Raw genomic sequence first — 56948 nt, forward strand, 5'->3', positions numbered from 1 at the left:
ATGCCGAGGTCGGCTTCGACGTCCATGGTGAGGTCGAGCATGTCGGCGGGGTAGCCGGTCTTGTCGGCGACGACGTCGAGGAGGACGGTGCGGACCTTGTCGGCGTCGGGGCCGGTGGCCGGTGCGGGTGTGGGTGTGGTGGTGGGTGTGGGGGTGGTGGTGCCGGTGACGAAGGTGACGATGTCGCCGAGGGTGCGGAGTTCGGCGAGTTGTTCGGGGCCGGCGGTGGTGAGGGTGTCGAAGTGTTCCTGGACGGCGCCCATGATCTCGACGCGTTTGATGGAGTCGATGCCGAGGTCGGCTTCGACGTCCATGGTGAGGTCGAGCATGTCGGCGGGGTAGCCGGTCTTGTCGGCGACGACGTCGAGGAGGACGGTGCGGACCTCGTCGGCGTCCGGCCCGGCGGCCGGGGCCCGCTCCGGCGCGGGAGGCGCCGCCGGGGCGGGCGCGGGGCCCTGCGCGGGCGCTGGCACCGAGGTCGGGGGGAGGGCGGGAGCGACCGCCGGCTCCGCGAGGACAGGCGCGGCGGGCGCCGGCTCCTGCGAGGCGGGAGCGCGGGTCGGCGCCGCCGCGGGCGCCGGTTCCGCCCACACCGGCGCGTCCGGGGCGGGGGCCTCGGCGCCGAGCTCCAGTCCGGCCAGCCGGCGCAGGACCTCGTTGGCGCGGATGTGGGTGCGGCCGATCGCCAGCCCGTGCTCCTTGACCGAGCTGATGCCGGGCAGCACCTGGTCGAGACGGCCCTGGTCGTCCGCGCGCTCCAGGAGCCGCGCCAGGCGCTCGGCGCTGCGCAACTGGCCGTGCAGGTACTCGTCGTGGAGGGAGAGGTGGTCCGAGATGAGCTCGGTGAGACGGTCGCTCGGCATGGGCTGGTTCTCCTGGGCGGGGCGGAATCGATCCGCGGCGGTGGGAACGGACGCCCGGGCGGCGCGGTCGTGCGCCGTCCGGTCCGGTTCCGGAGCGACGGCCGGTGCCCGGACGGCGGCCGTCCCGGGGGCCGGCAGCGGTGCCCGTGCCACGGGCTCCCGTGCCACGGGCTCCCGTGCCACGGGCTCCCGGGGCACGGCGGGCGCCGGTGCGGCAGGGGGCGGCGCGGCGGCCGTCGCCGCCGCGGGCGTGGTGACGCGGTACCCGTGGGCGAGCGCGTCCTGATAGGCGGCGCGGCGCTCCGGTGACACGTAGTTGATGCCGTTGAGCATCACCGTCATGCCCTTGGCCGGCGCCTCGGGCTCCGGCTCGGCCACGTAGCGGTCGGTGGTGGAGACCGGCAGGCCCAGCACCGCGAGCCGCGCCACGGCCTGCTTGAGCGTCAGGTCCGCGTCCCGGCCGGGACCGCCGTCCAGCGCGACCGCGGTGTGCGGCCGCCCGCGCAGGATCCTGCCCACCAGACCGGTGAGCACCGTACCGGGCCCGAACTCGACGAAGGTGCGGAACCCGTCGGCGTACATCTCCTCCACCCGAGCCGCGAACTCCACGGGACGGAGCAACTGCCCGGCGAGCACCCGGCGGTTGCCGGCGACGTCCGGGCCGTAGTCCGCCCCCGCGGTGTTGGCGTAGACCCGGCCGCGCGGTGCCGACATCTCCACGGCCTCCACGGCCGTGCGGAAGTCGTCCACGGCATGGCCCACGAACGGGGTGTGGAAGGCGGCGGACACCGGCAGCCGGCGGGCGCGCACACCCGCCCGCTCCGCCGCCTCGAGCAGCAGCTCCACCTCCGCCGTCGCGCCGCCGACCACGATCTGGTCGGGGGCGTTGCGGTTGCAGACCAGCAGCCCGTCGCGCTCCGCCAGCAGCTCCGCGACCCGCTCCTCCGGAGCGAACACGGCCGCCATCGTCCCGGTGTCGTCGCTCTGCCCGGACGCCGGCGACATGGCCCGGCCGCGGGCGCGCGCCAGCCGGTGCAGGGTGTCCTCGTCGTAGGCCCCCGCGGCGTACAGCGCGGTCAGCTCGCCGAAGCTGTGACCGAGGAACCCCTCGGCGCTGAACCCCAGTTCGGTCAGGTACCGGAAGTGGCCCGCGGACAGCGCCCCGATCGCCGGCTGGGCGTAGGCGGTGGCCCGCAGCGCGGCCTCCTGCGCGGCGCGGCCGGCCTCGTCGACGAGGGGCTGCGGGAAGGCCACCCGGGACAGCGGGTTCTCCTCCGGACAGTGCCGGTTGGCCCGGTCGAACGAGGAGCGCAGCGGCGGCAGGGCGAGTACGGCGCTCAGCCCCGGAGCCACGTACTGGCTGCCCTGGCCCGCGAACAGGGCACCCACCTTGCCGGTCCCGCCGGCGGCGCGCCGGTAGTGGATGCCCTTGGGGTGGGTCCACTCCGGCTCCTCCGGCCGGGAGCGCAGCTCGGCGAGCGCGGTCTCGCGCAGCGCCCTCGCATCGCCTTCGCCGCGGGCGGCGAAGGCGACACGGGCGTGCCCCTCGGGCACGGGTCCGCCGTCGGGCGCCCGGCCGGCGGCCAGCGCGTCGGCGAGGGCCCCCGGATCGGGGGCGTGCCACAGGTGCACCCGGGCGACCGGGAACCGCACGGCGACGTCGTCGCCGTCGCCGTACTCCTCCAGTACGGCGTGGAAGTTGGTGCCGCCGAAGCCGAAGGCGGACACCGCCGCGCGACGGCGCGGCCGCTTCGGGTCACGGATCCACGGCCGGGTGGCGGAGTTGACGTAGAAGGGGCTGTCCGGGCCGAAGGCGGCGCCGGCCCGGGTGACGTTGATGGTCGGCGGCAGCACCTTGTGCTGCAGGGCGAGGGCCAGCTTGATCAGCCCGGCCGCTCCCGCGGCCGCCTTGGTGTGCCCGATCTGGGACTTCACGCTGCCGATGGCCGCGTACTCCCGCTCGCCGCCGTCCTTCGCCACCACCTCGGTCAGCGCGCTGATCTCGGTGGCGTCGCCGACCGCGGTGCCGGTGCCGTGCGCCTCGAACAGCTCGATGCTGTCGGGGGCCACGTCCGCGTCCTGGTACGCCCGCCGCAGGGCCGTCATCTGGCCCTCCTTGCGCGGCGCGTAGATCGACTTGAAACGCCCGTCGCTGGAGGTGCCCAGGCCCCGCAGGACCGCGTAGATCCGGTTGCCGTCGCGCTCGGCGTCGGCCAGCCGGCGCAGGGCGAGCATGCCGATGCCCTCACCGATCAGGGTGCCGTCCGCCTCGCTGTCGAAGGGACGGATCCGGCCCGACCTGGACAGCGCCGGGGTCTTGCTGAAGCACAGGTACATGAAGATCGTGTTCTCGGCGTCGCACCCGCCGGCCAGCATGGTGTCGGCCCGGCCCTCCAGCAGTTCGCTGACGGCCGTGCGGACCGCCCCCAGCGAGCTGGCGCAGGCGGCGTCGATCGTCATGTTGATCCCGCCGAGGTCGAACCGGTTGGCGATGCGGCCGGCCACCACGTTGCCGAGCATGCCCGGGAAGGAGTTCTCCTCCCACGGCGCGTACGCCATGCGGAACTTGGCGGCGATCTCCTCCGCGTCCCGGTCCGACAGCCCGCAGCTCCTGACCACCTCCTTGAGCACCGGGCTCTGCAGGCGGGCGGTGAGCGGCTGGGTGAGCTGGTTGGCGCCGGTGATGCCCAGCACCACACCGGTGCGCGAGGGGTCGTACCACTCGCGTTCCGCTCCCGCGTCCTTCAGCAGGTCGCGGGTGACGACCAGGCTGAGCAGCTGCAGGACGTCGGTGACCTCGAGGGTGTTGGGCGGCAGGCCGAACTCGAGCGGGTTGAACGGCACGTCGGGGATGAAGCCGCCGCGCTTGGCATAGGTCTTGTCGGGCACCGAGGGGTCGGGATCGTAGAACTCGCCGACGTCCCAGTGGCTCGCGGGCACCTCCGTGGTGCAGTCGGCCGCGGCGACGACGTTGGTCCAGAACTCCTGGAGGTTGCGCGCCTTCGGGTAGAGCGCGGACAGCCCGACGACGGCGATCGGGTCGCGGGCCAGCCGCCGGTCGAGTGTGCGTTGCTGGGACGGGTTCACGGCGAGGGCCTCCGGGTGGTGACGAGCGGCGCCGGCCGGAGGGGTGGTACGAGTCCGGCTATGGCCTGCGAGGCGTCCGGGCGGATCAGCATGGTGTAGTGGTCGCCGGGCACGGAGTGGGTGGTGAGCCCGCGGCCGGCCAGCTCGCCCCAGCCGAGCGTCGGATCCGACGCGACGAGGCTGTCGGCGGCCTTGATCTGGACCAGGGGAACGGTGGCGGGCGCCGGGCGGTAGGGGGCGGTGAGCCGGTTGTTGCGCAGCAGTCCCGCCGTGTAGGCCTCGAAGAGCTTGCGCAGGCCGGCCAGGGGCGTCTCCCGGGGCAGCGCGCCCGCGGTGATCGCGTCCTCGAGCAGCAGGGCCAGCGCGGTGTCGGTGTCCGCGCCGGCCGGTACGGGGCCCGGACGCACCCGGGCGCCGCGCCGGGCGCCCAGGAACATCGCGAACCAGCGCAGGACGACCGCCGGGTCGATCGGCGCCCCCTCGGTGTGCTGGTAGGCGTCCGTGGGGGCGATGCTGTCCAGCAGCACCACGCCGAGCGGTCCCTCCTCCGGCGCCAGCCGTCCGGCCAGTCCGTGGGCGAGCACCCCGCCGAACGACCAGCCGACGAGGACGGTGTCCCCGCCGGTACGGCCGGTAGGGCCGGTGCGGTCGGCGCGGTACGCGGTGGCCAGCAGATCGACGAGGTGATGGATCGTCAGGCGGGAGCGCTCCGGGGCGAGCGCGGCCTCCCCGTACTCGGGCACCGCGCCCAGGTCGAGCACGGCGAACCCGGTCTCCTCGGGCAGCGCGCCGGCCAGGCCGGCCCAGAGGCCGGCGGGCAGCGCGCCCGGGTGCACCGCGTAGACGGTGCCCGCGCCGGGCGCGGCCTCCCGGTGCCGTGTCAGCAGTTTCGGCGGGGACGCCGCGTCAGGCCGCCGAGCCATGCCGCGCACTCTCCTCGGCGATGTGCGCCGACAGGGCCTCGATGGTCGGGTGGTACCACAGCGCCGTGGTGCCCAGCTCGAAGCCCAGCCAGCCCTCCATCTCGCCGGCGATGATCAGCGCCTCCGTGCTGTCCATGTCGAGTTCGTCGAAATACTGCCCCGGAGGAATGGCCGAGGGCTGCTCACCGAGCCGCTCCGCGATCTTCTCGATCAGCCACTTTTGAACCTCGCCGGCCGTGACCTTGCCCATGACCCGTTCCTTTCTCGTGCCTCTACGTACGCGTGCACTCCGGGTGCGTTGTCGCGAAAACCGGAGTGGGCGGGTTTCTGCGGGAGAACAAAGAGCGGTCAGGCCTCCGCTCGCAGTTCGGGAGCGTAGGGAGGCGGACACCCTTCGCGCAACTCAATCGTGAGCAACACGCAATCATCCGACGAGTCCTGGACAAGGGGCGTTCGTGGCCCTGTTCTTCGAGGTGAGCCGCCTGGAGCGGCACCTTTCCGGCCGATCGGCCGGCCCTTTTCCGCGCACCTGCGCGGCCGCGACCCCATCAGGCCTTGTCCCTCACTCATCCGCCGTGTCAGCGCCGCGTCAGAAACACCTCAGTGTGGCGTCCGGTGGTCCTCGTATCGTGAACGCCGACGCATACGGGACATTCCATGGCCGCTGCCCGCCGTGCTCTTTCCGCCGATGAGATTCCCCGGGAAAAAGGCCTCCGAAAACGTGACTGTTGTTCCGCGGTGACCGCTATTCCGTACCTTCCGTGATCGGCGTCTTTTCGCCGAGAGTTGACAAGGACCGAAATGCCGACCGAGATCGAACAGTCGTGGGCGGTCATGGCTCGCCAGACAGACCTGCGGGCCATCGACTCCGCTCTCACGGACCGCGGCGGAGTCCTCCTCACCGGCACCACCGGTGTGGGGAAGACGCGTCTGCTCGCCGCCGCCCTCCAGCGCGTCGCGGCCGGGGGCCGGACCGTCGTGGCGGTCGGCGGGGCCGGCGGTCCCGAGACCGGCTGCGCGGAGAACTTCTGCTCCCTCGCCGAGTGCCTGGACCGGCTGGAGTCGGTACGGCGGCACAGCGATCCCGCGCGGCGCACCGTCGTCGGCTTCGACGACGCCCATCTGGTGGAGGAGTCCGCCGCCCACCGGCTGTACCGCCTGGCCGCCTCCGGGCGGGTGTCGGTCGCCGCGGCCGCCCGGCGGGACGCCGCGCTGCCCGCCGGGGTGGACAAACTGTGGGTCGAGCGTCTCGTGGAGCGGCTGGAGGTGCTGCCGTTCGCCCGGGACGTGGTGAGCGCCATCCTCCGGCGCAGGGTCGGCGGTCCGGTGGACGCCGCGACCCTGGAACGGCTGTGGGACACCACCCGGGGCAACGCCCTGATCCTGCACGAACTCGTCGAGTACGCGCTGGCGGACGGCTCGTTGCGCCGCGTCGACGGTCACTGGCACTGGGACGGGCTGCCCGCGCGGCCGCCCGGGCGGCTGGCCGACATCGTCCGCCTGCGGCTGCGCGACCTGGCGCCCGAGGAGCAGGAACTGGTGAACGTGCTGGCCCTGGTCGGGCAGGTGGAGTACGGGCTGGCCGAGCGGTTCGGTCTGGCCCGCGCGGCGGAGGGCCTCGACGGACGCGGACTGGTGCAGATCGAGTACAGCGGGCGCCGGGTCGGCATCCGGCTGACCGAACCGCTGACCGGGGCGGTGGTGGCGGACCGCATGTCGGGGCTCACCGCCCAGCGGCTGCGCCTGCAACTCGCCGACGCGATCGAGGCCACCGGCGCGCGGCGCGCGGACGACGCCGTGCGGATGGCGACCCTGCGCATGGCCGCCGGCCGCGTCCCCGGACCCGCGGTGCTGCTGGCCGCGGCGCGCACGGCGGCCCACCGCCGCGACTTCGCCCTCACCGAACGCCTCTGCCTCCCCCTCCTCGGCGCACCCCCGGCCCCCGCCGGCCCGGCCCCCGCCGGCCCGGCCCCCGCCGGCCTGCCGGCGCCCTCGCCCGGCGGCACGGCGACCACCGCCGCGGCCGCGGGGGAGGAGATCCGTGGCCCGGGCGCCGGCGACGGCGGGGCCGCCCCGGTCCCGGGCGACGACGGGGTTCCCCCGGTGCCGGAGGACGGCGGCCGGGCCGTCGTCGATGTCGCGCGGGCCTCCCTGCTGCTCGGGCGGGCGCTTGCGGGCCTCGGGCGGCACGAGGAGGCCGAGGCCGTCTTCGCGCGGGTGCTCACCGGCCGGCCCGAGGCACTGGTGGAGGCGCTGCCCCCGGACGAGCTGGTCGCCGCCGTGCGGGACCGGGCCGACAACGTCGCCTGGGGACTGGGACGCGGCGCGGACGCCGCCGCCGTCGTGGACGGCCTGCCGGCCGGGCTCGGTCCGCAGGGCGCCGGGGTCCGGTACGGGTTCCACGCCGTCCTGGCACTGCTGGCCGACCGGCCGGACGACGCGGCCCGCACGGCGCGGACGGTCCTGCCGGGGGAGCGGCCCGACTCCCCGGTGGTGCAGCACCTGCTGCCCCCGGCGGCCCTCGCCCTGAGCGAACTCGGCCACCCCGCCGAGGCGCTGGCCATGATCGACCGCCACACCCGGGACCTCGACGGCTGGCACGCCGACACCCGCCTGCGCTGCCTGGTCGTGACCGCGCGCTGCGCCTTCGCCCAGGGAGACGTCGGCCGCGTCAGGGACACCCTGAAGACGATCGGCCGCTTCCCGGCCCCCGGCGACGAACTCGGCCGGCTCCAGCTGGCCCTGCTCCGCTCCCGCCTGCTGCGCCTGCTCGGCCGGCCCGACGAGGCGGTCACCCTGCTGCGCGGCGCCAGCGCCCTGCGGGTCCGGCGCGACTGGCTCGGCACCCCCGCCTGGACCCTGGCCCAGCTCGCGGGCGCCCTCGCCGAGGCGGGCAGGCCGACGGAGGCCCTGCAGACCCTGGTCGAGGCGCGGGCCGCACGCCGGGCGGCACCCCCCTACCCGCCGGCCGACGACGCCGTCCTGCTCGAACACGCCGTGGTGCTCGCCCACACCGGGGACCGGTCCGGCGCCGCCTGCCGCGCCCTGGAAGTCGTCCGCCGCGCCGCCGCACGACCGGCGTCGGCGCTGACGGCACTGCACCTGGCCGCCCGGGTCGCGGACACGCCGCGCGCCGCCGTCCGCGCCGCGCGGCTCGCCGTCGGCGCCGGTTCGGAGCTGATGCGGCTCCAGGCGGACCACGTGGTCGCGCTGAGCCGGTCGGACGGCGAGGCGCTGGAGGAGGTCTCGGCCCGCTTCCGCGCCCTGGGCGCGGTCCCGCTCGCCGCCGAGGCGGCGGCGCAGGCCGCGCACGTGTACCGCAAGGACGGCCGGCGGCGGGCCGGCCGGCTGGCACGGGCCGCCGGCGCACGGCTGCTGGCGGAGTCGGACTGCGCGCTCCCGCCGTGGGCCGATGCGCAGGAACACCGGCAGCGGACCCGCACCGCCCCGCTGACCGGCCGCGAGCGCGAGGTCGCCGCACTCGCCGCCGGCGGCCTGTCGAACCGTGACATCGCCGCGCGCCTGGTGGTCTCGGTCCGCACGGTCGAGAACCACCTGTACCGGGTGTACGAGAAACTCGGCATCACCGCCCGCTCCGACCTGGGCGGCGCCCTGCAGAGCCTGGCCCGCCACCCGGCCCGCGCGGTGGCCCGGGCGGCGTGAGCGCGAGGTGCCCGGGCGGGGCGGGACGCCCCGCCCGGGCACGTCAGCCGGCCGTCACCAGGGGCGCGGTGCGCAGGCCGGCGATCAGACGGCCCAGTTCGAGGGTCTGGGTGCGGTTCAGCCGGGGGTCGCAGGCCGACTCGTAGCGGGTGGGCAGATCGGCGGGACGGATGCCCGCGCTCCACACCGCGCCGGAGCCGCCGCCCAGGCACTCCGTCACATCGGCGCCGGTCATCTCCAGGTGCACGCCGCCGGGATGCGTGCCCAGCGCCCGGTGCACCTCGAAGAAGCCGCTGATCTCCTCGTACACGTCGTCGAAGTACCGGGTCTTGCGGCCGTTCACCCGGACGGTGTTGCCGTGCATCGGGTCGCACACCCAGGCCACCGGAACGCCGGCGCCGGCGACCGCGCCGACCAGGTCCGGCAGGATCCGCCGGACCGTGCCCGCGCCCGTGCGCACGATGAACGTCAGCCGGCCGGGCACCGCGGCCGGGTTGAGGAGCCGGGCCAGGCGGAGCAGGTCGTCCGGGCGGGCGCCGGGACCGATCTTCACCGCCACCGGGTTGCCGATCCGGGCGAGGTGGGCGATGTGCGCCCCCCGCGGGTCACGGGTGCGCTCGCCCGCCCACAGCAGGTGCCCGGAGCCGGCGTAGGGCCGTCCGGTGCGCGGATCCTCACGGGTCAGCGGAAGCTCGTAGTCCATCAGCAGCGCCTCGTGGGACACGAACACCTCGCGCGCGGCCGGCCGCGGCGCCGGCCCCGGACGGTCGGCGACGAGCCGCAGCGTGGTCGCGGCGGCCTCGTACGCCCGGAGCATGCGCCGGGGATCGGGGGTGCGCGACCGCGGGGTGAAGGCGGCACCGTTGACCGCGTCCCCGCGGTAGGCGGGCAGGGTCCGGCCGTGCAGGGTCTCGACCGGGCTGGAGCGCGGCTTGGCGTACTGCCCGGCGAGCCGGCCGACCGTCACCACCGGCATCCCGAACGCCCGCTCCAGGGTTCCCGCCACGCGTTCCAGGGTCTCCACGGTGCCGTGCACCGCCGCCGGGGTGGCCCGTTCGACCATCTCGGCGCAGTCACCGCCCTGGAGCAGGAAGGCCCGGCCCCGCGCGACCTCGCCCAGCAGCGCGGTCAGCCGGTCGCTGTCCTCGGGGCCGACGAGCGGCGGCGAAGCGGCCAGCCGCTCCCGGACGCGGGTCACCTCCTGCGGGTCGGGCCACTGCGGTTGCTGCTCGGCCGGACGTGCCGCGGCCTGCGGCTCGGAGAACTGCGATGCGGACGTCACGCCGGGACTCCCTGGTCGGGCGGTGGGCAAACGGGCGGGGCGAGCAGGCCGGTGAGCAGGTCGCCGAGGACGCGGTCGCCGTGCCTGGTCATCACCGACGCCGGATGGAACTGCACGGAGCAGAACCCGGGGCCGCGCAGCGCGTGCACCTCGCGGGTGACCGGGTCCCGGGCGACGCGGACCGTGCCGGGGCGCACCGGTGCGCTGGGGATCTCGTCGGCCGCGGCGAGCGCGGTGAACGAGTTGTAGAAATAGACGAGTTCGCGCGAACCGAACAGGTCGACGGCGCGCTGCACGCCCTGGTTGGGCACCGGGCGGCGGACCACGTCCAGGCCCAGCGTGCCGCTCAGCACCTGGTGTCCCAGACAGACGGAGAGGAACGGGGTGTCCTGCTCCAGCAGCTGGGCGGTGACCTCGTGCAGGATGTCGATCCTGGCGTGGCCGCGTTCCCGCGGATCGCCCGGGCCAGGCCCGACCACGACCAGGTCCGGCCCCGTGAGCGCGTAGTCCTCGTCGTACCGGCGCACCCGTACGTCGCAGCCCAGGGACCGCAGCAGGGTGGCGCCCATGGCCGTGAAGTGGTCCTCGGCGTCGATGATCAGGACGTCGAGCCCGTCGAGGGCCGGACGCCGCGTCCCCCGGGACTCCGGGTCGGCCAGCCAGAACGGCGCCAGCGGTTCGTTGCGCCGCACCAGCGCCTCCCGTACGGCGGGCAGCCGGGCCGGGCCGGAGCCGTACCCGGTCGTGGCGGGGGGCGAGGCCCCGTCCTCGTCCTCGGCGCAGCCGACGGCCGCGAGCAGCCCGGCCGCCTTGGCGCGGGTCTCGGCGGCCTCGGCCACCGGGTCGGAGTCACGCACCAGCGTCGCGCCGACCCCCAGCCGCAGCGCTCCCGAGCGGTCGATGTCCATGGTCCGGATCAGGATCGCCGAGTCCATGGTCTGCCGGCCCGCGCCGCGGCCGATCAGGGCGGCGATTCCCGAGTAGTAGCCGCGCCCCTCGGGTTCGAACCGCGCGATCACCGAGCAGGCGCTCTCCAGCGGGCTGCCGGTCACGGTCGGCGCCAGCAGGGTGCGGCGCAGGATCTCCCGGGCGTCGAGGTCCGTGCGGCCCTCGATGAAGTACTCGGTGTGGGCGATGTGCGCCATCATCCGCAGGCGCGGACCGAGGACCCGGCCGCCCCGCCCGCACACCGCGCTCATCATCTTCAGCTCCTCGTCGACGACCATGAAGAGTTCGTTGGTCTCCTTGTCGTCGGCCAGGAACTCCAGCAGTCCCTCGGTCTGCGGGCCCTCGTCGGGGTAGCGGTAGGTGCCGCTGATGGGGTTCATCACGGCCCGCCCGTCCCGGAGGGACACGTGCCGCTCCGGGCTGGCGCCGACCAGGGTGCGGTCGCCGAGGTGGACCAGGAAGGTCCAGTGCTGTCCGGACGTACGCCGCAGCAGCCGGCCGTAGTAGGCCAGCGCGGCCGGCACCGACCAGCCCGCCAGCCGTGCCGTGTAGTCGCGGCGCAGCACGAAGTTGGCGCCCGCCCCGGTGGCGATCTCCTCGTCCAGGACCCGGCGTACGGTGTCGGCGTAGCGCCGGTCGTCCTGTTCGAAGCCGCCGCCCTCGAGGCGCAGCGGGTGCTCCGCGGACCGGGGCAGGAGACCGAGCACCTCCCCCAGCGTCACCGACTCCTGCTCGGTGACGCGCAGGCCGGCCAGCGGGGTGCCGTCGTCGACGTGGTCGAAGCCCCGCTCGCGGACCTGCCGGTGCGGGACGAGCGCCAGCAGCGCGAACCCGTCGTCCGCGTCGGAGCCGTCCAGCGGGAGAGCGGCGAGCGTCTCGTACGTGTCCACCGGCCCGGCCAGCACGTCGACGTGGTCCGGCGACCCCGACTCCGGGCGGTGCAGCAGCGCGAACGGGCCGTCGTGGGTGCCGTCCGCGATCCGTCGCAGCAGGGCTCCCGGGCCGCCGTTCACGACCGTGCCTCCGCGAGCGCGGTGCCCGGCGCCCGGTGACCGTCCAGCGCGGCCACCAGAGCATCCGTCGGCAGCACCATGGCGCACCGCGCGGCCATGTACGACAGCGCCAGCCGGTGGTGGCGCCGGGAGAAGTCCGCGGTGGCGTCGCCCGCGACGAACGTGCGGACGCCGTGCGCGAATCCGTCGGCGGCGGTCAGCAGGATGCCGACGTGCGCGTACACCCCGCACAGCACCAGCTGATCGCGGCCCGAGGCGCGCAGCAGCCGCAGCAGCTCGCCGTCGTGGTAGGCGCTGGCACGCCACTTCACCAGGACGGTGTCGCCCTCGTCGGGGGTCAACCCGTCGATGATGTCGCGGTGTTCGGGGCGCGCGCTCATGCCGGCGCCCCAGAAGTCGGCGAGCAGCCCGCGCTCGTCCGGGCTCATGTCGCCCGGCTGGGCGGTGTACAGCACCGGAACCTCCGCACGGACCGCCGCCTCGCGCAACGCGACGGTGTGGCGCACGAGTTCGGTGCGCGGCGACCGTCGCGCCGGCAGCTTGTCCACGAAGAAGTGCTGCATGTCGTGGACGAGCAGCACCGCCCGGTCCGGGTCCAGGACCCACTCGGCGGTGTTCGCCGGCAGTTCGGCGGAGGTGGGCATGGCATGGGGGACGATCTCGGGAACGGCAGCCTGTGTCATGGTGTGCCCTTCTTGGTCTTCGAGCGTCTGGGAACTGGGCCGCGTCCGCCGGTGCCACCGGCGGACGCGGCCCGGACCACGGCGGCCGGGTCACACGCCGAGCGTCGCGCCGCCGTCGACCGTGAGGTCCTGCAGGGTGATGTGGCCGGCCCGCTCGGAGAGCAGGAACACCACGGCCTCGGCCACGTCGGCGGGGCGGGCCAGCCGGCCGGTGGGGATCCCCACGCGGTACGCCTCCGGCGCCCCCTCGATCGACGGGCGGCCCGCGTCCTCGCCCTGCCACAGGGAGGTCAGCATCGGGGTGTCGGTGGAGCCCGGCGCGACCACGTTGCAGCGGATGCCGGTGCCCGCGAGCTCCAGCCCCAGGCACTTGGTGAAGGCCTGGGCCGCCGCCTTGGACGCCGCGTAGGCGGCCATGCCGGTGCGGGCGGTGCGGGCGGCGTTGGAGGTGACGGTGACGACGGCTCCGAAGCCGCGCGGCGCCATACGGGCGGCCACCGCACGGGACATGAGGTAGACGCCGGTGGCGTTCACCGCCATGGTGTCGTCCCAGTCCCGCTCGGACAGCCCGGCCACCGGGCCGGGACGCAGGATGCCGGCGGCGTTGACGAGATGGGTGATGGGGCCCAGGTCCCGTTCGACCCGGTCGACCGCCTCCGCCACCTCCGCGCCGTCCGACACGTCCGCCGGCACGGCCAGCAGCCGGGGCTCGGCCGCTCCGGGGGCGGCCGCCGCCTCCTTGCGCAGCCGTGCGGCGACCTCGTCGAGGGCCGGCCCGTCCCGGTCGACCATGGCCACGGCCGCCCGGTGACGGACGAGCCGGGCCACGATCTCCGCGCCGATGCCGCCCGCGGCGCCGGTCACCACGGCGACCCGGCCGTCCAGTCCCAGGCCGTCCTGTTCCGGCCCGTGCACCATCACCGTCATCGGGTGGCCTCCTCGCCCGCGCCGCGTCGGAGGGTGCGCGCGAAGACCTCGTCGACGCTCCCCTCGGGAACCTTCAGACAGCGCAGCGAGTACGAGCGCAGCGCCGCCTCGTAGTCGGCCAGCAGCCCGGCCTCGTCGAACCCGGTGGCCCTGCCCGCCTCCACCAGCACGCGCCCGCCGACCACCACCGTGTCGACGTCCCCCGAACCGCCCACGGCGAGGAACGCCTCCAGCGGACGGGGCGTGTGCACGAACCGCCAGTCGTCCAGCGGCACCATCACGAGGTCCGCCTGCTTGCCGGGCGCCAGGCTGCCGATCTCGCTCTCCCAGCGCAGCCCGCGGGCGGCGATGCGGGTGCCCATGGCCAGCGCGTCGGTGGGCCGCACCAGCAGCGGGTCGGCGTACATCTCGTTGTGGGTCTGCCAGGCGGCCCGCATCTGCTCGGGCATCCCGGGGAAGACCAGCGGCATGCCGTCGGTGGACAGCGACACGTCGAGACCCGCGCGGCGCAGTTCCGGGATCAGCCGGGTCTCCGTCATCGCGGATTCGCCCGAGGAGCCGTACTTGGCGGGGGAGTGGCTCAGATGCACCCCGGCCTCCAGCAGCATCCGCCGTTCCTCGTCGTCGGCGAATCCGGTGTGGACCGACATCAGCCGCTCGTCCAGCAGGCCGAGTCCGGCGAACCGGCGCACCGGCGTGGCGCCGTAGTACCCGCGGACGAACTCCCCCTCGTTGCGCTGGGCGCCGATGTGCGAGGCGAAGCCGGTGCCGTGGCGCTGCACGACCTCGGCCAGTCCGCGTCCGAGCTCATCGGTCATGTTGGTGCCGTAGACCGCGGTGGGCCGGGCCCGCAGCAGGCCGGTGCCGTCGTTCGCGCAGGTCTTGACCAGCGCCTCGATCTCGGACAGCACGGCGTCGGTGTCACGGCTGCGGGTGAATCGGCTCTCCCCGGGCCGGCACACGGAGTCCGTGGCCCAGGTGCTCACCGAGCAGCGCATGCCCAGCCACACCGCGGCGGCGGCCAGCGCCTCCGGGCGGTTGACCGAGCCGACGTCGCCGAGCGTGGTGACGCCCGCCCGCAGCTGCGTCCACATCGAGTACCGGGCGATGGCCTCGCCCTCGTCCGGGGTCAGACCGGCGATGAGGTCGTGGAAGGAGTCGAAGACGGCGGAGATGCGGTGCATGTCGCCGCCGTTGCCGAGGAATCCGGCCTGGTCGCCGCGGTCGCTCGCGGGCCGCAGCGCCCCGTTGAACGGCAGCCGGGTGGCGAACAGCTCGTGCCAGTGGGCGTTGACGAATCCGGGCAGGACGAGCATCCGGCGGGCGTCCAGGGTGCGCAGCGCGGCCCGCCGCTCCGGCGGCAGCGCGGCGACGGCGGCGTCCACCTCGGCGACCGTGCCGACGGCCGCGATCCGGCCGTCGACGGCCAGCAGCGACCCCTCGGGCAGGATCCGTTCCTCCTCGTCGGCGGTGCACAGGTGCGCGCCGCGCACCAGCAGCGGTCCGGGAGCGCTCATGCGGCGCCTCCCGGTGCGGCCGACCGTGCCTTCGCCTCGGCGAGGGCGCGGCTGAAGCCGGCCACGGTCGGGTCGGAGAGCAGGGAGTCGAAGTCGACGGGGAAGCCGCCCCGCCGCCAGCGGCTGCTGAGCCGCATGACTTCGAGCGAGCCGAGCCCCAGCAGGATCAGGTTGGCGTCGTCCGGGATCTCGCCCGGCGCGGTGCCCAGGAGGTGCGCGACGGCGTCGCGCACCTGTGCGCGCAACTCCTGGTCCCCGGTGGAGGTACTGGTGTCCATGGGCGGTGCGGGCCTTCCTTCGGTCGTGGGATGACAGGGCGGCGAACGGCACTCAGCCCGTACGGTCGCGGGCGGGCACGAAGGCCCCCGACTCCGCCGGCCGCTCGCCCCGGACCAGCGCGGCCAGCGCCTTCTTGTCCGTCTTGCCGAGACCGGTGAGGGGCAGCTCGTCGAGGTACACGAGCCGGTCGGGCAGCTTGTACTCGGCGAGCCCGCGGGCCTGCATGGCCCGCTTCAGTTCCGGCAGCAGCATCTCCTCGGCGCCGTCGGCCCCGACCAGGCAGGCGCAGGTGCGTTCGCCCAGGAAGTCGTCGGGCACGGCGACGACCGCCGCGCGGGCCACCCCCTCCAGTGCCTGGAGGTGTTCCTCGACCTCGGCGGCGGAGACCTTGTCGCCGCCACGGATGATGACGTCCTTGATGCGGCCCTCGATGACGAGAGCGCCGTCCTCGGTGAGCCGGGCCAGGTCGCCGCTGCGGTAGAAGCCGTCGTCGGTGAACGCGCGGGCGTTGTGCTCGGGCGCGCGGTAGTAGCCCTGGAGCGTGTACGGGCCGCGCGCGAGGAGTTCGCCGACCTCGCCGGCCGGCACCTCCCCGCCCTCCTCGTCCACGATCCGGATCTCGTCCGCGGGCGAGATCGGCCGGCCCTGGGTGGTGAGCACCGTCTCGTCCGGGTCGTCGGCCCGGGTGAAGGTGCACAGCCCCTCCGCCATCCCGAACACCTGCTGGAGGCGGCAGCCGAAGGCCGGTTCGATCTGTTCGGCGATGGTGCGGTGCAGCTTGGCGCTGCCGATCTGCAGGGTGCGCAGGCTCGACAGGTCGTCGGTGAGCCACTCGGCGCCCTCGAGCCACAGCTGCACGACGCTCGGCACCACCGAGGTGATGGTCACCCGCTCCCGCGCGATGAGCGGGAAGCACGTCTCGGGTGTCGGGTCCTCGGCGAACACCACGGTGCCGCCGGCCCGCAGCGTGCCCACGATCCCGGGACAGCCCCAGGTGAAGTTGAACGCCACGGGCAGCGTGGCGAGGTACACGTCCCGCTCGGTCAGCGAGGCGGCCGAACCGGCGGCCCGCACCTGGTACGTGTAGTCGTCGTGGGTCCGCGGAATGAGCTTGGGCAGCGCGGTGGTCCCGCCCGAGAGCAGGAAGAACGCCACGTCCGAGGGGTCCAGCACCGGGAACGTGCAGGCCTCCGGGTCGCTGTCGACCTCGGACAGCGGCACCACCGGATCGCCGTCCGTGCCGGACGGGTCGTCACCGCACACGAACAGGTGCTTCAGCGTGGGGACTTCCCGCCGTGTCCGACGGGCGAGAGCGGCGTGGTCGAAGCCCCGCAGCAGGCCCGGGCTCACATAGCCGACCGCGCCGGACAGTTCGCACAGGTGGCGGATCTCCACGTCCCGGTGGGCGGGCAGCGAGAAGACGGGCCGGGCCCCGATGGCGAACAGGGCGAAGCACACCCGCACGAAGTCGGGGGTGTTGGGCAGCTGGACCACGACCCGGTCGCGGTCGCCGATCCCGTGGGCCCGGAAACCGGCGGCGAGCCGCCGCACCTCCCGCTCCAGTTCGGCGTAACCGATCCGCCGGCCGCCGCCGACCAGCGCGGTCTTCGGACCGTGGGTGCGCGCGGCGTCGGCGAGCAGCCGTACCAGGCTCTCGCCGCGCCAGTACCCCTCACGGCGGTAGCGCTCGGCCCGCTCGGCCGGCCAGGGGGTGCAGTGCTCCAGCATCACGCCTCCTCCCGCGCCGGCACCGAGCGCTGCTCGGCCGTCGGTTCCGCGGTGATCTCCAGGACGGCGCACCCGGCCTCCATGCCGGTGGCCGCGCCGATGAGCATCACGTGGTCGCCGGGGCCGACCTCGCCGTCCAGCCACAGCCGTTCCAGGGCGATGACGAAGTCGCTGACCCCGGTGTGGCCGATCCGCCGGCAGATCTCCCAGGTGCCCTGCTCCAGGCCGACGCCGAGCGGCTCGAGGAACATGGTCAGCAGCGGGTCCTCGTTGAACCCGACGTGGCAGAAGCGGCGGATGTCGGACAGCGCGACCCCGGCCTCCGCGGCGGTGCGCTCGGCGATCGCCGCGACCTGGTCGCCGAAGTGCCCGATGGGCGGTTTCACCCCGGAGGCCCACTGCCGGCGCCAGTACTGCACCCGGGAGTCGAAGTCGAGCGGGATGCCCGCGGTGACGCTCGGCGGCAGCAGCGCCTCGCCGCCCCGGTGCAGGGCCTCCATGCGCGGGTCCGACAGCGAGCCGACGGCGAGCACCCGGGCGAAGCCCGGCCGGCGCGACACCACCAGCGACGACCCGGCGTCCCCGAAGAGGAACAGCTTGGAGGAGGTCCAGCGGTCGACCATGGGCGTCGAGAAGTTGTCACCGGTGGTCAGCAGGACACTGTCCCCGCCCCCGCCGCCGGTGTACCGGTCCAGCGACAGCCGGCAGGCCGCCGCCTCCAGGCCGGCCACCATCCCCAGGCAGCCCTGCCGGATCTCCAGGGCGGGGACCGGCCGGTCCAGGGTGTTGAGCAGTACGTAGTGCGGGGCCGACCAGCCGTCGGGCCCCTGGTGGTAGGCGCTGCTGTGCAGCAGTGCCGCGAAGTCGTCGGGTTCCTGCCCCGATCGCGCCAGCGCCGTCCGCGCGGCGCGGATCGCCATGTCCGGCGCCGGTACGGTGTCCTCGACGGCGACGGACTCGATGCCCGACGCCTCCCGGTACCCTGCGTCGAGGCGGCCGTCCTTGACCGCCAGGTCGGTCGGCACGAGCTCGGGAACGTAGCAGCCCACGCCCGACAGATGGATGTCCTCGACCTTCACCCCGGCCCCTCTCGTCTCTGCTGTGTGCACACGGTGGATCGCCACCAGCACAACAGCGCGCACCCGGGCGGCACCTGAGTAGCGGTCACTCATCTCCGCGCGCCCCCGCCCCCGCGCCTCCCGCCCGGGCGCGGGGTCCGGCCGCGGGCAGATGAGTAGCCCGCACTCACGAGGTCCCGCCCCGCCACTGCTGTGCTGGGGGTACGGACAGGCGTGGGCTTGAGGAGGCATCCGCCATGACAGCGACCAGGCCGGAGATCGGCGACTGGAAGAGCACCGGGGAACTGCGCGCGCTCCAGGAGAGACAACTGCGGCTGCTCCTCGCCCGAGCCGCCCGTTCCCCCTTCTACCGGTCCCGCCACGCCACCCGCGCGGCCCCCGCGACCCCGGCCGACCTGCGTTCCCTGGAGCCGACCGGCAAGCAGGACCTGCGCGACGCCTACCCGTTCGGCCTGCTCGCCGTGAACCGTACGGAACTGGCGACCTACCACGAGTCGAGCGGCTCGGCCGGACAGCCCACCGCCTCGTACTACACCGCGAACGACTGGGCGGACCTCGCGGAGCGCTACGCCCGCAAGTGGGTCGGCATCGAGGCGAGCGACACCTTCCTGGTCCGCACCCCCTACGCCCTGATGATCACGGGCCATCTCGCGCACGCCGCGGCCCGCTCGAAGGGGGCGACCGTGGTCCCCGCCGACAGCCGGTCGGCGGCCACCCCCGCGGCCCGTACGGTACGGCTGCTGCACCGCCTGGGGGTCACGCTGACCTGGTCCAACCCCACGGAGACGCTGCTGTGGGCCGCGGCGGCCCGGGCGGCCGGCCTGGACCCGGCCACCGACTTCCCCGCGCTGCGGGCCTTGTTCGTCGGCGGCGAGCCGCTGTCACCGGCCCGCCGGGCACGCATCGGCGCCCTGTGGAACGCGCCGGTCGTGGAGGAGTACGGCTCGACGGAGACCGGCACCCTGGCCGGGCAGTGCCCGGAGGGCCGGCTGCACCTGTGGGCGGACCGGGTGCTGTGCGAGGTCCTGGACCCCACCAGCGGCACGCTGTCCGACGAGGGCCGGGGCCGCCTGGTGGTGACTCCCCTCTACCGGGAGGCCATGCCGCTGCTGCGCTACAACCTCGACGACGAGGTGGAGGTGGAGTACACGGACTGCGCCTGCGGCTGGCGGCTGCCGGTGGTACGGGTGCTCGGCCGGGGCGGTTCCGCCTGGCCGGTCGGCGGGGGTTCGGTGGACCAGCACCAGGTGGAGGACCTGGTGTTCGGGCTGCCCCCGCAGGACGGTGTCCTGTTCTGGCGGGCCCGGGCCGGCCGCGATCTGCTGCACATCCAGGTGGAGGCGCCCGAGGAGCGCGCCGCCGGGGTGGAACTGCGGCTCGCCGAGTCCGTGCGACGCGAACTCGCCGTCCCGTGCCGGGTGGAGGCGCTGGCCCCGGGCAAGCTGGTGCCGTCCCACGTCCTCACCGCCAACCCGGACGCCCTCAAGCCCAGGGGCCTGTTCGGTCCCGGGGAGGACTGGGACAGCGCGCTGCTGTACTACTGACTCCGCCCCGGCCGCCCCGGGCCCTCCCCTTTCCCCGAGCGGGGCGGACCCCCCTCGCCCCGCGGACGACTGCCCGCGGGGGAGGTGGCACGCCGCCCGTGACGGGCGACGCGGCCGTCCGCGGCCGGACGGCTGTTGCCGCGTACGGGGCGCGGCCCCGGCCGGCGGGCGCCGCACCGGTCCTCACCGGAGCCGCGGTGGCGCCGCGGGCACCGTCACCCCTGCAGCCCACCCCGGTCCGGCCGTTCGAGAACCGCCGCCACCCCGTCCAGCGACCGCTCCACGGTGTACGCGTAGAAGTCGTCCTCCAGGGCCGCGATCGCCTCCGGGTCATCGGTACCCCGGCTGGTGACCGCGGCCCCGACGGCGGCCAGGCCACGCCGCTCGGGATCGTCGCGGTGCGCGGCCAGCGCGCCCGCCAGCCGGACCCGCGCCTCCGGCAGGTTCTCCGCCCGGTCGTCCTCGACCATCACCAGCGTGAACGCGGAGTTGGTGAGATACCGGTACGCGGCCGTCGCCCCGTCACCGAACCCGGCCTCCTGGAGCACCAGGATGCCCCGGTCCATCATCGTCAGCGCCGACGGGATGATCGGCCCGATCCGCACCAGCCGGCGGGCCACCCCGCGGTAGCGCCGCAGCACCGGCCGCCCTTCCAGGAGCAGCGAGCCGAACCACTCCCGCCACGGAAGCTCCCGCGGCGGCAGCGGGATCATGCTCACCACCCGGTCGGCGACGGCGTCCGCCACCGCGTCGCGGTCCCCGACGTGGTGGTAGACGGCCCGCGGCCACACCTCCAGGGCGGCGGCCAGCTGCCGGGTGGACCAGGCGTCGAGGCCGTCGGTCTCGGTGAGCCGGAGCGCCGCGTCGACGATGCCCGCGGGCGTGATCGGCGGCCGGTCGACGGGGCGCCGTCCCCGGCCACCGGGTGCGGGCGAACTGGGCATGGCAGGCAATGTATCCACTCCTCGACTGTCTCCGCGGTCCGGGGCCCGAGGCGCAACGTGAAGCCCGGAGCCCGGGGCCCGGAGCCCGGACCCGAAACCCGGTCTCCGGGCCGCCGGCATTTCTTGACCCGGCCCGCCCGCTCCATCGTATGGTGGACGGAGTCTATTACCCAGTGGGTAGTAGCATCTACAATTACCCACTGGGTAGTACCTCTCCGTACCCGTACTCGTACCCGCACCCACGCCCCCGCGCAGCCGCCACCCGCCTGCGCTCCCGATCGGAGGACGACGATGGCCGCGGAACCCGCCGCGCTTCCGTCATTACTGCAGCCCATCCGCAGGCGGCTGGCTCTGGCGGTCCTCTGCCAGGCAGTCTCCGCCCTGCTCAACATCGCCCCCTTCCTGGCCGTCGCAGAGCTGGCCCGGGTGCTGCTCGCCGACGGCCCGGCGGACCGCGACCGCGCCTGGACCGTCACGGCCCTGGCGGTCGCCTGCCTCCTGGTGCGCCTGCTGTTCCTGGTGACCGCCGGTGTCGTCAGCCACCTCGCCGAGAACGACCTCCAGCTGTCCATCCGCCGACTGCTCGTCGGGCGGCTCGACAGGGTTCCGCTGGGCTGGTTCTCGGGGCGCGGCGGGGGCGCCGTGAAGAAGGCCGTGCAGGACGACGTGCACGCGCTGCACCACCTGGTCGCGCACTCGCTGCTGGAACTGACGGCCGCGGTGATCGTGCCCCTGTCGACGCTCGCCTACCTGTTCTGGGTGGACTGGCGCATGGCGCTGATCGCGATGATCCCGCTGGTCCTCGGCATCGGCCTGTTCGGCCGCACCGGCGCGGCGTTCAAGAAGAACCTGCCCGCGCTCGACGCGGCGATGGCCGACATCAACGGCGCCGCCGTGGAGTTCGTCCAGGGCATCGCCGTGGTGAAGACCTTCGGCCAGACCCGGCGCGCCCACCGCCGCTACGCCGAGGCGGCGGACCGGTTCGCCTCGTTCTTCCGCGGCTGGGTCGACTCCCTGGCCTCCCCGCGGGCCCTGTCCGAGATCGTGCTGTCGGCGCCCACGATGCTGTTCACCGTCCTGCTCGGCGGCACGGCCCTGATCACCGCCGGCAAGACCGCCCCCGAGGACCTGGTGCCGTTCGCGCTGCTCGCCGTCGGGATCACCACTCCCGTCCTGACGATCAGCTTTGCCGAGGAGGAGGTGCGGGCCGCCAAGGCCGCCGCGGACCGCATCGGCGCGGTGCTGGCCACCCCCGAACTGCCCCTGCCGGAGCAGCCCGCCGCGGCCGGCCCCGGAGCGGTGTCGTTCGAGGGCGTCACCTTCTCGCACGACGGCGAGCACCGCGTCCTGAGCGGCGTGGACCTGACCCTGGAGCCCGGGACCACCACCGCGCTGGTGGGTCCTTCGGGCGCGGGCAAGAGCACCCTGGCGTCCCTGCTGCCGCGCTTCTGGGACCCGGACGAGGGCACGGTCCGCGTCGGCGGCACGGACCTGCGCGACCTCGCCCCCGAGGAGATCTACCGGCGGATGTCCTTCGTCTTCCAGGACGTACGCCTGCTGCGCGACACCGTCCGCGCCAACCTGTCGATCGCCCGGCCGGACGCCACCGACGACGAGCTGGCCGACGCCGCGAGGCGCGCCCGCATCCACGAGCGGATCACGCAACTGCCGCGCGGCTACGACTCCGTGGTCGGCGAGGACGCGCGGTTCTCCGGCGGCGAGGCGCAGCGGCTGTCCATCGCCCGGGCCATGCTCGCCGACACCCCCGTCCTCGTCCTGGACGAGGCCACCGCGTACGCCGACCCGGAGTCCGAGGCGGCGGTCCAGGACGCCCTGTCCGAGCTCACCCACGGCCGTACCCTGCTGGTCATCGCGCACCGCCTGTCCACGGTGAAGGACGCCGACCAGATCGTCGTCCTCGACGGCGGGCGCGTGGTGGAGCGGGGCACCCACGCCGAACTGCTGGCCCTGCGGGGCACCTACGCGGGGATGTGGGAGGCCCACGAGCGCAGTACCGCCTGGCGCCCCGGCGGCCCGGCGGAGTCCACCGCCGCCGGCGGGACGGACGGGACGGACGGGACAACGGTGAGCGCGACCGCCGCCCCCCGTACCGCGGTCGAGGAGGCAGTCTGATGATCCGTCAAATGATGGCCGTGGTCGGCCCCGCCGAGCGGCGGCTGCTGCGGACCGTGCTCGCCCTGCAGGTCCTCGGCGCCGTCCTGCAGGCGGTGGCGTTCGTCCTGATCGTGCCGGTGCTCGAGCGGCTGCTGGGCGACGAGCCCGAGCGGGCCTGGCCGTGGGTGTGGGCGGTGGCCGCCGCGGCCGTGGCGCAGTCCGCGGTGCACTACCTGGCCACCAAGAGAGGTTTCCAGGCGGGTGCCGCGCTCTCCAAGGTGCTGCACAACCGGATCGGCGACCACGTCTCCATGCTGCCGCTCGGCTGGTTCGGCCCCACCCGGACCGGTGAGCTGAGCAATCTCACCACCCAGTCCGTGATGGGCATCATGCGCGTCCCCGGCTACCTGTTCCGTCCGCTGATCAGCGGGCTGCTCACGCCGGCCGCCGTGGTCCTCCTCATGTACGCGTTCGACTGGCGCCTGGCGCTCGCCGCGACCTGCACCGCCCCGGTCATCGCCCTGGTCCTGCGCTGGAGCACCCGCCGCACCGCCGCCGCCGACCGGCTGCGCGCCCAGGCCATGACGGAGGGGGCCAACCGGGTCATCGAGTACGCCGACACCCAGCCGGTGCTGCGCGCCTTCCCCGGCTCCCGGGCCGACGGCCACAGCCGGCTCGACGAGGCGCTGTCCGCCCAGCGGGACGCGGGACGCCAGGTGATGGTGGCCGGCGTCCCGGGCCAGGTCGGCTTCACCCTGACGGTGCAGGCGGCCTTCACGGTGATCCTGGTCTGCGGCACCTACCTCGCGCTCGGCGGTTCGCTCGCCGTGCCCGAGCTGCTGGCCCTGCTGGTGCTCGCCGCGCGGTTCGTCGAACCGATGGCGGAGGCCGCCAACCTCGGCTCCGCGCTGCGCTCGACGGGCGCGGCACTCGGCCGGGTGCAGCGGCTGCTGGACGAGAAGCCCCTGCCCGAGCCGGAGCGTGCGGCGCACCCGGCCGGCGCGGACATCGAGTTCGACGCGGTGGAGTTCTCCTACGACGACGGCCGCACGGTGCTGGACGGCGTCGGCTTCCGCATCCCCGAGCGCACGATGACCGCGCTGATCGGCCCGTCGGGTTCCGGCAAGACCACGATCGCGCGGCTGATCGCCCGGTTCTGGGACGTGCGGTCGGGTGCCGTGCGCGTCGGCGGCGCGGATGTCCGCGAGCTGCCGGCCGAGGAGCTGATGTCCCGGATCTCCGTGGTGTTCCAGGACGTCTACCTCTTCGAGGGCACCATCGAGGACAACATCAGGGCCGGCCGGCCCGACGCGACCGACGCCGAGGTGCGCCGGGCCGGCGAGCTGGCGCGGGTCGACGAGATCGCGCAGCGGCTCCCGGGCGGCTGGTCGGCCCAGGTCGGAGCGGGCGGGGCCGCGCTGTCCGGCGGTGAGCGGCAGCGGATCTCCATCGCCCGTGCCCTGCTCAAGGACGCGCCGATCGTCCTGCTGGACGAGGCCACGGCGTCCCTGGACCCGGAGAACGAGCGGGCCGTCCAGCACGCCCTGTCGGAACTCACCCGGGACCGCACGCTGCTGGTGATCGCCCACCGGCTGCAGACGGTGCTGGCCGCGGACCAGATCCTGGTGCTCGACGAGGGCCGGATCGTCCAGCGCGGCACGCATCACGAGCTCATCGCCCAGGGGGGCCGGTACGCCGACTTCTGGGCCGAGCGCAGCCGCAGCCGCGGCTGGCGGCTGGCCAGGAAGCCCGCCGCCACCTGAGGAAGACCCCCGGCGGGCCCGCGCGCGCGGGCCCGCCGGGGGATCGGCGTGGCCGCCGCTCCCGGCTTCACCCCCGTGCCGAGAGCGGCGGCTTCCCCGGTACGCCGGCGATGCCCCAGCGCGTGGCGGGCACCTCCTGCAGGACGATCCAGGTCGACGCGCGCGCCCCGTCGCCGAACACCTCGGCGACCGCGTCGGTGATCCTGGCGATCAGCTCCGTCTCGGTGTCACCGTCCAGGCGGCCCTCGTAGAGCTTGACGTCAATGAGCGGCATGGGAGGTCTCCTTCGTACTGGGTACGCAGTCGGTCACGGGGTTCACGGGGTTCACGGCGTTCACGGAGCGGTCGGTGTGCGCGGCCCTCCCGGCGTTCCCGGTGCCCTCCGCCACGGCGCGCGCGTCCTCCAGGGCCGCGTCCAGCGCCTCGGCCATGTGGTCCACCTGGGCGTCGCTCAGCCCCGGGTGGCAGGGCAGGTTGACGTGCTCGGTGAACCACAGTTCCTCCGCCACCGGGCACTCGCCGTGCCCGTGTCCGCGGGAGCGCCACTCCGGCGTCAGGTGCAGCGGGAAGTAACGGAGCTGCACCTCGACACCCCGCGCGTCGAGTCCCCGCACCAGCGCCTCGCGGGTGCCGCTGGGGCCCGACACGAAGCAGGTGTACAGGTGCTGGGCGTGGTGCACCCCGGAGCGCGGCCGGCCGGCCCGGGCGTGCGGATGGCGGTCCACCACCTCGTTCAGCCGCGCGGCGATGGCCCGGCGCCGGCCGACCAGCTCCTCCAGCCGGTCGAGCTGGTGCAGCCCCACCACGCAGGCGGCCTCCGACAGCGTCGCGTTGGTCCCGCTGCGGCGCACGCCCAGGCAGGCGTCCCGGTACACCGACGACGAGTACTTCATCCAGGGCAGCAGCTCCGGGGCGTCCAGCGGGGACGCGCTCCCGGCGACGAACACGCCGTCGACCTCGTTGGAGCGCAGCCGGTCGATCCGCTCGGCCCAGTCGTCACGGTCGAAGGTGAGCATCCCGCCCTCGCCGAGCGTGGTGATGTTCTTCGACGCGTGGAAGCTGAAGCAGCCGATGTCGCCCAGCGACCCCGGGCGCCGCCCGTCGTACTGGGCACCGAGGGCGTGCGCGCAGTCCTCGACGACCAGGACGCCCCGTTCCCTGGCCATGGTCACGATCTCGTCCATCTCGGCCGGCCAGCCGCCGTAGTGGACGAGCAGGATGGCCCGGGTCCGGTCCGTGATCAGGCTCTTCAGCACGGCCGGGTCCATGTTGAGCGACTCCCGGTCGATGTCGCAGAACCGCACCCGGACCTGTCGGTCGAGCAGGGGCTGGGCGGTCGCCTGGAAGGTCTGCGGGGTGACGACGACCTCGTCCCCCGGTGCCAGGTCGAGCAGGTGGACGGCGAGTTCCAGAGCGACGGTGCCACTGGTGACGCTCAGTGCGTACCGGGTGCCGACGTGGTCGCCGAACCGCCGCTCGAACCGTTCGCGCCAGGTTCCCATGGACAGGGATGCACCGGATTCGAGCAGCTGGCCCAGAGCGGTCGCCTCCGTCGTACCGAGGATGCTTCCGCGACTCGCGTACGGAACTCTGTAGGCCCCGCGCATAAGTACCCTCCGGCTGGATTCGGGGATTGTTTCCCGTCGCCGACATGGGCGACGCAAAGGACTCTACGTTTTCCGTCCGCCCGCGGGGAAAGCTAATCGTCGGAGCTGACAGGAGTTTGACAGGGCGTCAATATCCGCTCGTGCGCTTGCCCTTCCGTGAACGCGGGCCCAGGATTCGGAACGAGTGAACCGAACGAACCGGACCAACGGGCCGCACACCCGGTCGACACGAGGGGCGAAGCGTTTATGGAATTCGGCGTGAATTTCTTTCCGGTGGTCGATCCCGCGCAGAAGAGCGCCACGTCCTATTACGAGGAGACCCTGCGCCTCGTGGACCTCGCGGAGGCGCTGGACTTCGAGCACGTCCAGACGGTGGAGCACTACTTCACCGGCTACGGCGGGTACTGCCCCGACCCGGTCACCCTGCTGACCGCGATGGCCGCCCGCACCAGCCGTATCCGCATCACCACGGGCGCGGTCGTCCCCGCCTTCACCCATCCCGTCAAACTGGCGGGCAAGCTGGCCATGCTCGACCACCTCTCGCACGGCCGGCTCGACGTCGGCTTCGGCCGGGGCTTCCTGCCCACGGAGTTCGAGGCGTTCGGCATCCCCATGGACGAGAGCCGCGCCCGGTTCGACGAGGGCGTGGCGGCCTGCGTGCGGCTGTGGAGCGAGGAGGACGTGGTCTTCGAGGGCCGCTTCCACCGCTTCGGCCCGGTCACGCTGCTGCCGCGTCCGTACCAGTCGCCGCACCCCCCGGTCTTCATCGCCTCGGCGACGAGCGCGGAATCGTGCGCGGCCGCCGGCACGGCCGGCCACCACCTCCAGGTGGTGCCGTCGGTCACCAGCGCCGAGCAGCTTTCCGGAATGCTGCAGAAGTACCGGGCCGCCTGGGACGAGGCGGGCCACGATCCGGCCGCCCGCCGCATCCAGATCAAGTACACCTGCTATCTCGCCGACGACGCCGCGGAGGCCCGCCGCACCGGGGAATCGTACGAGCGCTCCTACATCGACCACATGACGAAGGCCGTGGAGCCGCTCGCGAGGGGAACGCGGGCCGATTACCCCGGATACGACAAGTTCCTGGAGAAGGCCAGGAAGTACGACTTCGCGGCGTCCCTCGCCGCGAACAAGGTGTTCGCCGGCGACGCGGCGCAGGTGCGCGCACAACTGGAGCGGACGCGTGAGGAGTTCGGCGCCGATCTGACGGTCAGCCTGCAGTTCAACCCGGGTGGTCTGGCCTACGACCGCGCCGCCCGCGCCATGGAACTCTTCGCCCGGGAGGTGGCACCCGCCTTCACCGGTGGGTGAGCGCTCCCGGGGCCCGTCCCCTCCGCGTCAGCAGCAGGGACAGCCGCTCCACCTGGGAGCGCAGCAGCCGCTGCTCGTCGACGAGTTCGTCGACCCGGGCACGCAGCCGCAGCAGCTCGCCGCCGTCGCCCGGCCCGGGCGCGGCGGCGGCCGTCACCGGCGGCAGGTCCGCCTCCCACGGCCGGCCGCCGCCGAACCGTTCCCGCCCCGGGTGCGCGGCGGTCAGCCTGCGCAGTTCACCGACGGCCTCGCGGTGCGGGCCGAGCCGCAGCTGGACGTCGTACAGCGCCTCCAGGGCACTCAGCCGCTCCTCCTCCAGCTCCGCCGCCGCCCCGGCGCACAGCGGACCTCCGGTGCTGCCCGCCATCGCCGGCCCCCGCCACAGCTCCAGCGCCTCCTTCAACAGGACCCGGGCGGCCCGCGGGTCGCTGCCGAGCAGGCTCACGGCCCTGGCCGTCGCCAGCCGGAACCGGGCGCTGTCCAGCTCCTCGGGACGCGCCTGGAGCACATAGCCCGTGTCGCGGGCCATCAGCCGCGGGGTGTTGGCGCGGGACGGCTCCGCCTCGATCAGCAGCTGCCGGAGCCTGGACACGTGGGCCTGGAGGGCGTTCACCGCCTTGCCGGGCGCGCGGCCGCTCCACAGCTCCTCGATCAGACGGGCCGTGGGGACGGGCACGCCGGGCCGTGCCAGCAGCGCCCCCAGCAGCTGCCGCTGTTTGGGACTGGTCAGGGGCACCCACCGGTCCGCGACGTCGTCGTGGACCTCGGGGACGCCCAGCACTCGAAACTGCATCTGCACCTCCGCGGTCGCACACCCCTGCTCGGCCCAGCTGACCCCGGGCCGCCGCCCGGGCGCCTGAGTGCCCGGTACTCATCTCCGCCGGCCCTCCGCCGGCGGGCACGGCGAGCGGGTCGTACGGCGCCCGCACCGCGGATGCGGCACGGCGGCGGACTGAGTGGCGGCTACTCACGACCCGGCGGCCCGCGCCGTGGTCGTCTGGAACCTCCGCCGTTCGCGGCGGACGAGCGGGTCACAGCCACGGGTGAGGAGTTGGGGACGCATGGCGCGGTGGGACGCGGAGGTCGCGGTGGTGGGCCTGGGAGCGTGGGGAGCGTGCGCGCTGTGGCAGCTCGCCGAGCGCGGGGTGGACGTCATCGGCGTCGAGCGCCACCGTCCGGGCCACTCGCTGGGCTCCTCGCACGGCGGCTCGCGGATGTTCCGGGTCACCTGCCTGGAGCACGAGGGACTCGTGCCGCTGGCCCGGCGCTCCCGCGAACTGTGGGGCCGGCTCGAGGAGTCCGCCGACCAGCAGCTGTTCTTCCCGGTCGGCGGCCTGCTGATCGGCCCGCGCGACGGCCGGGTCGCGGGCGGCACACTGGCCGCCGCCTACCGCCACGGCATCGAGGTGAGCACCTTGACCGGGCAGGCGCTGCGCTTCCACTACCCCCGCCACGTAGGGGTCCCGGAGGGCCACATCGGGGTCCGGGAGCCCTCCGCCGGCATCATCCGGCCGGAGCTGTCCATCCGCGCGGCGGTCAACCGGGCCGAGAAGTGCGGCGCCCGCGTGCTCACCGACACCGCCATCGCCACCTACGACCTGGTCCCCGGCGGTGCGGTGCTGCGCACCTCCCAAGGTGAACTGCGGGTGCGCCAGGTGGTGTTCACGGTCGGGTCCTGGCTGTCCTCGCTGGTCGGCGGACTGCCGCTGCAGACCGTGCGGATGCCCATCACCTGGTTCCGGCCACTGGAGCCGCGGGACGAGAGCTTCGGCCTGGAGCAGTTCCCCGTCTTCATGCGGGAGCTGGACGAGGGCACCATCCTGTGGGGCAACGGGGCGGAGGGCGGCCACGACGTCAAGCTCGGCATCGAGGACCGGGCCGACGCGCCGCCCCTGGACCCCGAGGAGTACGACCGGTCGGTGGGGCCGGGGGACTGGTCCGCCCTCACCGCACTGCTTCCGGCCAAGCTGCCCGGGCTCGAACCGCTGCCGTCCAAGGTCGCGGTCTGCATGCTGACCCGTACGCCGGACGGCCAGTTCGTCATCGGCCGGCCCGGTGACGATCCGCGCGTCGTGGTGGCGGGCGGCGACAACGCGCACGGCTTCAAACACGCCACCGGGATCGGGGAGGCGCTCGCCGAGATCGTACGGGGCGAGGCGACGACGGTCCCCCTCGGATTCATGTCCCCGAACCGCTTCGGCTGATGCCGTGTCGGAAACCCCAGGAGGACGAGCATGACGTCGACACCCGCTTCCCGGCAGACGCCGCTGGTGAGCGCCCAGCAGTTCCGGGACGCCATGGCCGAACTGGCCTCGCCCGTCACCGTGGTGACCGCCCCGGACGGCCGGGGCGGGCGCCGGGGCTGCACCGCGAGCTCGGTGACGTCGGTCTCCCTCGATCCGCCGCTGCTCCAGGTCGCCGTCGCGCGCACCTCCAGCTCGCACCGGACGCTGATCACCTCGCGGGAGTTCGTCGTCCACGTCCTCGCCGACCGGCACCGCTGGCTGGCCGACCGGTTCGCCCGGCGGGACATCGACCGCTTCGCCGGGGCCGGCTTCACCACCTGGCCCGGCACCGACCTGCCCTGGTTCCCCGACGCGACGGCCGCCCTGCGCTGCCTGACCCGTGAGACGATCCCGGTCGGCGACCACACCCTCCTGATCGGTGCCCTGTCCGCCGTCCGCGCGGGCCCCGTCCAGGACGCCCCGTCGGACGCCCTCCTCTGGTACCGCCGGGCCTTCCACGCCTTGGCCTGAACGGTCCACCGGGCGCGGGACACCCGCGCCCGGAGCCGGGGTCGCGCCGGCCGGTTCGCCGGGCGGCGCGGGCCACCGGGGGCTCAGCCGGCGTGCGCGTCCGCCGTGCGGCAGGCCTCCAGGCCCCGTTCCACCACCAGCCGCGCGATCTCCGGGGCGTCGCCGAGCGGCGCGGACAGGACGTCGGCCCGGGCCGCCGCCGCCTCGGCCGCGATACGGTCCGGCAGCAGGCCGGGCGCCAGGACGTACGGGGCGACCGCCACCCGGGGTACGCCCCGCGCGCGCAGTTCCCGCACCACCTCGCCGGGCCGCGGCCGGGGGCCGGTGACGAACGCCGGCCGCGCCGCGCACCAGCCCGCCCGCCACAGTTCCCGGGCCGCGGCGCCCACCGACGCGATCGCCTCCGGGTCCGTGGAGCCGGCCCCCGCCAGGACGATGCCGGTCGTGGACCGGTCGGCCGCGCACAGGCCCGCTTCGAAGAGCCGCCGCTGCACCGCCGCGGTGATCAGCGGTGAGCCGCCGAGCACGGCCGCCTGCCGCACGCTCGGACCGCGTGCCCCCGCCAGCGCGGCGGGCAGGTCGGTCTTGGCGTGGTAGGCACGGGTGAGCAGCAGCGGAACCGCCACGGCCCGCGTGGTCCCGGCCCGCCGCAGCGCCTCCAGGGCGCCCGCCACGCCCGGGGTGTCGAAGTCCAGGAAGGCGGTCTCCACCCGCAGGCCGGGACGCGCCAGCCGGACCCGGCCGGTCAGTGCCCACACGGTCTCGGCATGCCGCCCGTCCCGGCTGCCGTGGCTCACCAGGAGCAGCGCCGGACCACCGGGGTCCGGCGCCGTCCCGGCGCGTGTCCGCCACCCCGCCGGCCCCGCAGTGCCCGCCCGTACCGCTGTCACCCGTGCCCCCCGATCGGTGCGCCGCCCGCGGCGGGTGGACCCGCCGCCGGGGCACCCTAGCCGGAGCCGGTCACATCGCCCTGACGGTGCGCTGACCGGGTGTGCACCGGATCCGCGCACGCCCTTGACCCGCGGCTGACGGCGGGGTGACGGGGCGCCGGGGCCTCGCCGTGCCAGGTGGGTCCGCAGCGGTGCAGCGGCGCGTTGGCGACCTCGATCGGCATGCTCCAGTCCAGGTCCCCGATGACCATGGAGGGCTGGGGCGAGTCACCGCGCAGCATGCGCTGGTGTGCCTCGCGGACCGCCTCCGAGGGCTCCAGTCCCAGTTCCGTCACCAGCCGGGTGTGCAGCCGCCGGTAGGTCTCCAGCGCCTGCCACATGCGTCCGGCCTGGTACTGCGACAGCATCAGCTGCAGGTGGAAGCGTTCGTGCAGGGGGTAACGCGCCGTCAGCTCGGTCAGCCTGGCGAGCACCTCGATGCCCCGGCCGAGCGCGAGATCGGCCGCGACGCAGATCTCGAACGCGCTGAGCCTGGACTCCTGCAGCCGCAGGACCTCCACCTGGAGCACCGGCCCCAGGGGCACGTCGAACAGGACGTCGCCCCGCCACAGGGCGAGGGCCTGGTTGAGGAGTTCGGAGGTGAGCCGGTGGTCCCTCGCGCGGGCCGCGGCCAGGCCGGCCGACACCAGGCTCTCGTGCTCCAGCGCGTCCACCTGGCCGGGTGCCGCGTTGAGCACGTAGCCGCCGTGCGCGGTGGCGAGGACCTCCTTGGCGCGAATCGCTCCGTCCGGGCCGTACGCCGCGGCGATCCCGCGTCTCAATTGCATCAGGTACGTCTGCAGCGTGGCCTGGGCGCTGCGCGGCGGGCGGTCGCCCCAGAGTTCGTCGACCAGCTCCCACACCGGCACCGTGCGCCGGGCCCGCAGGGCCAGCAGCGCGAGTACCTGACGGTGCTTGGCCGCGCTGGGTGTCCAGGCGTGTTGCGCAAAGTTGGCAGTCAGGGTGCCTAACAGCTTGATCTCCACTAGCCAACCTCTCCCCGTGTATCGCTGGCGATGCGATGCTGTCACCCGGCGCGTGGATCGAGTAGTGCCCTCGATCACCAGTCCGGCGTGAACCGTCGTATGACCGAGGTGGCTTGATCTCGCCTCCAGCGAGAGTCCAGAGGCGCATGAGATGCGCCTCAAGAGCCGGACGGTGGCGCCGTGTGAGGCTTTGCGCCATGGACTTCACGCTCCTCGGCCCCATCGGGATCATCACGAAGAACGAGCACGTTCCGATCGCAGGCTCCCGTCAGCGGATCCTGCTGGCGTCGCTCCTGGTCAGCGGCAGCCGGCTGCTGACCAACGAGCAGCTCTACAGCGAGCTGTGGGGGGACGATCCGCCGCACACGGCGCACAACGCGCTCCAGGCCCAGGTCTCCCGGCTGCGCCGCACGCTGGGCCGGCTCGCCGAGCCGGGGGAGCCGGCGCCGGCCCTGGTCACCCACTCCGCGGGCTACGTGCTGCGAATCGATCCCTGCCGGATCGACATGAACGACTTCCGGCGCCGCATCGCGGAGGCGCGGCAGCTGGCCGAACGTGACCCCATGGCGGCCATCGGCCTGCTGGAGTCCGGACTCGCCCTGTGGCAGGGCAAGCCGCTCCAGGACACGGGAGCCAGCCCGCTGTGCCACAGCACGGCGGTCCAGCTGGAGGAGGAGTACCTGGCCGCGCACGAGACCAAGCTGGAACTGAAGCTGCGCTGCGGTCTCACCGAGGACGCGATCGGCGAACTGCGGGCGATCGGCGTGGTGCACCCGTGGCGCGAACGCATCACCGAGCTGCTGATGCTCGCGCTGTACCGCGTCGGCCGCCGGGCGGAGGCGCTGGAGACCTACCACAGCACCCGGCGCCAGCTCACCGACCACCTGGGTATCGAGCCTTCGCGCCGGCTGAAGGAAACGCTCCAGGTGATCCTGCGCGAGGACCCGGTCCCCCCGGCGACCCTGCGTCCCTCCCCCCTCTCGGCGCTCGCCCGCTGAGGCCGCGGGACGCGCGCCGCGGACAGGCGCTCAGGCCGGCCCGGGCGCCGTGGCCCGGTCCGGGGCGGGCCCCGCCACCGGTTCGGTCACCGGTTCGGCCGGCACCACCCGCGTACCGCGCCCGGTGAACGCCGCCACGTCGGCGTCCCCTGGCCGTCTGCGTGCTGTGCGCCCTGTCCTTCTGCGTCATCGGCGCGGCCGTCCTCCACCCGCAGGGCCTGGTGCCCGAGGGCAACGAGACGATCACCACGCTGCCGCGGATCTCTACGGACACCATGGGCCCCTGGGCCGAGTACCTGTTCCTCGCCGGTGCCTTCGCCGTCCCCTTCTCCACCCTCACCGGCTCCCCGGCCTCCGTTCCCCGGCTGTGGACCAACACGCTCGGCCTGCTCGGCGTCATCGACTGGACCGACGTCCGCGCCCACGCCCGCACCCGCACCCGCACTCTCCGCGTCCTCACCTGGTGCCTGCCACTGCTGTCGACCGCCTTCTTCCTCCGGATGCAGTCGCCGGTACTGATGGTGCGGATCGGCGGCATCGGTGGCGGCGTCTTCCTGCTCGCCGTGGTCGTCGCCGTCCGGCGGCTGCGCTGCACCGGGGTGCCGAAGCGCTTCCGCGCCGGCACGTGGCTGACCGCGGCACTCGTCCTCAGCAGCGCCGCCATCCTGTGCGTCGGCGTGTACGGGGTGCCGAGGACGCTGGGCGCGGTGCCGGAGCAGCCGCGGGCCGCCGGGAACGCCGACGGGGCGGCGTACGCCGACGAGGTGTCGGAGTGCGCCGCCCCGGGCCGGCTCCCGGTCCCTACTTCGGGTCGCGCCGGAACAGTGACTGGGACCAGACGTAGCCCAGGACGGTCAGCCCCGCGCACCAGGCCACGGCGAGCCATCCGTTGTGGCCGATCCCGGTGCCCAGGAGCAGACCGCGCAGGGTCTCGATGGCCGGGGTGAACGGCTGGTACTCGGCGATCGGCCGGAACCAGCCCGGCATCGCGTCGACCGGAACGAAGGCGCTGGACAGGAGCGGCAGGACCATCAGCGGCATCGCGCTGTTGCCGGCCGCCTCGGCGTTCGGGCTGGACAGGCCCATTCCGACCGCGATCCAGGTGAGCGCCAGGGAGACGAGCGTGAGCAGCCCGACCGCCAGGATCCACTCCAGGACGGTGGCGTCCGTGGACCGGAACCCGATCGCCACGGCGACCGCGCCGACCAGCACCACGCTCATCACGCACTGCAGGACGCTGCCGACGACGTGGCCGATGAGCACGGACCCGCGGTGGATCGCCATGGTGCGGAAGCGGGCGATGATGCCCTCGTCCATGTCCATGGCGACGGACACCGCACTGCCGATCGTGGTGCCGCCGATGGTCAGCAGCAGGATTCCCGGGAAGAGGTACGCGAGGTACTCGGACCGGTCGGCGCCGCCGTCCCCGATTCCCGCGCTCATGGTGTCGCCGAAGATGTAGACGAAGAGCAGCAGCAGCATGACCGGCGTGAGCAGCAGGTTCAGCGTCAGGGACGGGTAGCGCCGGGCGTGCAGCAGGTTGCGGCGCAGCATGGTGGACGAGTCGCGGACGGCGAGGGAGAGGGAGCTCATCGGACGTTCTCCTCGGGCTGGTTCGGCTGGTTCGGCTGGTTCGGCTGGTCGGTGAGGGCGAAGAAGACGTCGTCGAGGTCGGGTGTGTGCACGGTCAGTTCGTCCGCCTCGACGCCGGCGGAGTCGAGCCAGTCGAGGATGGAGCGCAGCTCGCGCTGGCTGCCGTCGCTGGGGAGCTGGAGGGCGAGCGCCTCGTCGTCCCGGGTGGCCTCGCGCAGGGCGGAGGCGGCGGACCGGTAGGCGGCCGGGTCGGTGAAGCGGAGCCGGACGTGTCCGCCGGGGACGATCCGCTTCAGCTCCTCGGCACTGCCCTCGGCGGCGATCCTGCCGTCGTGGAGCACGGCGATGCGGTCGGCGAGCTCGTCGGCCTCCTCCAGGTACTGGGTGGTGAGGAAGACGGTGACGCCGCCCGAGACCAGCTCCCGGATGATGCCCCACATGGTGTGGCGGGAGCGCGGGTCGAGGCCGGTGGTCGGCTCGTCGAGGAAGATGACCCGCGGGTCGCCGACCAGGGTCATGGCGATGTCGAGGCGGCGCTTCATGCCGCCGGAGTACGTGGCGGCCGGCTTCTTCGCCGCCTCGGTGAGGTCGAAGCGCTCCAGCAGCTCCGCGGCGACGCGCCGCCCCTCCCGCTTGGACAGGTGGTGCAGGTCCGCCATCAGGAGCAGGTTCTCCTCGCCGGTGATCAGGCCGTCCACGGCGGAGAACTGACCGGTGACGCCGATGGCCGCGCGCACGGCCTGTGCGTCGGTGGTGAGGTCGTGGCCCGTGACCCGGGCCCGGCCGCCGTCGGCGGTGATGAGCGTGGAGAGGATCTTGACGGCGGTGGTCTTGCCCGCGCCGTTGGGGCCGAGCAGGGCGAACACGGACCCGGCGGGGATGTTCAGGTCGATGCCGTCGAGGACGGTCTGGTCGCCGTAGGACTTGCGCAGACCGCTGGCGGAGACGGCGACCGGTGACGGGTGGCCGTCTCCCTTTTTGGACATGGGCATGACAGAAGAAGGCATGAGGTTCTCCGTTGGAAGGCCGGAACGGGTGGGTGGCGGGGCTGTCGCGGATGCCGGCGCTCAGGACTTGGCGCGGCGGATGTCGATGTTGCCGTGCCGGGTGCGGGCGCGGACCTTGACGGTGTCCTCGGTCCGCTCCGGGGTGTCGGACGCGGTGAGGGCGTTGCGGACCTGCCCCGAACCCGAGCTGACGTCGAGCCAGGCGGCCGTGCCCTCGCGGACGCCGACCTCGATGGCGCCGTAGTTGGTCTCCAGCTGGACGGTGCCGCGGACCACTTCACCCACACGCAGGGTGCCGTGGGCGGTGGTGGCGGTGACCGAGTCCTCGGCGCGCCGGATCTCGATGTCGCCGTTGGCGCCGCTCACCCGCAGCTCGCCGGTCGCGGCGTCGACGGTCGTGGTGCCGTGCGAGTTCTTCAGGACGGCGGGGCCGTCGGCGAGGCCGACGCGCAGGCTGCCGGAGCTGGTGGTGATCTCGGCCGTGCCCTCGACCCGGTCCACGGTGATCGAGCCGTGCGAAGCGGTCAGCTTCAGCGGGCCCGTCGTGTCGAGGCGGACGTCGCCGGACGAGGTCTTCACGCGGACCTCGCCGAGCCGGCCCTCACCGAGCACCTGGGTCCAGGCGCCGGTCACGTCGATGCGCGAGCCCGTGGGCAGTTCGACCGCCACGTCGACGACACCGGTACGGCCGAACAGATTGGGCTTGGGCGTCCTGACGGTCAGGGCGCCGCCCGCGTACGTGACCTCGGTCTGGTCGGCCGTCCGCACGTCCAGATCCTTCTTCGGGTCGCGGGGCCGCACCTCGACGACGGTGTCGGGGCGGTCGCCCGCGGTGAACTGGAGGGAACCGGCCTCCACGTGAGCCGTGGCCGAGATCGGTTCGGGGGTGTCGAAAGAAGGCATGGCTGTCCCGTCCTCATGGGTCTTCAGGGCGTCCCCGCTGGTGGGACGTGGTGGTGGTGAGGTGGTGCGGGCGGGAGCGCGGTCAGCGCACCCAGCCCGTGAAGCTCTGTCCGACGGTCTGGGTCTTCTCCGTCGTCCGCGGCCGGGTGCCGCCGTCGACCGCGGCCGAGACGGCGCGCACCAGCCATGCGTTGACCGACAGGCCCTCGCGGCTCGCGGCCTCCTCGGCCCGGGCCTTGAGAGGGGCCGGCAGACGGAGGTTGACGCGGGCGGTGCCGCCCTCGTCGGCGTCGGCCGGGGCCCTGAACGGTTCGACCGGCGCGGCCGGCTCCGCGGTGACACCGCCGTCGGTGGGCGGCGGTGTCACCACGAAGTCGGGGTCGAGTCCGCGCAGCCGTACGTCGACCGAGCCGGGGGCGAGTTCGCGGGTGATCTCGTCCATCGCGGCGGAGAGCACGTGGAGCATGGTCAGCCGGGCCGCCGACTCCAGGGGAGCGGTGAGCCTCTCGGCCAGCTCACGGGCCTCGTCGCCGCCGGCTTCGGCGGCCACCGCGAGTTCGCGGCGGAGGGTGTCGACATACGGGGTGAGGTCCATGGCGTCATCATGGCACCGTTGTGGCGCCATGTGCAAGCCCGAGTGGTGCCGTGTGGCGTCCGGATGGCGTCATGGCGCTTCTGAGCTGCGAGAACGCGGACCGGGGAATTCGAATTGATGCGGCGCCGGATCCCTCCATGTGTGTCTGGAGGTGTGGAATGGCACCGGATGGCGTCACCTGGTGCCAAGTGGTGCCAGATGGTGTCACCTGGTGTCACGCAGCGCCGACGGGCTCTGTTGCTGTTAGCGTGCAGTTGCACATGACTCGCAATTAAGCCGGAGGATGTTGGACATGGCGCTGTACACGCTCCCGGAGCTCCCGTACGACTACGCGGCACTCGCCCCGGTCATCAGCCCCGAGATCATCGAACTGCACCACGACAAGCACCACGCGGCCTATGTGAAGGGCGCCAACGACACCTTGGAACAGCTGGCGGAGGCGCGGGAGAAGGAGACGTGGGGGTCGGTCAACGGCCTGGAGAAGAGCCTGGCCTTCCACCTCTCCGGGCACATCCTGCACTCGATCTACTGGCACAACATGACCGGCGACGGCGGCGGCGAACCGCTGGACAAGGACGGGGTGGGGGAGCTGGCGGACGCCATCGCCGAGTCCTTCGGTTCCTTCGCCCGCTTCAAGGCCCAGCTGTCCAAGGCGTCGGCCACCACGCAGGGTTCGGGCTGGGGCGTCCTGGCGTACGAGCCGCTGAGCGGGCGGCTGATCGTCGAGCAGGTCTACGACCACCAGGGCAACGTCGGCCAGGGCTCCACCCCCATCCTGGTCTTCGACGCCTGGGAGCACGCCTTCTACCTGCAGTACAGGAACCAGAAGGCCGACTTCGTCGAGGCCATGTGGCAGGTCGTCAACTGGCAGGACGTGGCCCGGCGTCACGCCGCCGCCAAGGAACGCGGCAACACCCTGCTGCTCGCTCCGTGACGGCACGGCCGCGCCGGGAACGGCCGGCGACGGCGAGGACTCCCGCACGGACCTCGCGTGCGGGAGCCCCCGTCCGGTGACCGGACCGGCGGGCCGTGTCGAGGGACGTCCCGCCCGGCCCGTGCCATGCCCGACCGCGTCGGGCGCGAACCACCGGGTCAGGGTGTCGGGGGCCGCAGGACCGCCGTGAACTTGTACCGCGAGCCGCGGTACACCGAGCGGACCCACTCCACGGGCGTCCCCGTCTCGTCCCGCGAGTGCCGGGACAGCAGCAGCATCGGCAGGCCCACGTCCGTGTCGAGCAGCCCGGCCTCGCGCGGTGTCGCCGGGGAGGTCTCGATGGTCTCGTCGGCCTCGGCCGGCCGTACGCCGTACACCTCGGCGAGGGTGGTGTAGAGCGAGGTGTGGCGGGTGAGGTTGCGGCGCAGCGCGGGGAAGCGCCGGGCGGAGAGGTGGGTCGTCTCGATGGCCATGGGCTCGCCGCCGGCCAGCCGCAGCCGCTCGATGCGCAGCACCCTCTCGCCCGGCTCCATCCCGAGCAGGGCCGCCAGTTCCTCGTCGGCGGGGCGGTAGCCGATGTCCAGGACCCGCGAGGCGGGACTGAGTCCCTGGGCGCGCATGTCCTCGGTGTACGAGGTCAGCCGGAGCGTCCGGTAGACCTTCGGGCGGGCGACGAACGTGCCCTTGCCCTGGATGCGGTCCAGACGGCCCTCGCCCACGAGTTCCTGCAGGGCCTTGCGCACGGTGGTGCGGGAGGTACGGAACTCGACGGCGAGCAGGCGCTCGGCCGGCATCGGGGAACCCGGTGCGCGCTCGTCGGTCATCTGCAGGAGCCGCTGCTTGATGCGGTAGTACTTCGGAACGCGACCGATCCGGCCCGGCGCCCCCGTACCTGCCTGGGCGCTGCTGACGTCCGTGCTCATGACCTGCCTTCCGGCTGCGGTGTCGCGCGCGGACGGCCGGCGCCGGCCGCGGTGCACGTCGGCGGACGGCCGGATTCGGCGCCGCACGCTCGGCGATCCCGTTATAACGGTGAGTCCTCTTTTTGGTCTAGTCCAACCCCCGACCTGCCCCCCTTTGTGCGCAGTTCGGCGCCCGCCGCGGGGGTCCCGGAGACGCTGTCGAGGTGTGCGTGCCCGACCCTTGACAGGACCATAGGTCTAGGCCAAGCTCCCCTTGCTGGTCTAAACCATTTAGAGGAAGCCGGGTCCCAGCCCGCCGAGCTGTTGCGCCGCTGTGAGGGTCACCGCCGAGGGCGTGGGTGTGCAAGGCATTCCGTAGGAGGGGTGGCGCGTGAAGCGCAAGCTGATATCCGCGATCGGGGTCGCGGGCATGGTGTTCTCGGTCGCGGCGTGCGGCGGCGACGGCGGCGACGACAAGGCGGGCGCCGACGGGTACGCCGGGCAGACGCTCACCGTATGGGTGATGGACGGCTCCTCCCCGGACCAGTGGCAGAAGGACCTCGCCACCGAGTTCGAGGCGAAGACCGAGGCGAAGGTCAAGTTCGAGGTCCAGCAGTGGAACGGCATCCAGCAGAGGCTGACCACCGCCCTGTCCGAGGAGAACCCGCCCGACGTCTTCGAGATCGGCAACACCCAGACCCCGGCCTACGCCAAGACCGGCGGCCTCGCCGACCTCGCCGGCCTCAAGTCCGAGATCGGCGGCGAGTGGACCGAGTCCCTCAACGAGTCGTCCGTCTACGACGGCAAGCAGTACGCGGCGCCCTGGTACTTCGCCAACCGCGTCGTCCTCTACAACAAGAAGGTCTGGGCGGACGCCGGGCTCAAGGGCACCCCCAAGACCCGCGACGAGTTCTACGACGCGCTGAAGACGATCGGTGACAAGACCGACGCCGAGCCGATCTACCTGCCGGGCCAGAACTGGTACCACTTCGTCGGCCTGGTGATCGGCGAGGGCGCCGAACTGGTCAAGAAGGACGGCGACAAGTACGTCTCCAACCTCGACGACCCCAAGGTCGCCGCCGCCATGGAGACGTACAAGAAGTTCCAGGCGCTGTCGAAGGCGCCCAAGGACAAGGACGAGGCCACCCCGCAGCAGGGCGAGGTCTTCGCCAAGGGCGACGTCGGCGCCTTCATCGGCATGGGCTGGGAAGCCGGCATCGCGATCGAGGCCAACCCGAAGATCGAGAAGCAGATCGGCTACTTCACCATCCCGGGTGCCGCGGCCGACAAGCCCGAGGGAGTCTTCCTCGGCGGCTCCAACCTCGCCGTCGCCGCCGGCAGCCAGAAGCAGGAACTCGCCAAGGAGTTCCTGAAGCTCGCCCTCTCCGACAAGTTCGAGGGCCAGCTGGCCAAGCTCAACGGCGTCATCCCCAACAAGGAGTCGCTGCAGAGCAACCTCGAGGGCAACGCCCCCGCCGAGGCCGCCGCGCCGGCCGCCGCCGTCGGCGGCACCACACCGCTGATCCCGGAGTGGGCCGCGGTCGAGAACGCGCCCAACCCGATCAAGACGTACATGACCGCCGTGCTGAACGGCAAGTCCCCGGCCGAGGCGGCCGAGCAGGTCGAGGGCGAGTTCAACAAGCGCCTGGCGCAGCAGCAGTAGGAGCGCACGCGCTCCGACCGGAACGGGGGCCGGCCGGCTCGGCGGCCCCCGCCCCGCGTCGAGTACGCCGAGAAGAGAGATCGCGAGCATGACCGTGCAGACCGAACGGCCGCCCTCCGGCCCGGCGGACGTCCGCAAGGCGGACGACGGGGGACCCGGCAGGCCGACACCGCGAGCCGCGTCGCGCGCCGGCGCGCTCGCCCCGTACCTGTTGCTGCTGCCCGCCTGCGCGGCCACCGCGCTGCTGCTCGGCTGGCCGTTGCTGAAGGACCTGCTGCTGTCGTTCCAGAACCTCAACATGGCGCAGCTGATCCAGCACGTCACCGAGTGGAACGGCGTCGACAACTACAAGGAGGTCCTCACCGGCGAGGACTTCTGGCGGGTCACCCTCCGCTCCCTCCTGTTCACGGCGGTCAACGTCGTCCTGATCATGGTCCTGGGCACCCTGGTCGGCCTGCTGCTCGCCCGCCTCGGCAAGCGGATGCGGTTCACCCTGCTGCTCGGCCTGGTGCTGGCCTGGGCCATGCCCGTCGTCGCCGCCACCACCGTCTACCAGTGGCTGTTCGCCCAGCGCTTCGGTGTCGTCAACTGGGTCCTGGACAAGCTCGGCTGGCACTCCATGGCCGACTACAGCTGGACCAGCGGCCAGATGTCGACGTTCTTCGTCGTCACCCTGCTGATCGTGTGGATGTCCATCCCGTTCGTCGCGATCAACCTCTACGCGGCGACCACCACGATCCCCACGGAGCTCTACGAGGCCGCGTCCCTCGACGGCGCGGGCGCCTGGCGGAGCTTCACCACGGTCACCATGCCGTTCCTGCGGCCGTTCCTCTACGCGACGACCTTCCTGGAGATCATCTGGGTCTTCAAGGCGTTCGTCCAGGTGTTCACCTTCAACGGCGGCGGCCCCGACCGGCTCACCGAGATCCTGCCCGTCTACGCCTACGTCGAGGGCGTCGGCAACCAGCACTACGGCATGGGTGCGGCGATCGCCGTCCTGACCGTCCTGATCATGCTCGGCCTGACCGCTTACTACCTCAGGATCGTGCTCAAGCAAGAGGAGGACGAGCTGTGAGGCGCTCGCTCTTCGGCCGCCTGTGGCCCAACGTCACGGCCGTCGTCCTGTTCATCGGCTTCGTCTTCCCCGTGTACTGGATGTTCTCCACGGCCTTCAAGCCGACCGGCGACATCATCTCGGAGGACCCGGTCTGGTTCCCGACCGACGTCACCTTCGCCCACTTCGAGACGGCGACCGGGGTGGACCACTTCTGGACGTACGTCACCAACTCGCTGACCGTCACCGTCCTCGCCGTCGTCTTCTCCCTGGTCATCGCGCTGGCCGGGTCCTTCGCCCTGGCACGGATGCGGTTCAGGGGGCGGCGCGGCTTCGTCATCGGCTTCATGCTGGCCCAGATGGCGCCCTGGGAAGTCATGATCATCGCGATGTACATGATCGTGCGGGACGCCTCCATGCTGAACAGCCTCGTGCCGCTCACGCTCTTCTACATGATGATGATCCTGCCCTTCACCATCCTGACGCTGCGCGGCTTCGTCGCCGCCGTGCCGAAGGAGCTGGAGGAGTCGGCGATGGTCGACGGCTGCACCCGCGCCCAGGCGTTCCGCCGGGTCATCCTCCCGCTGCTCGCACCCGGGCTGATGTCCACCTCGCTGTTCGGATTCATCACCGCCTGGAACGAGTTCGCCCTGGTCCTGGTGCTCAACAAGGACACCGAGGCCAAGACGCTGCCGCTGTGGCTGTCCAGCTTCCAGAGCCAGTTCGGCAACGACTGGGGCGCGACCATGGCCGCCTCCTCGCTCTTCGCCGTCCCGATCCTGATCCTCTTCGTCTTCCTGCAGCGCAAGGCCGTCAGCGGCCTCACCGCGGGCGCCGTGAAGGGATAACGCCACCCGATGACGACATTCACCACGGGAACCGACACCCTCACCCGGGACGCGCTCGCCGTACTCCAGCCGGGCTTCGCCGGCACCACCGCGCCCGACTGGGTGCGCCGCCGGCTCGGCGAGGGCCTCGCCTCCGTCGCCCTCTTCGGCCGCAACGTCGCCACCGCCGAGCAGGTCACCGCCCTCACCGCCCAGTTGCGCGCCGAGCGCGACGACCTGCTCGTGGCCATCGACGAGGAGAGCGGCGACGTCACCCGGCTCGAGGTCCGCACCGGCTCCTCCTTCCCCGGAAGCCACGCGCTCGGCGCCGTGGACGACACCGGCCTGACCCGGCGCGTCGCCCGCGAGCTGGGCCGCCGGCTGGCCGACTGCGGGGTCAACCTCAACTGGGCGCCGTCGGCCGACGTCAACGCCAACCCCGCCAACCCGGTGATCGGCGTGCGCTCCTTCGGCGGCGACACCGCCCTGGTGGCCCGGCACACCGCCGCCTACGTCGAGGGCCTGCAGTCCACCGGCGTCGCCGCCTGCACCAAGCACTTCCCCGGCCACGGCGACACCGGCGTCGACTCGCACCACGCGATCCCGCACATCGACCTCGACACCACCACGCTGCACGAGCGCGAACTCCAGCCGTTCCGTGCCGCGATCGCGGCCGGCACCCGCGCCGTGATGAGCGCGCACATCCGGGTGCCGGTCCTCGACCCGGACCGCCCGGCCACGCTGTCGAGCCGCATCCTCACCGACCTGCTGCGCGGCGAACTCGGCTACCAGGGCCTGATCGTCACCGACGGCATGGAGATGCGGGCCATCTCCGGCACCTACGGCCTCGAACGCGGGGTCGTCCTCGCCATCGCGGCCGGCGCCGACGCGATCTGCGTGGGCGGCGGGCTGTGCGACGAGGACACGGTGCAGAGCCTGCAGGACGCGCTGGTCGACGCCGTACGCTCCGGCGAACTGCCCGAGGAGCGGCTCGCCGACGCCGCCGCCCGGGTGCGCGCCCTGGCCGACTGGACCGCCGGGGTACGGCGCTCCCCGGCCGCGGCGGCCGAGCCCGAGCCGGAGATCGGCCTCACGGCGGCCCGCCGCGCGGTGACCGTCACCCGCGCCGCCGGCCCCGCGCCGGTCACCGGACCGGTGTACGTGGCCACCTTCAACCCGGCCCCCAACATCGCCGTGGGCGACGAGACCCCGTGGGGCGCCGGCGCCGAGCTGGAGCGACTGCTGCCCGGCAGCTCCACCGGGAGCTTCACCGGCCCCGACGCCGGTGACCGGGCGCTGCGGGCGGCGGCCGGCCGGCGCGTCGTCGCCGTGGTCCGCGACGAGCACCGGCACCCGTGGATGCGCACGGCCCTGGACTCCCTGCTCGCCGCCGACCCGGGCACCGTGGTCGTGGAGATGGGCGTGCCCCAGTCCGCCCCGCGCGGCGCCCTGCACATCGCCACCCACGGCGCGGCCCGCGTCTGCGGCGTGGCCGCGGCCGAGGCGGTTCTCGCGGGCTGACCCGTCCCGGAGAAGCGGCCCGGGCCCCCCACCCGGGCCGCTTCGGCATGCCCGCACGCGCCCGGGGAGGTCCCGCACACGCCCGAGGCCCCCCGGTCCCGCACCGCCCGCCGCCGTGCCCGGGCCGTCCGCAACGCCGTCTGCCCGCCGCCCCGTCAGGGTGCCCGCACCGCCGGCCGCCGGGAGCCCGCACGATGGCGGAGTGTGTCGTTGTTGGGCCGAACGGGTGACCATGGGTAAGAATTGCCCGATGCAGACTGCCAGTGCGACAGGGGACGGAGCATGCCGGTGAACAGCCACGATGTCACCGACGAACAGTGGGAGGGGCTCGCCCAGGTCGTTCCGCTACGGGGCCGCGACGCCTGGCCCTCCTCGGTGGGCCACCGCGCCCTGCCCGAGGCCGTGACCGAGGCGCGACGCCGCTTCGTCGTCCTGCGCGTCAACGTGTTCGCGGACGCCCGCGACGTCGCCGAGACCCTGATGTCCGGGATACCGGTGCTGCTGGACCTGACCGGCGCGGAGACCGAGGTCGCCAAGCGCGTCCTGGACTTCAGCACGGGGGTCGTCTTCGGCCTGGCCAGCGGCATGCACCGGGTCGACCGCAACGTCTTCCTCCTGACCCCGGCCGGCACGGAGGTCACGGGCCTGATGGAGGGCGTCGGGGTGCCGGGGAGCTGAGCGGCCGGGCGTGCCACCGGGGGCGCGTGCGCCGCGGAAACCGCGCGTCGGAACGCGAGAGGCGTGCCCGGCGCCAGAGGGTGTGAGCGACGCCGGGCACCGCGTCGCCCGATCGTGGGAAGGCCGCTCGGGCAAAACGGTTCGCCGCGCTCGCGACGCCCTAGCGTCCCGCACATGACCCCCTCCTCCCCGCCCCGCCCGGACACCGCCCCGGCGCCCGGGATCCCCGCCCCGGGCGGGCGGCCCGGCCGGCCCCGGGTCACCGAGCTGCTGCTGTCGGCGTTCGCGGGGCACCGGGGGACCGGCCTTCCCCTCGGGCCGCTGACCCTGCTCGCCGGACCCAGCGGGAGCGGCAAGACCGGCGCGCTGCGGGCGTACGAGGCACTCGCCCGGCTCGGCGGCGGGGCCGAGCTGGGCGAGGCGTTCCCGGACCCCGGCGCCTGTGTGCCGGAGCGGGCCCGCGCGGACGCCCAGCACCGCCGTGGCTTCCGTCTCGGCTGCACCGCCGACGGCCCCGAGGGGCCGGTCCGGCTGGAGGTCGCCGTCCAGGCCGAACCCGAGCCGCGCATCGTGGGGGAGCGGCTCACGGCCGGCGGACTGGTCCTGCTGGAGACCGCCCTGCGCGATCCCCGCCGCCGCGCCGTGCAGGCCGCCTGGCACACCGCCGGGGCCACACCGGTGACCCGCGCCCCGCTGCCCGACGACCGGCTCGGCACCGCCCTGCTGCCGCTGCGCGTCGCCGGCACGACCCACGGACAGCGCAGGGTGCTCGCCGCCGCCGAGCAGATGGTGGTCGCCCTGCGCTCCGTCTTCCCCTGCGACCCCCGCCCCGAGCGGATGCGCGCCCCCGTGGCGGCCGGCTCGGGCCGGCTGCTCGGCGGCTGCGACAACCTCGCCGACGTGCTGTGGCGCACCCGCGCCGAGTGCGGACGCCGGCACGCGCTCCTCGTGGACGCGGTGCGCGCCGGATGCGCCGGTCCGGTCGCCGGCCTGCTCGCCGAGCCGTACGCCACCGGACTGGTCCGCGCGCTGCTCGACCGGGGCGACGGGACGCGTACCGATCTGCGGCGGCTCGGCGACGGCGAACTGCGCTACGCCGCCCTCGCGCTGGTGCTGCTCACCGGCCCCGGCGTCCTGGCGGTCGACGAACCGGGCGAGGTCCCCGACGCGCTCCGCACCCTCACGGTCCTCGTCGACGGCCTGGACCGCGCCCTGGACCCCGGACAGCGCGCGCACCTGCTGCGCCTGGCGGCGCGCATGTGCGAGCGCGGGCACATCCGGCTGGTCGGCGCGGTGAGCGACGCCTCCTGGGCCGCGGACGTGCCCGGAGTGACGGTGGTACACCTGTCCCGTGACTGATCCGTACGACGACCGGAACCCCGCCACCCCCCTCGATCTCGCGCAACTCCGGCGCCGCCTCGCCGACTTCGCCGCCGCGCGGGACTGGGGGCCGTACCACACCCCGAAGAACCTCGTCGCCGCGCTCAGCGTGGAGGCGTCCGAACTCCTGGAGATCTTCCAGTGGCTGACGCCCGAGGAGTCCGCCCGGGTCATGGACGACCCCGGCACCGCGCACCGCGTCACCGACGAGGTCGCCGACGTCCTCGCCTATCTCCTCCAGCTGTGCGAGGTCCTCGGCGTCGATCCGCTGGCCGCGCTGGCCGCCAAGATCGAGCGCAACGAGGCCAGGTTCCCGGTCGTGAAGCAGCCCCCGGAGTGAGGGAGCCGCCGACTCCGATTTCACTCTCCGTGTCCGACGCGCGGCCCGTACTCGAATTGTTGTCCGCAGATTTCCGTCTTCCACTGGCTTTTTGCCTCACACCCCTTCACTCTGGGTAGTGGAAAAGGGAGTTCAACCCATGGGGACGCGTGGGCAGCGCGTCGGACGGACGGGGGCAGCGCATGGACGCTGTTCGGCTCATCGTGACGAGCAGGCGGGCCCTGGCCGCGGGCGGCGGCGTGCCGGAGCTGCTGACCGAGGTGTGGCAGGCGCAGGCCCTGGCACAGGCGATAGGCAGCCGCCTGGCGGTGGCCGGACCACCCGAACTGCGCGGCGAGGCCCTGGGGCTGACCGAGCTGGCGGGCCACGGCTGCGGGGTCCTGGGCACCCCGCGGCTCGGCCCGGGCGAACTGCGCGCGGCCCAGCTCACCGAACTGGGCGAGGCCCGCCAGTCCCTGATGTATCTCGGCGGTCTGCTCGGCGAGGTCGGTATCGCCCTGGTCGGCATCGCCTGCGCCGCGCCCGACGAGGCGACCTACTGGAGTTGCGTGGAGGCCATCGACGCGGCGGACGAGTCCCGTGACCGCGTCCTGGAGATGCTCCGCAAACTCGCGGACCGCGAGGCGGCCCTACCGGAGCGGGAGGCCGGGTGAACCCACCGGCCTCCCGCTCCGCCGCCTCAGCGGCCCTGGCCCTCGTCCCCGGCACCGACCGGCCCGACGCCACCGCCCCGCCCCGGACCCGCCGCCTGCAGATCCGCGTCCAGCGCCGACAGATTCGCGTTCAGCGCCGCCATCAGCTCCTCCATCTGCTGCACCAGTCCCTGCGGCGGCCCGCCGGCCGCTCCGCCCCGCTGCGGCACGCTCTCTTCGGACATGACGGCCTCCTGGCCCGTGGCCCCCGGGGAGGCCGACACGGTGACGCACCGGCGCACACGGCCGGCGCGGGCGCCGGGCACTCCGGCTCCGCCCAGCCAACGATCATCACCGTGACCGGTCACTGGCCCGCGCGCGGCGCGGCACCGGTCCCCACCCGATTTCACCCGACCGCGGGCCGGGGCGGGCCGCACGGCCGGGCGCGGACGCCCGCCGCGGAGCGGGCAGGATGGACGCATGGATCTCCGCATCTTCACCGAGCCCCAGCAGGGGGCCACGTACGACACCTTGCTCGCCGTCGCCAAGGCCACCGAGGACCTCGGCTTCGACGCCTTCTTCCGCTCCGACCACTACCTCAGCATGGGCTCCGGGGACGGCCTGCCCGGCCCCACCGACGCCTGGATCACCCTCGCCGGCCTCGCCCGCGAGACCCGGCGCATCCGGCTCGGCACCCTGATGACCGCCGGCACCTTCCGCCTCCCCGGCGTGCTCGCCATCCAGGTCGCCCAGGTCGACCAGATGTCCGGCGGCCGGGTCGAACTCGGCCTGGGCGCGGGCTGGTTCGAGGAGGAGCACAAGGCGTACGGCATCCCCTTCCCCAAGGAGAAGTTCGCCCGCCTGGAGGAACAGCTGGAGATCGTCACCGGACTGTGGGCCACCGAGCCCGGCAAGACCTTCGACTACCACGGCACCCACTACGACCTCACCAGGTCGCCCGCACTGCCCAAGCCGGCCCAGTCCAGGGTGCCGGTGCTCATCGGCGGCCACGGCGCCACCCGCACCCCGCGCCTGGCGGCCCGGTTCGCCGACGAGTTCAACATGCCCTTCGCCTCCGTCGAGGACACCGCGCGGCAGTTCGGCCGGGTCCGCGCCGCCGCCCAGGAGGCCGGCCGCGACCCGGACGACCTCGTCTACTCCAACGCCCTCGTCGTCTGCGTCGGCAGGGACGACCAGGAGGTCGCCCGCCGCGCCGCCGCGATCGGCCGCGAGGTGGCCGAACTCAAGGCCAACGGTCTGGCGGGCTCCCCGGCCGAGGTCGTCGACAAGATCGGCCGCTACGCCGAGACCGGCTCCCGGCGCCTCTACCTCCAGGTCCTGGACCTGTCCGACCTCGACCACCTGGAACTGATCTCCTCCCAGGTCCAGTCCCAGCTCCCGTAACGCGCCCACCGCACCCCGCCCACCCCTCCCGGGCGGGGCCGCCCTCCCCCAGGGCGGTCCCGCCCGCCGGGCGCGGGACCGGCCGCGCCACGGTCTTCCGGATCGCCGGGGAGACCGAGTGCCCGCACGGAGCCCACCGGGCCCCTGCCGACGTGGCGGAGGACCCTGCCGCCCAGGCGTAATCCGGTACCGCCGTGGGCCCGCCGGCGCCCATACTCGGTCACGTGTTCCTGACGATCTCCACCACGGGCAATGAGCGGTATCCGGCCACCGACCTCGGCTTCCTGCTGCACAAGCATCCCGACCGTGCGTTCTCGGCCGGGCTGTCCTACGGCACGGCGCACGTTTTCTACCCCGAGGCGGACGACGAGCGCTGCACGGCGGCGCTGCTGCTGGAGGTGGACGCCGTGGCACTGGTCCGGCGCGGCAAGGGCAAGGGCCGCGGCGGCGCGCCCGACGCCGCCCTCGCGCAGTACGTCAACGACCGCCCGTACGCGGCGTCCTCCCTCCTCGCCGTCGCGCTCAGCGCTGTCTTCTCCAGTGCGATGCGCGGTGCCTGCCACGCCCGCCCGGAACTCCCGGACCGGCCGCGCCCCCTGCGCATCGAGGTGCCCGCGCTGCCCGCCCGCGGCGGCCCCGGACTCGTCCGGGCGCTCTTCGAACCGCTCGGCTGGACGGTCACCGCCGACCCCGTGGCCCTGGACGCCGGGTTCCCCGAGTGGGGCGACTCGCGCTACGTACGCCTCACCCTGGCGGCGGACACCCTCACCGTCGCCGAGGCCCTGCGCCACCTCTACGTCCTGCTCCCCGTCCTCGACGACGCCAAGCACTACTGGGTCTCCTCCGACGAGGTCGACAAGCTGCTGCGCGCGGGCGAGGGCTGGCTGCCCGGGCACCCGGAGCAGCAGCTCATCACCAGCCGCTACCTGTCCCGCCGCTGGTCACTGACCCGGCAGGCGAGGGAGCGGCTGGAACTGGTCCGGCTGGCCGAGGCCGACGACAGCGACGTCGAGGAGATCGACAACGCCGTGGCGGCGGAGACGGAGACCGAGGAGAAGCCGGCCCCGCTCGCCGTGCGGCGGCGGGACGCGATCACCGCCGCCCTCCGCGCGTGCGGAGCCGCCCGGGTCCTCGACCTCGGCTGCGGCCAGGGACAGCTCGTACGGGAACTGCTCGAGGACCCCGCCTTCACCGAGATCGTCGGCGTCGACGTGTCGATGCGCGCCCTCGCCATCGCCTCCCGCCGGCTGGGACTGGACCGCATGGGGGAGCGGCAGGCGTCGCGCGTGAAGCTCCTCCAGGGCTCGCTGGTGTACACCGACCACCGGCTCAAGGGGTACGACGCCGCCGTGCTCAGCGAGGTGATCGAACACCTCGACCTCCCCCGGCTGCCCGCCCTGGAGTACGCCGTGTTCGGCGCGGCCCGCCCCCGGACGGTCCTCGTCACCACCCCCAACGTGGAGTACAACGTGCGCTGGGAGAGCCTCCCGGCCGGCCACGTCCGGCACGGCGACCACCGCTTCGAGTGGACCCGCGAGGAGTTCCGCTCCTGGGCCCGCCAGTTGGCCGAACGCCACGGCTACGACGTGGAGTTCACCCCCGTGGGACCGGACGACCCCGAGGTCGGGCCGCCCACCCAGATGGCCGTGTTCCAGGCCGCGACCGCGCAGGAGACGAAGGCCGCATGACCACCACCGGCACCCAGCACCCGCGCGCCCGCGCCCTGCCCGTCACCGACCTCTCCCTCGTGGTGCTCGTCGGCGCCTCCGGCTCGGGCAAGTCCACCTTCGCCCGCCGCCACTTCACGCCCACCGAGGTCCTCTCCTCCGACTTCTGCCGGGGCCTGGTCGCCGACGACGAGAACGACCAGAGCGCCTCCCGCGACGCCTTCGACGTCCTGCACTACATCGCCGGCAAACGCCTGGCCGCCGGCCGGCGCACCGTCGTCGACGCCACCAGCGTCCAGCAGGAGTCCCGCCGGCAGCTCGTGGACCTGGCCAGGCAGCACGACGTGCTTCCCATAGCCATCGTGCTCGACGTGCCCGAGGAGGTGTGCGCCGAACGCAACGCGGCCCGCACCGACCGCGCCGACATGCCCCGCCGGGTCATCCGGCGCCACACCCGCGAACTGCGCCGCTCCCTGCGCCACCTGGAGCGCGAGGGCTTCCGCAAGGTGCACGTCCTGCGCGGCGTCGAGGAGATCGAGCACGCCACCGTCGTCACCGAGAAGCGGTTCAACGACCTCACCCACCTCACCGGCCCCTTCGACGTCATCGGCGACGTCCACGGCTGCTCCGCCGAACTGGAGTCCCTGCTCACCAGGCTGGGATACGCCGACGGCACGCACCCCGAGGGCCGCACCGCCGTCTTCGTCGGTGACCTCGTCGACCGCGGCCCGGACAGCCCCGGCGTGCTGCGCCGCGTCATGGCCATGGTCAAGTCCGGCAGCGCGCTGTGCGTATCCGGCAACCACGAGAACAAGTTCGGCCGTCACCTGCGGGGCCGCAAGGTCCAGCACACCCACGGACTCGCCGAGACCATCGCCCAGATGGACGGCGAGAGCGAGGAGTTCCGCGCCGAGGTACGGGAGTTCGTCGACGGTCTGGTCAGCCACTACGTCCTCGACGGCGGCCGGCTCGTGGTCTGCCACGCCGGTCTGCCGGAGAAGTACCACGGCCGCACCTCCGGCCGGGTCCGCAGCCACGCCCTGTACGGCGACACCACCGGCGAGACCGACGAGTTCGGCCTGCCCGTGCGCTACCCGTGGGCCGAGGACTACCGCGGCCGGGCGGCCGTCGTCTACGGCCACACCCCGGTCCCGGAGGCCACCTGGCTGAACAACACCATCTGCCTGGACACCGGCGCCGTCTTCGGCGGCAAGCTCACCGCGCTGCGCTGGCCGGAGCGCGAACTGGTCGACGTACCCGCCGGGAAGGTCTGGTACGAGCCCGCCCGCCCGCTGCGCACCGAGGCCCCCGGCGGCCACGACGGACGGCCGCTGGACCTCGCCGACGTGCGCGGCCGCCGGGTCGTGGAGACCCGGCACGCCGGCCGGGTATCCGTCCGCGAGGAGAACGCGGCGGCGGCGCTGGAGGTGATGAGCCGCTTCGCGGTCGACCCGCGCCTGCTGCCGTACCTCCCGCCGACCATGGCACCCACCGCCACCTCCCGCCTCGACGGCTTTCTGGAGCACCCGGCCGAGGCGTTCGCCCAGTACGCGCGGGACGGCGTCGCGCGCGTCGTGTGCGAGGAGAAGCACATGGGATCCCGCGCGGTCGCCCTGGTCTGCCGCGACGCCGCCGCGGCCACCGCGCGGTTCGGCGTCGCGGGCCCGACCGGCTCGCTCTACACCCGCACCGGCCGCCCGTTCTTCGACGACGCCGCCGTCACGGAGGAGATCCTCGGCCGGCTGCGCACGGCCGTCACCGAGGCCGGCCTGTGGGAGCGGCTCGAGACCGACTGGCTGCTGCTGGACGCCGAGCTGATGCCGTGGTCGCTGAAGGCGTCCGGCCTGCTGCGCTCCCAGTACGCCGCGGTCGGCGCCGCCTCCGGCGCGGTCCTCCCGGACGCCGTGGCCGCCCTGGAGGGCGCGGCGGCCCGCGGTGTCGAGGTGCGCGACCTGCTGCACCGCCAGCGCGAACGGGCGGACGCCGCCACCGCGTTCACCGACGCCTACCGCCGCTACTGCTGGACCACCGAGGGCCTGGACGGCGTGCGCCTGGTTCCGTTCCAGATCCTCGCCGTCCAGGGCCGCAGCCTCGCCGCCCTGCCGCACGACGAGCAGCTCGCCCTGATCGACCGCGTGGTCGAGCACGACGCCACCGGCCTGCTGCAGACCACCCGCCGCCTCTACGTCGACACGGCCGACCCCGAGTCGGTACGGGCCGGAGTGGACTGGTGGCTGGAGATGACCGGCCGCGGCGGCGAGGGCATGGTCGTCAAGCCGCTCGGCGCCCTGGTCCGCGGCCGGTCCCCCCAGCCGGGCGACGCCGGCGGCGGGGAAGGAGCCGCCGGAGGGGGAGCGGCCGGCGACGGGGAGGGAGCCGGCCGCCTGGTGCAGCCCGGCATCAAGTGCCGGGGCCGCGAGTACCTGCGCATCGTCTACGGCCCCGAGTACACCCGCCCGGAGAACCTGGCCCGGCTGCGCAACCGGTTCCTGAACCACAAGCGGTCCCTCGCGGTCCGCGAGTACGCACTCGGCCTGGAGGCCCTGGACCGCCTGGCCGGCGGCGAGCCGCTGTGGCGGATCCACGAGGCGGTGTTCGCCGTCCTGGCGCTGGAATCGGAGCCGGTGGACCCGCGGCTGTAGCGGACGCGCACGCGACCCGGTCCGGGTGGGCCGCCCCACGGCCCGGCCGGACCGGACCGGCGCATGCCGACCTCATGGTTCCCGTGGTCCGCTCGCCCCGGCCCGCCGCCCGCCCCGTACCCCCGGCGGACACCTCGCCGCCGGTGACGCCGTCGCCGCGCCCGACGGGTACGCCGCCGCCCCGCCCCGGCCCGAGCCGGTTCCGCGGCGACCGGCCGAGGGGCGCGAGCGGTGTTTTCATAGGCCGCGGACAGGGGTGAACAAGCGTCCGGGTGGTCAGGATGGAGGCATGACCTACCACGTCGACTCCGAGGCCGGACGACTGCGCCGTGTCATCCTGCACCGGCCCGATATCGAGCTCAAGAGGCTCACCCCCAGCAACAAGGACGCCCTGCTCTTCGACGACGTGCTCTGGGTGCGCCGGGCGCGCGCCGAGCACGACGGGTTCGCCGACGTCCTGCGCGACCGGGGCGTCGCCGTCCACCTCTTCGGTGACCTGCTGTCCGGGACGCTGGAGATCCCGGCGGCACGCGCCCTCGTACTGGACCGCGTCTTCGACGAGAAGGAGTACGGTCCGCTGGCCACCGACCACCTCCGCGCCGCGTTCGAGACGCTGCCCGCGCCGGAACTGGCCGAGGTGCTGGTCGGCGGGATGACCAAGCGGGAGTTCCTGGACGCCCACCCGGAGCCGGTCTCCGTGCGCTTCCACGCCATGGAGCTCGACGACTTCCTCCTCGGGCCGCTGCCCAACCACCTCTTCACCCGCGACACCTCCGCCTGGATCTACGACGGTGTCGCCATCAACGCGATGCGGTGGCCGGCCCGGCAGCGCGAGACCGTCCACTTCGAGGCGATCTACCGCCATCACCCCCTCTTCCGCGAGGAGCCGTTCCGCGTCTGGTCCGAGGGGCAGGCCGACTACCCGTCCACCATCGAGGGCGGGGACGTCCTGGTCATCGGCAACGGGGCGGTGCTGATCGGGATGAGCGAGCGGACCACTCCGCAGGCCGTGGAGATGCTCGCCCACAAGCTGTTCGCGGCCGGTTCCGCCGAGACCATCGTCGCCCTCGACATGCCGAAGAGACGCGCCTTCATGCATCTCGACACGGTGATGACGATGGTCGACGGCGACACCTTCACCCAGTACGCCGGTCTCGGCATGCTCCGCTCGTACACCATCGAGCCGGGCGTGGGGGACAAGGAGCTGAAGGTCACCGACCATCCGCCCGAGCACATGCACCGCGCGATCGCCGCCGCCCTCGGACTGAGCGAGATCCGCGTGCTGACCGCCACCCAGGACGTCCACGCGGCCGAGCGCGAACAGTGGGACGACGGCTGCAACGTCCTGGCCGTGGAGCCGGGAGTGGTCGTCGCCTACGAGCGGAACGCCACCACCAACACGCACCTGCGCAAGCAGGGCATCGAGGTGATAGAGATCCCGGGCAGCGAGCTGGGCCGGGGGAGGGGCGGACCGCGCTGCATGAGCTGTCCCGTGCAGCGGGACCCCGTGTAGCGCACTGCTGTGCGACGCGACCCCGTGCACCCCTGTATAGAAATACAAATCGTCGTATAGACTTCCAGGTGTTCGTGTTCCCCATCCCTGGAGCCCCCATGGCGACCGTTCCGACCGCCCTCGCCGGCCGGCACTTCCTCAAGGAGCTGGACTTCACCGCGCAGGAGTTCCTCGGCCTGCTGGAGCTGGCCGCCGAGCTGAAGGCGGCCAAGCGGGCCGGGACCGAGCACCGGTACCTGCGGGGCAGGAACATCGCGCTGATCTTCGAGAAGACCTCGACGCGCACGCGCTGCGCGTTCGAGGTCGCCGCCGCGGACCAGGGCGCCTCGACGACGTACCTCGACCCGTCCGGCTCGCAGATGGGACACAAGGAGTCCGTGAAGGACACCGCCCGGGTGCTGGGCCGGATGTACGACGGCATCGAGTACCGGGGGGACAGCCAGGCGAAGGTGGAGGAGCTCGCGGCGTACGCGGGAGTGCCGGTCTACAACGGTCTCACCGACGACTGGCACCCCACCCAGATGCTGGCCGACGTGCTCACCATGACCGAGCACAGCTCCAAGCCGCTCACCGGGATCGCCTTCGCCTACCTCGGCGACGCCCGCTTCAACATGGGCAACTCCTACCTGGTGACCGCGGCCCTGCTGGGCATGGACGTGCGCGTCGTCGCCCCGAAGTCGTACTGGCCCGCCCAGGAGGTCGTCGACCGGGCCCGGGAGCTCGCCGTCTCCAGCGGCGCCCGGATCACGCTCACCGAGGACGTCGCCGAGGGTGTCGCGGGCGCCGACTTCGTCGCCACGGACGTCTGGGTCTCCATGGGGGAGCCCAAGGAGGTCTGGGGCGAGCGGATCGCCGCCCTCGCTCCGTACGCGGTCACCATGGACGTCCTGCGCGCCACAGGAAATCCGGACGTCAGGTTCCTGCACTGCCTGCCGGCCTTCCACGACCTCGGCACCAGGATCGGGCGGGACGTCTTCGAGAGCCACGGGCTCACCTCGCTGGAGGTGACCGACGAGGTGTTCGAATCGGCGCACTCGGTCGTCTTCGACGAGGCGGAGAACCGCATGCACACGATCAAGGCGGTCCTGGTCGCGACCCTGGCCTGAGCACCCCGCCGCCCGGTCCGCGGGTCGCGCCGGTCCGGCCCGGTCAGGCCGGGTGCGGCCGGCCCGGCAGCCGGAACCACACCGCCTTGCCGGACGCGGTGGGGCGGTGGCCGCAGGACGAGCTCAGGGCGCGGATCAGCAGCAGTCCGCGCCCGTGCTCCTGCCAGGGGTCGGGCGCTTCGAGGACCGGACGGGTGAGACCGTCGGGCGGTGCCGGGTCCGCGTCGTGCACCTCGACGTGGAAGCCGGCCGGCAGCAGCCGCACCACCAGCTCTATCGGACCGCCCACCGAGGTGTGCTCCACCGCGTTGGCCACCAGCTCCGCCGTCAGCAGCTCCGCCGTGTCGCTGTCGGCGGTGTGCTCCCGCTCGGCCAGGGCCGTGCGGACCAGGGCCCGGGCCACGGGCACCGCCGCGCTGGTGTGCGGCAGCGCGACGCGCCAGGAGGAGGCGGCGGGAGGTTCGTGCACAACGGGTCCGTTCACGGAGCGGGTGCTCCTGTATTCAGCCGCCAATGGTACGGCGCACCCGGTGCGCCCCCGCGAGGGGGCGGCACCGGTGCCCCGGCGGGCGCCGTCCGGGGCGTTCCGCCCCGGCAACGGGCGGCCTGCCCGGGTCCGCGCCCCGCCTCCCGCGCGCGGTCCCACCGTTACCGGCATGTCGACGAGTCGTGACGGATGTGATGGATGTGACGGGTGTGACGAGGGGGCGGCGGTGCGGAACCCGGGGCATCCCCGGGCGCGCGCTGCCGCCCGGACAGGGTATCGCGCGCTCGTGACGACAGTCATGCAGGAGTGATAACTTCGAAGGGCACGACTCGGTGAGCAGCGCAGTGCCCGTCCCAGGAGGCCGCCCTCATGAGTCCCTTCACCGGCTCCGCAGCCCGCACCGCCCGCTGGGAGCACCTGCGCGCCGACCTGGCCGACGGCGTCGCCACCGTCACCCTCGCCCGTCCCGACAAGCTCAACGCGCTCACCTTCGGCGCCTACGCCGACCTGCGCGACCTCCTCGCCGAGCTGTCCCGGGAACGGGCCGTACGCGCCCTGGTGCTGGCCGGCGAGGGGCGCGGCTTCTGTTCCGGCGGCGACGTCGACGAAATCATCGGCGCGACCCTCTCCCTGGACACCGCCCAGCTCCTGGACTTCAACCGGATGACCGGACAGGTGGTGCGGGCCGTGCGGGAGTGCCCGTTCCCGGTGATCGCCGCGGTGCACGGGGTGGCGGCGGGCGCCGGTGCCGTCCTCGCCCTGGCCGCCGACTTCCGGGTCGCCGACCCCAGCGCCCGCTTCGCCTTCCTGTTCACCCGGGTGGGCCTGTCCGGCGGCGACATGGGCGCCGCCTACCTCCTGCCGAGGGTCGTCGGCCTGGGGCACGCGACACGGCTGCTGATGCTGGGCGAACCGGTGCGGGCACCGGAGGCCGAGCGGATCGGCCTGATCAGCGAGCTGACGGACGAGGGCCACGCCGACGAGGCCGCCCGGGCCCTGGCCCGCCGCCTCGCCGACGGCCCGGCCCTGGCCCACGCCCAGACGAAGGCGCTGCTCACCGCCGAGCTGGACATGCCGCTGGCGGCGGCGGTGGAACTGGACGCGTCGACCCAGGCCCTCCTGATGAACGGCGAGGACTACGCCGAGTTCCACGCG

General features: G+C 73.6%; 47 protein-coding genes (1 of these 47 only partly in view). 23 read left to right on the forward strand and 24 right to left on the reverse strand.

Features of this window, described 5'->3' with window-relative positions; all coding sequences use genetic code 11:
• The 3 genes from ACF07S_RS16065 to ACF07S_RS16075 form a co-directional block, all read right to left on the reverse strand.
• Positions 1–3950 (reverse strand): beta-ketoacyl synthase N-terminal-like domain-containing protein (locus tag ACF07S_RS16065; RefSeq protein ID WP_391974551.1); only part of this gene is annotated, 3950 nt, incomplete at its 3' end.
• A complete protein-coding gene (locus ACF07S_RS16070; RefSeq protein ID WP_391974405.1) occupies positions 3947–4873 on the reverse strand; it encodes a thioesterase domain-containing protein in 927 nt (308 codons plus the stop codon). The genes ACF07S_RS16070 and ACF07S_RS16065, both read right to left, overlap by 4 nt.
• Positions 4857–5123: an acyl carrier protein gene (locus ACF07S_RS16075; RefSeq protein ID WP_391964718.1), complete on the reverse strand. Its 267-nt coding sequence runs from the start codon at positions 5121–5123 to the stop codon at positions 4857–4859. Before ACF07S_RS16075 ends, ACF07S_RS16070 begins: the two co-directional genes overlap by 17 nt.
• Positions 5124–5674: 551 nt before the next feature.
• On the opposite strand from ACF07S_RS16075, the gene ACF07S_RS16080 reads away from it, so the two are divergent.
• The gene (locus tag ACF07S_RS16080; RefSeq protein ID WP_391974406.1) at positions 5675–8536 is read left to right on the forward strand and encodes a LuxR C-terminal-related transcriptional regulator; all 2862 of its coding nucleotides are present in this window, start codon (positions 5675–5677) and stop codon (positions 8534–8536) included.
• Between the two features lie 43 nt (positions 8537–8579).
• On the opposite strand, the gene ACF07S_RS16085 is transcribed toward ACF07S_RS16080, so the two are convergent.
• The 8 genes from ACF07S_RS16085 to ACF07S_RS16120 all read right to left on the reverse strand — a co-directional run bounded on the left by ACF07S_RS16085 (position 8580) and on the right by ACF07S_RS16120 (position 18055).
• Positions 8580–9818: a 3-deoxy-7-phosphoheptulonate synthase gene (locus ACF07S_RS16085; RefSeq protein ID WP_391974407.1), complete on the reverse strand. Its 1239-nt coding sequence runs from the start codon at positions 9816–9818 to the stop codon at positions 8580–8582.
• Entirely contained in the window at positions 9815–11779 is a 1965-nt protein-coding gene (locus ACF07S_RS16090) for an anthranilate synthase family protein (protein ID WP_391974408.1), read from the reverse strand. Before ACF07S_RS16090 ends, ACF07S_RS16085 begins: the two co-directional genes overlap by 4 nt.
• On the reverse strand, positions 11776–12462 hold the full coding sequence (locus ACF07S_RS16095; RefSeq protein WP_391974409.1) for an isochorismatase family protein: 687 nt from the start codon (positions 12460–12462) through the stop codon (positions 11776–11778). The genes ACF07S_RS16090 and ACF07S_RS16095 overlap by 4 nt, the downstream gene beginning before the upstream one ends.
• A 90-nt stretch (positions 12463–12552) precedes the next feature.
• Positions 12553–13389, reverse strand: coding sequence for a 2,3-dihydro-2,3-dihydroxybenzoate dehydrogenase (locus tag ACF07S_RS16100; RefSeq protein ID WP_391964723.1), 837 nt, complete (start codon positions 13387–13389; stop codon positions 12553–12555).
• Entirely contained in the window at positions 13386–14906 is a 1521-nt protein-coding gene (locus ACF07S_RS16105; RefSeq protein ID WP_391964724.1) for an amidohydrolase family protein, read from the reverse strand. The genes ACF07S_RS16100 and ACF07S_RS16105 overlap by 4 nt, the downstream gene beginning before the upstream one ends.
• On the reverse strand, positions 14903–15184 hold the full coding sequence (locus tag ACF07S_RS16110; RefSeq protein ID WP_391974410.1) for a phosphopantetheine-binding protein: 282 nt from the start codon (positions 15182–15184) through the stop codon (positions 14903–14905). The genes ACF07S_RS16105 and ACF07S_RS16110 overlap by 4 nt, the downstream gene beginning before the upstream one ends.
• A 52-nt stretch (positions 15185–15236) precedes the next feature.
• Positions 15237–16913 carry a (2,3-dihydroxybenzoyl)adenylate synthase gene (locus tag ACF07S_RS16115; RefSeq protein WP_391964726.1) on the reverse strand — a complete coding sequence of 559 codons (1677 nt, stop codon included), beginning with the start codon at positions 16911–16913 and terminating at the stop codon, positions 15237–15239.
• Complete coding sequence (locus tag ACF07S_RS16120) at positions 16913–18055, reverse strand: ketoacyl-ACP synthase III family protein (RefSeq protein ID WP_391964727.1); 1143 nt, start codon at positions 18053–18055, stop codon at positions 16913–16915. The genes ACF07S_RS16115 and ACF07S_RS16120 overlap by 1 nt, the downstream gene beginning before the upstream one ends.
• A gap of 173 nt (positions 18056–18228) precedes the next feature.
• Here ACF07S_RS16120 and ACF07S_RS16125 point away from each other — a divergent pair, with 173 nt between their 5' ends.
• Complete coding sequence (locus ACF07S_RS16125) at positions 18229–19536, forward strand: phenylacetate--CoA ligase family protein (protein WP_391964728.1); 1308 nt, start codon at positions 18229–18231, stop codon at positions 19534–19536.
• Between the two features lie 215 nt (positions 19537–19751).
• Here the strand turns inward: ACF07S_RS16125 and ACF07S_RS16130 are convergent, their stop codons facing one another.
• Complete coding sequence (locus tag ACF07S_RS16130) at positions 19752–20480, reverse strand: TetR/AcrR family transcriptional regulator (protein WP_391974411.1); 729 nt, start codon at positions 20478–20480, stop codon at positions 19752–19754.
• A gap of 291 nt (positions 20481–20771) precedes the next feature.
• Here ACF07S_RS16130 and ACF07S_RS16135 point away from each other — a divergent pair, with 291 nt between their 5' ends.
• Positions 20772–22613, forward strand: coding sequence for an ABC transporter ATP-binding protein (locus ACF07S_RS16135; RefSeq protein WP_391974412.1), 1842 nt, complete (start codon positions 20772–20774; stop codon positions 22611–22613).
• The gene (locus ACF07S_RS16140; protein ID WP_391974413.1) at positions 22613–24358 is read left to right on the forward strand and encodes an ABC transporter ATP-binding protein; all 1746 of its coding nucleotides are present in this window, start codon (positions 22613–22615) and stop codon (positions 24356–24358) included. The genes ACF07S_RS16135 and ACF07S_RS16140 overlap by 1 nt, the downstream gene beginning before the upstream one ends.
• 67 nt (positions 24359–24425) lie before the next feature.
• Here ACF07S_RS16140 and ACF07S_RS16145 read toward each other — a convergent pair whose 3' ends face one another.
• Entirely contained in the window at positions 24426–24632 is a 207-nt protein-coding gene (locus ACF07S_RS16145; RefSeq protein WP_391964732.1) for a 4-oxalocrotonate tautomerase family protein, read from the reverse strand.
• Positions 24619–25965, reverse strand: coding sequence for a DegT/DnrJ/EryC1/StrS family aminotransferase (locus ACF07S_RS16150; protein WP_391974414.1), 1347 nt, complete (start codon positions 25963–25965; stop codon positions 24619–24621). The genes ACF07S_RS16145 and ACF07S_RS16150 overlap by 14 nt, the downstream gene beginning before the upstream one ends.
• A gap of 258 nt (positions 25966–26223) precedes the next feature.
• On the opposite strand from ACF07S_RS16150, the gene ACF07S_RS16155 reads away from it, so the two are divergent.
• Positions 26224–27276: an LLM class flavin-dependent oxidoreductase gene (locus ACF07S_RS16155; protein WP_391964734.1), complete on the forward strand. Its 1053-nt coding sequence runs from the start codon at positions 26224–26226 to the stop codon at positions 27274–27276.
• On the opposite strand, the gene ACF07S_RS16160 is transcribed toward ACF07S_RS16155, so the two are convergent.
• Complete coding sequence (locus tag ACF07S_RS16160; RefSeq protein WP_391974415.1) at positions 27263–28069, reverse strand: BTAD domain-containing putative transcriptional regulator; 807 nt, start codon at positions 28067–28069, stop codon at positions 27263–27265. The genes ACF07S_RS16155 and ACF07S_RS16160 overlap by 14 nt on opposite strands.
• 268 nt (positions 28070–28337) lie before the next feature.
• On the opposite strand from ACF07S_RS16160, the gene solA reads away from it, so the two are divergent.
• Both solA and ACF07S_RS16170 read left to right on the forward strand, forming a co-directional pair.
• Entirely contained in the window at positions 28338–29480 is a 1143-nt protein-coding gene (gene solA, locus ACF07S_RS16165) for an N-methyl-L-tryptophan oxidase (RefSeq protein ID WP_391964736.1), read from the forward strand.
• A gap of 30 nt (positions 29481–29510) precedes the next feature.
• Positions 29511–30032, forward strand: a complete 522-nt coding sequence (locus ACF07S_RS16170) for a flavin reductase family protein (protein ID WP_391974416.1) — start codon at positions 29511–29513, stop codon at positions 30030–30032.
• An 83-nt stretch (positions 30033–30115) separates the two neighbouring features.
• Here the strand turns inward: ACF07S_RS16170 and ACF07S_RS16175 are convergent, their stop codons facing one another.
• Complete coding sequence (locus ACF07S_RS16175) at positions 30116–30829, reverse strand: sirohydrochlorin chelatase (RefSeq protein ID WP_391964738.1); 714 nt, start codon at positions 30827–30829, stop codon at positions 30116–30118.
• Between the two features lie 149 nt (positions 30830–30978).
• Positions 30979–31947, reverse strand: coding sequence for a BTAD domain-containing putative transcriptional regulator (locus ACF07S_RS16180; protein WP_391964739.1), 969 nt, complete (start codon positions 31945–31947; stop codon positions 30979–30981).
• A 197-nt stretch (positions 31948–32144) separates the two neighbouring features.
• On the opposite strand from ACF07S_RS16180, the gene ACF07S_RS16185 reads away from it, so the two are divergent.
• Positions 32145–32945 carry a BTAD domain-containing putative transcriptional regulator gene (locus ACF07S_RS16185; RefSeq protein WP_391964740.1) on the forward strand — a complete coding sequence of 267 codons (801 nt, stop codon included), beginning with the start codon at positions 32145–32147 and terminating at the stop codon, positions 32943–32945.
• Between the two features lie 801 nt (positions 32946–33746).
• Here ACF07S_RS16185 and ACF07S_RS16190 read toward each other — a convergent pair.
• The 4 genes from ACF07S_RS16190 to ACF07S_RS16205 form a co-directional block, all read right to left on the reverse strand.
• Positions 33747–34538 (reverse strand): ABC transporter permease, encoded by a 792-nt coding sequence (locus ACF07S_RS16190; RefSeq protein ID WP_391964741.1) that lies wholly within the window; start codon positions 34536–34538, stop codon positions 33747–33749.
• Entirely contained in the window at positions 34535–35530 is a 996-nt protein-coding gene (locus tag ACF07S_RS16195; protein WP_391974417.1) for an ATP-binding cassette domain-containing protein, read from the reverse strand. The genes ACF07S_RS16190 and ACF07S_RS16195 overlap by 4 nt, the downstream gene beginning before the upstream one ends.
• Before the next feature lie 75 nt (positions 35531–35605).
• A complete protein-coding gene (locus tag ACF07S_RS16200) occupies positions 35606–36448 on the reverse strand; it encodes a DUF4097 domain-containing protein (RefSeq protein ID WP_391964743.1) in 843 nt (280 codons plus the stop codon).
• An 82-nt stretch (positions 36449–36530) separates the two neighbouring features.
• The gene (locus ACF07S_RS16205) at positions 36531–37043 is read right to left on the reverse strand and encodes a hypothetical protein (RefSeq protein WP_391964744.1); all 513 of its coding nucleotides are present in this window, start codon (positions 37041–37043) and stop codon (positions 36531–36533) included.
• 292 nt (positions 37044–37335) lie between these two features.
• Here ACF07S_RS16205 and ACF07S_RS16210 point away from each other — a divergent pair, with 292 nt between their 5' ends.
• Complete coding sequence (locus tag ACF07S_RS16210; RefSeq protein WP_391964745.1) at positions 37336–37977, forward strand: superoxide dismutase; 642 nt, start codon at positions 37336–37338, stop codon at positions 37975–37977.
• 158 nt (positions 37978–38135) lie between these two features.
• Here ACF07S_RS16210 and ACF07S_RS16215 read toward each other — a convergent pair whose 3' ends face one another.
• The gene (locus tag ACF07S_RS16215) at positions 38136–38900 is read right to left on the reverse strand and encodes a GntR family transcriptional regulator (RefSeq protein WP_391964746.1); all 765 of its coding nucleotides are present in this window, start codon (positions 38898–38900) and stop codon (positions 38136–38138) included.
• Positions 38901–39270: 370 nt separating this feature from the next.
• On the opposite strand from ACF07S_RS16215, the gene ACF07S_RS16220 reads away from it, so the two are divergent.
• The 8 genes from ACF07S_RS16220 to ACF07S_RS16255 all read left to right on the forward strand — a co-directional run bounded on the left by ACF07S_RS16220 (position 39271) and on the right by ACF07S_RS16255 (position 46995).
• Positions 39271–40542 carry an extracellular solute-binding protein gene (locus tag ACF07S_RS16220; RefSeq protein WP_391964747.1) on the forward strand — a complete coding sequence of 424 codons (1272 nt, stop codon included), beginning with the start codon at positions 39271–39273 and terminating at the stop codon, positions 40540–40542.
• A gap of 88 nt (positions 40543–40630) precedes the next feature.
• Positions 40631–41617, forward strand: a complete 987-nt coding sequence (locus ACF07S_RS16225) for a carbohydrate ABC transporter permease (RefSeq protein ID WP_391964748.1) — start codon at positions 40631–40633, stop codon at positions 41615–41617.
• Entirely contained in the window at positions 41614–42444 is an 831-nt protein-coding gene (locus tag ACF07S_RS16230) for a carbohydrate ABC transporter permease (RefSeq protein WP_391964749.1), read from the forward strand. Before ACF07S_RS16225 ends, ACF07S_RS16230 begins: the two co-directional genes overlap by 4 nt.
• A gap of 9 nt (positions 42445–42453) precedes the next feature.
• Positions 42454–43944, forward strand: coding sequence for a glycoside hydrolase family 3 protein (locus tag ACF07S_RS16235; RefSeq protein WP_391964750.1), 1491 nt, complete (start codon positions 42454–42456; stop codon positions 43942–43944).
• Positions 43945–44226: 282 nt separating this feature from the next.
• On the forward strand, positions 44227–44622 hold the full coding sequence (locus tag ACF07S_RS16240) for a cell division protein SepF (protein WP_391974418.1): 396 nt from the start codon (positions 44227–44229) through the stop codon (positions 44620–44622).
• Between the two features lie 174 nt (positions 44623–44796).
• A complete protein-coding gene (locus ACF07S_RS16245; protein WP_391974419.1) occupies positions 44797–45981 on the forward strand; it encodes an ATP-binding protein in 1185 nt (394 codons plus the stop codon).
• Positions 45974–46342: a nucleotide pyrophosphohydrolase gene (locus tag ACF07S_RS16250; protein WP_391964753.1), complete on the forward strand. Its 369-nt coding sequence runs from the start codon at positions 45974–45976 to the stop codon at positions 46340–46342. Before ACF07S_RS16245 ends, ACF07S_RS16250 begins: the two co-directional genes overlap by 8 nt.
• Positions 46343–46524: 182 nt before the next feature.
• Positions 46525–46995 (forward strand): DUF6099 family protein, encoded by a 471-nt coding sequence (locus tag ACF07S_RS16255; protein WP_391964754.1) that lies wholly within the window; start codon positions 46525–46527, stop codon positions 46993–46995.
• 26 nt (positions 46996–47021) lie between these two features.
• Here ACF07S_RS16255 and ACF07S_RS16260 read toward each other — a convergent pair whose 3' ends face one another.
• Entirely contained in the window at positions 47022–47219 is a 198-nt protein-coding gene (locus ACF07S_RS16260; RefSeq protein WP_391964755.1) for a hypothetical protein, read from the reverse strand.
• Positions 47220–47454: 235 nt separating this feature from the next.
• On the opposite strand from ACF07S_RS16260, the gene ACF07S_RS16265 reads away from it, so the two are divergent.
• From ACF07S_RS16265 to argF, 5 genes are all read left to right on the forward strand, one after another.
• Positions 47455–48378: an LLM class F420-dependent oxidoreductase gene (locus tag ACF07S_RS16265; RefSeq protein ID WP_391964756.1), complete on the forward strand. Its 924-nt coding sequence runs from the start codon at positions 47455–47457 to the stop codon at positions 48376–48378.
• Positions 48379–48602: 224 nt separating this feature from the next.
• Complete coding sequence (locus ACF07S_RS16270; RefSeq protein ID WP_391974420.1) at positions 48603–50066, forward strand: 3' terminal RNA ribose 2'-O-methyltransferase Hen1; 1464 nt, start codon at positions 48603–48605, stop codon at positions 50064–50066.
• Positions 50063–52687 (forward strand): polynucleotide kinase-phosphatase, encoded by a 2625-nt coding sequence (locus tag ACF07S_RS16275; protein WP_391974421.1) that lies wholly within the window; start codon positions 50063–50065, stop codon positions 52685–52687. The genes ACF07S_RS16270 and ACF07S_RS16275 overlap by 4 nt, the downstream gene beginning before the upstream one ends.
• Positions 52688–52976: 289 nt before the next feature.
• Positions 52977–54200 carry an arginine deiminase gene (locus tag ACF07S_RS16280; protein WP_391964759.1) on the forward strand — a complete coding sequence of 408 codons (1224 nt, stop codon included), beginning with the start codon at positions 52977–52979 and terminating at the stop codon, positions 54198–54200.
• Between the two features lie 98 nt (positions 54201–54298).
• Entirely contained in the window at positions 54299–55306 is a 1008-nt protein-coding gene (gene argF, locus ACF07S_RS16285) for an ornithine carbamoyltransferase (protein ID WP_391974422.1), read from the forward strand.
• 43 nt (positions 55307–55349) lie between these two features.
• On the opposite strand, the gene ACF07S_RS16290 is transcribed toward argF, so the two are convergent.
• On the reverse strand, positions 55350–55790 hold the full coding sequence (locus ACF07S_RS16290) for an ATP-binding protein (protein WP_391964761.1): 441 nt from the start codon (positions 55788–55790) through the stop codon (positions 55350–55352).
• Between the two features lie 372 nt (positions 55791–56162).
• Between ACF07S_RS16290 and ACF07S_RS16295 the strand changes: the two genes are divergently transcribed.
• Positions 56163–56948, forward strand: partial view of an enoyl-CoA hydratase family protein gene (locus ACF07S_RS16295; protein ID WP_391964762.1) — the 5' portion only. 42 nt of this gene lie beyond the right edge of the window; the window shows 786 of its 828 coding nt (coding positions 1–786); it begins with the start codon at positions 56163–56165; its stop codon lies off the right edge, out of view.

Source organism: Streptomyces sp. NPDC016640 (assembly GCF_043076215.1).
Lineage (GTDB): Bacteria > Actinomycetota > Actinomycetes > Streptomycetales > Streptomycetaceae > Streptomyces.

Excerpts from the sequence above, each read along its gene's own strand:
- argF (WP_391974422.1), top strand. The coding sequence starts at position 54,299 with ATGGCGACCGTTCCGACCGCCCTCGCCGGCCGGCACTTCCTCAAGGAG.
- ACF07S_RS16140 (WP_391974413.1), top strand. The coding sequence starts at position 22,613 with ATGATCCGTCAAATGATGGCCGTGGTCGGCCCCGCCGAGCGGCGGCTG.
- ACF07S_RS16260 (WP_391964755.1), bottom strand. The coding sequence starts at position 47,219 with ATGTCCGAAGAGAGCGTGCCGCAGCGGGGCGGAGCGGCCGGCGGGCCG.
- ACF07S_RS16110 (WP_391974410.1), bottom strand. The coding sequence starts at position 15,184 with ATGGACACCAGTACCTCCACCGGGGACCAGGAGTTGCGCGCACAGGTG.
- ACF07S_RS16280 (WP_391964759.1), top strand. The coding sequence starts at position 52,977 with ATGACCTACCACGTCGACTCCGAGGCCGGACGACTGCGCCGTGTCATC.
- ACF07S_RS16080 (WP_391974406.1), top strand. The coding sequence starts at position 5,675 with ATGCCGACCGAGATCGAACAGTCGTGGGCGGTCATGGCTCGCCAGACA.
- ACF07S_RS16125 (WP_391964728.1), top strand. The coding sequence starts at position 18,229 with ATGACAGCGACCAGGCCGGAGATCGGCGACTGGAAGAGCACCGGGGAA.
- ACF07S_RS16235 (WP_391964750.1), top strand. The coding sequence starts at position 42,454 with ATGACGACATTCACCACGGGAACCGACACCCTCACCCGGGACGCGCTC.
- ACF07S_RS16130 (WP_391974411.1), bottom strand. The coding sequence starts at position 20,480 with ATGCCCAGTTCGCCCGCACCCGGTGGCCGGGGACGGCGCCCCGTCGAC.
- ACF07S_RS16225 (WP_391964748.1), top strand. The coding sequence starts at position 40,631 with ATGACCGTGCAGACCGAACGGCCGCCCTCCGGCCCGGCGGACGTCCGC.
- ACF07S_RS16240 (WP_391974418.1), top strand. The coding sequence starts at position 44,227 with ATGCCGGTGAACAGCCACGATGTCACCGACGAACAGTGGGAGGGGCTC.
- ACF07S_RS16150 (WP_391974414.1), bottom strand. The coding sequence starts at position 25,965 with ATGCGCGGGGCCTACAGAGTTCCGTACGCGAGTCGCGGAAGCATCCTC.
- ACF07S_RS16115 (WP_391964726.1), bottom strand. The coding sequence starts at position 16,913 with ATGCTGGAGCACTGCACCCCCTGGCCGGCCGAGCGGGCCGAGCGCTAC.
- ACF07S_RS16170 (WP_391974416.1), top strand. The coding sequence starts at position 29,511 with ATGACGTCGACACCCGCTTCCCGGCAGACGCCGCTGGTGAGCGCCCAG.
- ACF07S_RS16135 (WP_391974412.1), top strand. The coding sequence starts at position 20,772 with ATGGCCGCGGAACCCGCCGCGCTTCCGTCATTACTGCAGCCCATCCGC.
- ACF07S_RS16190 (WP_391964741.1), bottom strand. The coding sequence starts at position 34,538 with ATGAGCTCCCTCTCCCTCGCCGTCCGCGACTCGTCCACCATGCTGCGC.
- ACF07S_RS16100 (WP_391964723.1), bottom strand. The coding sequence starts at position 13,389 with ATGACGGTGATGGTGCACGGGCCGGAACAGGACGGCCTGGGACTGGAC.
- ACF07S_RS16265 (WP_391964756.1), top strand. The coding sequence starts at position 47,455 with ATGGATCTCCGCATCTTCACCGAGCCCCAGCAGGGGGCCACGTACGAC.
- ACF07S_RS16245 (WP_391974419.1), top strand. The coding sequence starts at position 44,797 with ATGACCCCCTCCTCCCCGCCCCGCCCGGACACCGCCCCGGCGCCCGGG.
- ACF07S_RS16145 (WP_391964732.1), bottom strand. The coding sequence starts at position 24,632 with ATGCCGCTCATTGACGTCAAGCTCTACGAGGGCCGCCTGGACGGTGAC.
- ACF07S_RS16255 (WP_391964754.1), top strand. The coding sequence starts at position 46,525 with ATGGACGCTGTTCGGCTCATCGTGACGAGCAGGCGGGCCCTGGCCGCG.
- ACF07S_RS16275 (WP_391974421.1), top strand. The coding sequence starts at position 50,063 with ATGACCACCACCGGCACCCAGCACCCGCGCGCCCGCGCCCTGCCCGTC.
- ACF07S_RS16075 (WP_391964718.1), bottom strand. The coding sequence starts at position 5,123 with ATGGGCAAGGTCACGGCCGGCGAGGTTCAAAAGTGGCTGATCGAGAAG.
- solA (WP_391964736.1), top strand. The coding sequence starts at position 28,338 with ATGGCGCGGTGGGACGCGGAGGTCGCGGTGGTGGGCCTGGGAGCGTGG.
- ACF07S_RS16210 (WP_391964745.1), top strand. The coding sequence starts at position 37,336 with ATGGCGCTGTACACGCTCCCGGAGCTCCCGTACGACTACGCGGCACTC.
- ACF07S_RS16185 (WP_391964740.1), top strand. The coding sequence starts at position 32,145 with ATGGACTTCACGCTCCTCGGCCCCATCGGGATCATCACGAAGAACGAG.
- ACF07S_RS16095 (WP_391974409.1), bottom strand. The coding sequence starts at position 12,462 with ATGACACAGGCTGCCGTTCCCGAGATCGTCCCCCATGCCATGCCCACC.
- ACF07S_RS16195 (WP_391974417.1), bottom strand. The coding sequence starts at position 35,530 with ATGCCCATGTCCAAAAAGGGAGACGGCCACCCGTCACCGGTCGCCGTC.
- ACF07S_RS16105 (WP_391964724.1), bottom strand. The coding sequence starts at position 14,906 with ATGAGCGCTCCCGGACCGCTGCTGGTGCGCGGCGCGCACCTGTGCACC.
- ACF07S_RS16070 (WP_391974405.1), bottom strand. The coding sequence starts at position 4,873 with ATGGCTCGGCGGCCTGACGCGGCGTCCCCGCCGAAACTGCTGACACGG.
- ACF07S_RS16215 (WP_391964746.1), bottom strand. The coding sequence starts at position 38,900 with ATGAGCACGGACGTCAGCAGCGCCCAGGCAGGTACGGGGGCGCCGGGC.
- ACF07S_RS16200 (WP_391964743.1), bottom strand. The coding sequence starts at position 36,448 with ATGCCTTCTTTCGACACCCCCGAACCGATCTCGGCCACGGCTCACGTG.
- ACF07S_RS16205 (WP_391964744.1), bottom strand. The coding sequence starts at position 37,043 with ATGGACCTCACCCCGTATGTCGACACCCTCCGCCGCGAACTCGCGGTG.
- ACF07S_RS16160 (WP_391974415.1), bottom strand. The coding sequence starts at position 28,069 with ATGCAGTTTCGAGTGCTGGGCGTCCCCGAGGTCCACGACGACGTCGCG.